The sequence below is a fragment of the Pseudomonas sp. GP01-A4 genome, from assembly GCF_058780865.1.
This window is the reverse complement of sequence record NZ_JBYSWF010000001.1, coordinates 279792-334327: the sequence shown is the minus strand read 5'-3', so window position 1 is coordinate 334327 and position 54536 is coordinate 279792. Positions and strand designations below refer to the sequence as shown.

At 62.7% G+C, this 54536-nt stretch carries 57 protein-coding genes (1 of these 57 only partly in view); 29 read left to right on the top strand and 28 right to left on the bottom strand.

Annotation, left to right across the window (positions count from 1 at the left end):
• Positions 1–104: 104 nt before the first annotated feature.
• The 3 genes from AC3WKX_RS01595 to AC3WKX_RS01585 are packed head-to-tail and all read left to right on the top strand — an operon-like array spanning position 105 to position 2165.
• Positions 105–671, top strand: coding sequence for a chromate transporter (locus tag AC3WKX_RS01595; RefSeq protein ID WP_003216826.1), 567 nt, complete (start codon positions 105–107; stop codon positions 669–671).
• Positions 671–1213 carry a chromate transporter gene (locus tag AC3WKX_RS01590; RefSeq protein ID WP_008434119.1) on the top strand — a complete coding sequence of 181 codons (543 nt, stop codon included), beginning with the start codon at positions 671–673 and terminating at the stop codon, positions 1211–1213. Before AC3WKX_RS01595 ends, AC3WKX_RS01590 begins: the two co-directional genes overlap by 1 nt.
• Before the next feature lie 37 nt (positions 1214–1250).
• On the top strand, positions 1251–2165 hold the full coding sequence (locus AC3WKX_RS01585; RefSeq protein WP_003216822.1) for a LysR family transcriptional regulator: 915 nt from the start codon (positions 1251–1253) through the stop codon (positions 2163–2165).
• A 156-nt stretch (positions 2166–2321) separates the two neighbouring features.
• On the opposite strand, the gene madM is transcribed toward AC3WKX_RS01585, so the two are convergent.
• From madM to pilG, 16 genes are all read right to left on the bottom strand, one after another.
• Positions 2322–3086: a malonate transporter subunit MadM gene (gene madM / locus AC3WKX_RS01580; RefSeq protein ID WP_003216820.1), complete on the bottom strand. Its 765-nt coding sequence runs from the start codon at positions 3084–3086 to the stop codon at positions 2322–2324.
• Between the two features lies 1 nt (position 3087).
• Positions 3088–3501 carry a malonate transporter subunit MadL gene (gene madL / locus AC3WKX_RS01575; RefSeq protein WP_102604131.1) on the bottom strand — a complete coding sequence of 138 codons (414 nt, stop codon included), beginning with the start codon at positions 3499–3501 and terminating at the stop codon, positions 3088–3090.
• A 246-nt stretch (positions 3502–3747) separates the two neighbouring features.
• Positions 3748–4653, bottom strand: coding sequence for a malonate decarboxylase subunit epsilon (gene mdcH, locus AC3WKX_RS01570; RefSeq protein ID WP_102604130.1), 906 nt, complete (start codon positions 4651–4653; stop codon positions 3748–3750).
• Positions 4650–5246, bottom strand: a complete 597-nt coding sequence (locus tag AC3WKX_RS01565; RefSeq protein ID WP_102604129.1) for a malonate decarboxylase holo-ACP synthase — start codon at positions 5244–5246, stop codon at positions 4650–4652. The genes mdcH and AC3WKX_RS01565 overlap by 4 nt, the downstream gene beginning before the upstream one ends.
• Positions 5240–6016, bottom strand: coding sequence for a biotin-independent malonate decarboxylase subunit gamma (gene mdcE, locus AC3WKX_RS01560; protein ID WP_102604128.1), 777 nt, complete (start codon positions 6014–6016; stop codon positions 5240–5242). The genes AC3WKX_RS01565 and mdcE overlap by 7 nt, the downstream gene beginning before the upstream one ends.
• Positions 6013–6855 (bottom strand): biotin-independent malonate decarboxylase subunit beta, encoded by an 843-nt coding sequence (locus AC3WKX_RS01555; RefSeq protein ID WP_102370090.1) that lies wholly within the window; start codon positions 6853–6855, stop codon positions 6013–6015. Before AC3WKX_RS01555 ends, mdcE begins: the two co-directional genes overlap by 4 nt.
• Positions 6848–7147 carry a malonate decarboxylase subunit delta gene (locus AC3WKX_RS01550; RefSeq protein ID WP_003216806.1) on the bottom strand — a complete coding sequence of 100 codons (300 nt, stop codon included), beginning with the start codon at positions 7145–7147 and terminating at the stop codon, positions 6848–6850. Before AC3WKX_RS01550 ends, AC3WKX_RS01555 begins: the two co-directional genes overlap by 8 nt.
• Positions 7147–7995: a triphosphoribosyl-dephospho-CoA synthase gene (locus AC3WKX_RS01545; RefSeq protein WP_102370091.1), complete on the bottom strand. Its 849-nt coding sequence runs from the start codon at positions 7993–7995 to the stop codon at positions 7147–7149. The genes AC3WKX_RS01550 and AC3WKX_RS01545 overlap by 1 nt, the downstream gene beginning before the upstream one ends.
• A complete protein-coding gene (mdcA, locus tag AC3WKX_RS01540) occupies positions 7996–9666 on the bottom strand; it encodes a malonate decarboxylase subunit alpha (protein ID WP_026077844.1) in 1671 nt (556 codons plus the stop codon).
• Positions 9667–9981: 315 nt separating this feature from the next.
• Entirely contained in the window at positions 9982–10305 is a 324-nt protein-coding gene (locus AC3WKX_RS01535) for a DUF6124 family protein (protein WP_102604127.1), read from the bottom strand.
• 488 nt (positions 10306–10793) lie between these two features.
• Entirely contained in the window at positions 10794–11249 is a 456-nt protein-coding gene (locus AC3WKX_RS01530; RefSeq protein WP_003213725.1) for a chemotaxis protein CheW, read from the bottom strand.
• Entirely contained in the window at positions 11242–17082 is a 5841-nt protein-coding gene (locus AC3WKX_RS01525; protein ID WP_102604126.1) for an Hpt domain-containing protein, read from the bottom strand. Before AC3WKX_RS01525 ends, AC3WKX_RS01530 begins: the two co-directional genes overlap by 8 nt.
• 198 nt (positions 17083–17280) lie before the next feature.
• The gene (locus AC3WKX_RS01520) at positions 17281–19332 is read right to left on the bottom strand and encodes a methyl-accepting chemotaxis protein (protein WP_008434142.1); all 2052 of its coding nucleotides are present in this window, start codon (positions 19330–19332) and stop codon (positions 17281–17283) included.
• A complete protein-coding gene (locus tag AC3WKX_RS01515) occupies positions 19329–19853 on the bottom strand; it encodes a chemotaxis protein CheW (protein ID WP_102604124.1) in 525 nt (174 codons plus the stop codon). The genes AC3WKX_RS01520 and AC3WKX_RS01515 overlap by 4 nt, the downstream gene beginning before the upstream one ends.
• Positions 19854–19865: 12 nt before the next feature.
• The gene (gene pilH, locus AC3WKX_RS01510) at positions 19866–20231 is read right to left on the bottom strand and encodes a twitching motility response regulator PilH (protein WP_003213734.1); all 366 of its coding nucleotides are present in this window, start codon (positions 20229–20231) and stop codon (positions 19866–19868) included.
• A gap of 47 nt (positions 20232–20278) precedes the next feature.
• Positions 20279–20686 carry a twitching motility response regulator PilG gene (gene pilG, locus AC3WKX_RS01505; RefSeq protein WP_003213736.1) on the bottom strand — a complete coding sequence of 136 codons (408 nt, stop codon included), beginning with the start codon at positions 20684–20686 and terminating at the stop codon, positions 20279–20281.
• Between the two features lie 239 nt (positions 20687–20925).
• On the opposite strand from pilG, the gene gshB reads away from it, so the two are divergent.
• The 7 genes from gshB (at position 20926) to AC3WKX_RS01470 (ending at position 26929) form a co-directional block, all read left to right on the top strand.
• A complete protein-coding gene (gene gshB / locus AC3WKX_RS01500; protein WP_003213738.1) occupies positions 20926–21879 on the top strand; it encodes a glutathione synthase in 954 nt (317 codons plus the stop codon).
• A 77-nt stretch (positions 21880–21956) separates the two neighbouring features.
• A complete protein-coding gene (locus AC3WKX_RS01495; protein WP_003213740.1) occupies positions 21957–22856 on the top strand; it encodes an energy transducer TonB in 900 nt (299 codons plus the stop codon).
• Between the two features lie 190 nt (positions 22857–23046).
• Entirely contained in the window at positions 23047–23616 is a 570-nt protein-coding gene (locus AC3WKX_RS01490; protein ID WP_003213742.1) for a YqgE/AlgH family protein, read from the top strand.
• Complete coding sequence (gene ruvX, locus AC3WKX_RS01485; protein ID WP_003213744.1) at positions 23616–24053, top strand: Holliday junction resolvase RuvX; 438 nt, start codon at positions 23616–23618, stop codon at positions 24051–24053. Before AC3WKX_RS01490 ends, ruvX begins: the two co-directional genes overlap by 1 nt.
• Positions 24054–24125: 72 nt before the next feature.
• Positions 24126–24632, top strand: coding sequence for a bifunctional pyr operon transcriptional regulator/uracil phosphoribosyltransferase PyrR (pyrR, locus tag AC3WKX_RS01480; RefSeq protein WP_003213746.1), 507 nt, complete (start codon positions 24126–24128; stop codon positions 24630–24632).
• Between the two features lie 24 nt (positions 24633–24656).
• Positions 24657–25661, top strand: coding sequence for an aspartate carbamoyltransferase catalytic subunit (locus tag AC3WKX_RS01475; protein ID WP_003213748.1), 1005 nt, complete (start codon positions 24657–24659; stop codon positions 25659–25661).
• A complete protein-coding gene (locus tag AC3WKX_RS01470) occupies positions 25658–26929 on the top strand; it encodes a dihydroorotase (RefSeq protein ID WP_003213750.1) in 1272 nt (423 codons plus the stop codon). Before AC3WKX_RS01475 ends, AC3WKX_RS01470 begins: the two co-directional genes overlap by 4 nt.
• A 134-nt stretch (positions 26930–27063) precedes the next feature.
• On the opposite strand, the gene AC3WKX_RS01465 is transcribed toward AC3WKX_RS01470, so the two are convergent.
• The gene (locus AC3WKX_RS01465; protein WP_003213752.1) at positions 27064–27492 is read right to left on the bottom strand and encodes an NINE protein; all 429 of its coding nucleotides are present in this window, start codon (positions 27490–27492) and stop codon (positions 27064–27066) included.
• A gap of 250 nt (positions 27493–27742) precedes the next feature.
• Between AC3WKX_RS01465 and AC3WKX_RS01460 the strand changes: the two genes are divergently transcribed.
• On the top strand, positions 27743–28378 hold the full coding sequence (locus tag AC3WKX_RS01460) for a C40 family peptidase (protein ID WP_023659314.1): 636 nt from the start codon (positions 27743–27745) through the stop codon (positions 28376–28378).
• A gap of 141 nt (positions 28379–28519) precedes the next feature.
• Here the strand turns inward: AC3WKX_RS01460 and AC3WKX_RS01455 are convergent, their stop codons facing one another.
• On the bottom strand, positions 28520–29554 hold the full coding sequence (locus tag AC3WKX_RS01455; RefSeq protein WP_008434153.1) for a type IV pilus twitching motility protein PilT: 1035 nt from the start codon (positions 29552–29554) through the stop codon (positions 28520–28522).
• Between the two features lie 57 nt (positions 29555–29611).
• On the opposite strand from AC3WKX_RS01455, the gene AC3WKX_RS01450 reads away from it, so the two are divergent.
• From AC3WKX_RS01450 to AC3WKX_RS01410, 9 genes are all read left to right on the top strand, one after another.
• Complete coding sequence (locus AC3WKX_RS01450; RefSeq protein WP_008434154.1) at positions 29612–30298, top strand: YggS family pyridoxal phosphate-dependent enzyme; 687 nt, start codon at positions 29612–29614, stop codon at positions 30296–30298.
• A gap of 33 nt (positions 30299–30331) precedes the next feature.
• Positions 30332–31150 (top strand): pyrroline-5-carboxylate reductase, encoded by an 819-nt coding sequence (proC, locus tag AC3WKX_RS01445; protein WP_102604123.1) that lies wholly within the window; start codon positions 30332–30334, stop codon positions 31148–31150.
• 24 nt (positions 31151–31174) lie between these two features.
• On the top strand, positions 31175–31762 hold the full coding sequence (locus AC3WKX_RS01440; protein ID WP_102604122.1) for a YggT family protein: 588 nt from the start codon (positions 31175–31177) through the stop codon (positions 31760–31762).
• A gap of 230 nt (positions 31763–31992) precedes the next feature.
• On the top strand, positions 31993–33135 hold the full coding sequence (metX, locus tag AC3WKX_RS01435) for a homoserine O-succinyltransferase MetX (protein ID WP_102604121.1): 1143 nt from the start codon (positions 31993–31995) through the stop codon (positions 33133–33135).
• A gap of 25 nt (positions 33136–33160) precedes the next feature.
• Positions 33161–33781, top strand: a complete 621-nt coding sequence (gene metW / locus AC3WKX_RS01430) for a methionine biosynthesis protein MetW (protein ID WP_003213768.1) — start codon at positions 33161–33163, stop codon at positions 33779–33781.
• Between the two features lie 21 nt (positions 33782–33802).
• Positions 33803–34237 (top strand): DUF4426 domain-containing protein, encoded by a 435-nt coding sequence (locus AC3WKX_RS01425; protein ID WP_003213770.1) that lies wholly within the window; start codon positions 33803–33805, stop codon positions 34235–34237.
• Positions 34234–34830: an RdgB/HAM1 family non-canonical purine NTP pyrophosphatase gene (rdgB, locus tag AC3WKX_RS01420; protein ID WP_008434161.1), complete on the top strand. Its 597-nt coding sequence runs from the start codon at positions 34234–34236 to the stop codon at positions 34828–34830. The genes AC3WKX_RS01425 and rdgB overlap by 4 nt, the downstream gene beginning before the upstream one ends.
• The gene (gene hemW / locus AC3WKX_RS01415) at positions 34827–36029 is read left to right on the top strand and encodes a radical SAM family heme chaperone HemW (RefSeq protein ID WP_102604120.1); all 1203 of its coding nucleotides are present in this window, start codon (positions 34827–34829) and stop codon (positions 36027–36029) included. The genes rdgB and hemW overlap by 4 nt, the downstream gene beginning before the upstream one ends.
• A gap of 19 nt (positions 36030–36048) precedes the next feature.
• Positions 36049–36372, top strand: coding sequence for a DUF3392 domain-containing protein (locus AC3WKX_RS01410; RefSeq protein WP_003213776.1), 324 nt, complete (start codon positions 36049–36051; stop codon positions 36370–36372).
• A 138-nt stretch (positions 36373–36510) separates the two neighbouring features.
• On the opposite strand, the gene trmB is transcribed toward AC3WKX_RS01410, so the two are convergent.
• From trmB to AC3WKX_RS01390, 4 genes are all read right to left on the bottom strand, one after another.
• On the bottom strand, positions 36511–37236 hold the full coding sequence (gene trmB / locus AC3WKX_RS01405; protein WP_102604119.1) for a tRNA (guanosine(46)-N7)-methyltransferase TrmB: 726 nt from the start codon (positions 37234–37236) through the stop codon (positions 36511–36513).
• Between the two features lie 9 nt (positions 37237–37245).
• Entirely contained in the window at positions 37246–38040 is a 795-nt protein-coding gene (locus tag AC3WKX_RS01400) for a thiazole synthase (RefSeq protein ID WP_102370101.1), read from the bottom strand.
• Between the two features lie 65 nt (positions 38041–38105).
• Positions 38106–38306, bottom strand: a complete 201-nt coding sequence (gene thiS, locus AC3WKX_RS01395) for a sulfur carrier protein ThiS (RefSeq protein ID WP_008434168.1) — start codon at positions 38304–38306, stop codon at positions 38106–38108.
• Positions 38307–38377: 71 nt separating this feature from the next.
• On the bottom strand, positions 38378–38755 hold the full coding sequence (locus AC3WKX_RS01390) for a DUF423 domain-containing protein (RefSeq protein ID WP_003213781.1): 378 nt from the start codon (positions 38753–38755) through the stop codon (positions 38378–38380).
• Positions 38756–38829: 74 nt separating this feature from the next.
• Here AC3WKX_RS01390 and mtgA point away from each other — a divergent pair, with 74 nt between their 5' ends.
• The gene (gene mtgA, locus AC3WKX_RS01385) at positions 38830–39552 is read left to right on the top strand and encodes a monofunctional biosynthetic peptidoglycan transglycosylase (RefSeq protein WP_102370102.1); all 723 of its coding nucleotides are present in this window, start codon (positions 38830–38832) and stop codon (positions 39550–39552) included.
• Between the two features lie 135 nt (positions 39553–39687).
• On the opposite strand, the gene rpoH is transcribed toward mtgA, so the two are convergent.
• The 4 genes from rpoH to ftsY form a co-directional block, all read right to left on the bottom strand.
• On the bottom strand, positions 39688–40542 hold the full coding sequence (gene rpoH / locus AC3WKX_RS01380) for an RNA polymerase sigma factor RpoH (protein ID WP_003176698.1): 855 nt from the start codon (positions 40540–40542) through the stop codon (positions 39688–39690).
• A 129-nt stretch (positions 40543–40671) separates the two neighbouring features.
• Positions 40672–41694 (bottom strand): permease-like cell division protein FtsX, encoded by a 1023-nt coding sequence (gene ftsX / locus AC3WKX_RS01375; RefSeq protein WP_003213783.1) that lies wholly within the window; start codon positions 41692–41694, stop codon positions 40672–40674.
• The gene (gene ftsE, locus AC3WKX_RS01370) at positions 41691–42362 is read right to left on the bottom strand and encodes a cell division ATP-binding protein FtsE (RefSeq protein ID WP_003213784.1); all 672 of its coding nucleotides are present in this window, start codon (positions 42360–42362) and stop codon (positions 41691–41693) included. Before ftsE ends, ftsX begins: the two co-directional genes overlap by 4 nt.
• Positions 42359–43768 (bottom strand): signal recognition particle-docking protein FtsY, encoded by a 1410-nt coding sequence (ftsY, locus tag AC3WKX_RS01365; RefSeq protein WP_102604118.1) that lies wholly within the window; start codon positions 43766–43768, stop codon positions 42359–42361. Before ftsY ends, ftsE begins: the two co-directional genes overlap by 4 nt.
• Before the next feature lie 232 nt (positions 43769–44000).
• On the opposite strand from ftsY, the gene AC3WKX_RS01360 reads away from it, so the two are divergent.
• The 4 genes from AC3WKX_RS01360 (at position 44001) to AC3WKX_RS01345 (ending at position 48570) form a co-directional block, all read left to right on the top strand.
• A complete protein-coding gene (locus AC3WKX_RS01360; RefSeq protein ID WP_003213786.1) occupies positions 44001–45356 on the top strand; it encodes a M16 family metallopeptidase in 1356 nt (451 codons plus the stop codon).
• Entirely contained in the window at positions 45349–46839 is a 1491-nt protein-coding gene (locus AC3WKX_RS01355) for a M16 family metallopeptidase (protein ID WP_003213787.1), read from the top strand. The genes AC3WKX_RS01360 and AC3WKX_RS01355 overlap by 8 nt, the downstream gene beginning before the upstream one ends.
• Positions 46839–47444, top strand: coding sequence for a 16S rRNA (guanine(966)-N(2))-methyltransferase RsmD (gene rsmD, locus AC3WKX_RS01350; protein ID WP_003213788.1), 606 nt, complete (start codon positions 46839–46841; stop codon positions 47442–47444). The genes AC3WKX_RS01355 and rsmD overlap by 1 nt, the downstream gene beginning before the upstream one ends.
• Positions 47445–47574: 130 nt before the next feature.
• Positions 47575–48570: a hydrolase gene (locus AC3WKX_RS01345; RefSeq protein WP_102604143.1), complete on the top strand. Its 996-nt coding sequence runs from the start codon at positions 47575–47577 to the stop codon at positions 48568–48570.
• A gap of 47 nt (positions 48571–48617) precedes the next feature.
• Here AC3WKX_RS01345 and AC3WKX_RS01340 read toward each other — a convergent pair whose 3' ends face one another.
• Both AC3WKX_RS01340 and AC3WKX_RS01335 read right to left on the bottom strand, forming a co-directional pair.
• Entirely contained in the window at positions 48618–49472 is an 855-nt protein-coding gene (locus AC3WKX_RS01340) for a sulfurtransferase (protein ID WP_087693253.1), read from the bottom strand.
• Between the two features lie 39 nt (positions 49473–49511).
• A complete protein-coding gene (locus AC3WKX_RS01335) occupies positions 49512–50183 on the bottom strand; it encodes a TetR/AcrR family transcriptional regulator (protein ID WP_003213791.1) in 672 nt (223 codons plus the stop codon).
• Between the two features lie 146 nt (positions 50184–50329).
• On the opposite strand from AC3WKX_RS01335, the gene AC3WKX_RS01330 reads away from it, so the two are divergent.
• From AC3WKX_RS01330 to coaD, 4 genes are all read left to right on the top strand, one after another.
• Positions 50330–51757, top strand: a complete 1428-nt coding sequence (locus tag AC3WKX_RS01330; protein ID WP_102604117.1) for a coniferyl aldehyde dehydrogenase — start codon at positions 50330–50332, stop codon at positions 51755–51757.
• 28 nt (positions 51758–51785) lie between these two features.
• A complete protein-coding gene (locus tag AC3WKX_RS01325) occupies positions 51786–52331 on the top strand; it encodes a hypothetical protein (protein WP_003213794.1) in 546 nt (181 codons plus the stop codon).
• Between the two features lie 33 nt (positions 52332–52364).
• Positions 52365–53960 (top strand): GMC family oxidoreductase, encoded by a 1596-nt coding sequence (locus AC3WKX_RS01320; protein ID WP_102604116.1) that lies wholly within the window; start codon positions 52365–52367, stop codon positions 53958–53960.
• A gap of 114 nt (positions 53961–54074) precedes the next feature.
• Positions 54075–54536, top strand: the 5' portion of a protein-coding gene (gene coaD, locus AC3WKX_RS01315; RefSeq protein WP_003176711.1) for a pantetheine-phosphate adenylyltransferase. Its footprint extends 18 nt past the window's final position; 462 of the gene's 480 nt are visible here — the first part of the coding sequence; the start codon lies at positions 54075–54077; its stop codon lies beyond the right edge, outside the window.

The following is a 54536-nucleotide window of genomic DNA, read 5'->3' as shown; positions in this document are numbered from 1 at the left end:
TGGCTTGCCGGCGATAGCGGTGTATCAGCAGCAGATGCATGTCTGACCCACCGCTATCGCAGGCAAGCCAGCTCCTACATAAAAGCCCCTCATCGGTAACGCCCATGCCTGACCTCGAACCTGCCCAGCCCCACCCGAGTCTGTGGCAGTTGTTTTACAACTTCGCCATGGTCGGCCTGTTCGGCTTCGGCGGCGTGATGCCCTGGGCGCGGCAGATGATGGTCGACCGCAGGCAGTGGGTCAGCGAACAAGGCTTCAACGAGTTGCTGACCACCGGCCAATTTTTCCCCGGGCCGAATATCGCCAACGTCGGCATCATCTACGGTCGGCGCCTGCACGGCTTGCCGGGTGCGGTTGTGACCGTGGTCGGCTTGTATCTGTTCCCCTCGCTGATCACCGTGCTGGCCGGCTTCGCCTATGCCAAATGGTGGAGCCATGACGTGGTGCAGCAGATCTTCGGCGCGGTGATGCCGATCGCCACCGGGCTGATGCTCGGCACCACTCTGCGCCTGCTCAAGGCCATGCCGCGAACCCTGGCGAATTACAGCGCGTTCGTCCTGACCTTCGTGTTGATGGCGGTGCTGGTGCTGCCGTTGTGGATGGTCCTGCTGATCTGCATTCCCAGCTCGTTGGCCTTGAGCTTCATGGGCAAGCAGAAGGTGGCCGGCTGATGCAGAGCGTGCTGTTTCACCTGATGATCCAATGCGCGCTGTGGTCGCTGATGGCGATTGGCGGCAACACCGTGGCCCTGAGCGATATCCACCGCTACACCGTCACCGACATGAACTGGATCACCGACGCCCAGTTCGTCGCCTTCTTCGCCTTGTCCCAGGCCTTGCCGGGGCCCAATGGCATGTTCCTGGTATTTATCGGCCAGCAAGCCGCCGGGTTGCCCGGCGCCCTGGTGGCCCTGACCGCCAAGCTGGTGCCCTGCTCGGTGCTCACCTACTTCGGCGCCGGCTGGCTGGAAAAACACACCAAAACCCCGTGGGTGCAGCGGGTCAAAGGCAGCCTGCTGCCGATCTCCATCGGGCTGATCCTGGCCGCCAGCTACATCCTGATGAACAGCCTGGAAAACAATGCCACCAGCCTGGTGCTGACCCTGGCCAGCGCTGCGGTGGTGTATTACACAAGGCTCAACGCGATTTGGCTGATCATCCTCGGCGTGGTGTTGGGCCTGTGCAGCGCATGGCTGGGAGTGAACTGGTTTTAGGGGCACAATCGACGGCATTCGAACAAGAGTCACGCCCATGCTGATCGACGAAGAGTTCACCCTCAAGAAGCTGGAAATCTTCCTGGCGTTCATGCGCACCGGCAACCTGGCGCGGGCGGCGGCTGAATTGCAGACCAGCAACGTCAGCGTGCACCGGGCGATCCACTCCCTGGAAAACGCCCTGCGCTGCCCGCTGTTCAAGCACGAAGGGCGCAACCTCACGCCGCTGGAAAGCGCCTATGTGCTGGAAGAGCGCGCGCAGAAGCTGGTGCAGGATGTGGTCGACAGCGTGCGGGTCACCCGCGAGGCCGCCGGCTTTTCCGCCGAGCGTTTCAAGCTGGGCTCGTTGTATTCGCTGACGGTGAAGACTGTGCCGCAGTTGATCATGGGGCTGAAGATTCGCCGTAGCGAGCTGAATATCGACCTGATCCTCGGCTCGAATTTCGACCTGCTGTACAAGCTGAAGAACATGGAAGTCGACGCGATCCTGATCTCCCTCGACGAACACGCCAACGATCCGGACTGCGAGCAGATCGCGCTGTTTTCCGACGACATCTTCCTCGCCACCCCAGCCGATTCACCCTTCGACCGCGAACAGGAAATCGACCTGGCGGACGTGCGCGACGCCACCTTCATCACCCTCACCCAAGGCTTCGCCACCCATCAGGATGGCAATCGCGTATTCAAGCAGGCGGGGTTCGAGCCGAAGGTGGCGATGCAGGTCAACGACATCTTCACCCTGCTGAGCATGGTCAGCTCGGGGGTGGGTTATGCGCTGCTGCCGGGGCGGATTGCGGCGGTGTATGAGAACCGGGTGAAGCTGATTCCCCTGCAACCGCGCTACCGTTTGCAGCAGCACATTGGCGTGGTGTTTCTGAAAGCCAAGGAACGCGACCCGAACCTGCTCGCGCTGTTGGCGGAGTGCCGGATGTATGCGAACCGCCAAACCTGACAATGATCCCCTGTGGCGAGGGAGCTTACTCCCGCTCGGCTGCGCAGCAGTCGTAAAATCAGCGCCCGCGTTGTTTCAGGAAGAATGCATTGGGACCGCTTCGCGCTCCAGCGGGAGCAAGCTCCCTCGCCACAAAAGCGGTCGACACATCTCGGGTCAGCCGACAATCCCGCGCACGATGAAGTACAGCACCGACGGCCCCAGCAAACACCCAAGCCCGGTGTGAAAGGTGGCGGTCAGTGCGCCATACGGCACCAACCGCCGGTCCGTCGCTGCCAGGCCTGCCGTCACGCCGCTCACCGTACCGGCCAGGCCGCCAAACACCATCGCCGAGCGCGGGTTATCCAGGCCCATCCAGCGTGCCGCCATGGGCGTGCCCACCATCACCAGGATCGCCTTGATCAACCCAGTCGCGATGGACAGCGCCACCACATCCGAGCTTGCACCCAACGCCGCCCCGGTCACCGGCCCGACGATGTACGTCACCGCGCCCGCGCCGATGGTGGTCATGCTGATCGCATCGCGATAACCAAACGCCCAGGCGATACTCGCGCCCACAATAAACGGCAGCACCGTGCCCAGCAGCAAGGCAATCGCACCAATCAAGCCGGCCTTGCGCGCCTCGGTGGCCTGTACTTCAAATGCCGTGGCCACGATGGCAAAGTCCCGCAGCATGGCACCGCCCATCAAGCCGATCCCGGAAAACAGCGCCACGTCCGCCAGGCCTTTCTGCCCGCCGGTCAAGGTGCCGCCCACCCAGGCCAGCACCAGCCCGATCACAATCGCGATGGCTGAGCCGTGGATGCGCCCGAAGGTCAGGCGCTTGGACAGCACCACCGAAATCCACATCACCACGCCAACAAATGCAAAGGCGGTGACCAAGCCGTTATTTGCCAGGCCTTTCTCGATGAGTTCCCACATATCAGCGACCTCCCGCGACAGGTGCAACCGCGATCAGCGGCTCTTCATCGGGCAACGGTTCGCCTTTGTGCGTACGGCTGATCAAAGCAATCGTGCAACCGCACACCACCACCGAACCAATCGCCGCCAGCACCGCCACCGGGCCGCCGTGCAGCGCGGTCACCACGTTCTGTTGCGCCGCCATCGCCACCACCACCGGGATGTACATGGCACCCCAGAAGCCGACACCCATCTCGCATTCCTTGGTCATGCCGCCGTGTTTGTGCATCCACAACCGTGCGCAGATCAGCAGGATCATCGCGATCCCCACCCCGCCCACGTTGGATTTGACTCCCAGCAACACGCCGAGCATGTCGCCCAGAATCACGCCGGCCAACATGCAGATCGCCAGCAACGCCACACCGTAAATAATCATGATGGTTGTCCTCAAAGTGCTTCATCGAAATTGTTGTTTTTGTGCTTCGAAAGCCTTGGGCGGCAATGCCGATCCGATAAAGATGAATACCGTACCTGTGGCGAGGGAGCTTGCTCCCGCTGGGCTGCGTAGCGGCCCTGAAATCCTCGGAGCGCTGCGCACTCCAACGGGAGCACGCTCCCTCGCCACAGGTCATTGGTGACCCGCTCTATCTCTTGACCGACCAGCATCAACCTTGGTGGAGCTCTATCGGTGATGATTTCCCTCCTCTCGCAGCAAGGCCTGCAAGGTGTCCAGGCGGGCGCCTTCGAAGGCGATGACGGTGCCTTGCTCGAACACCCGGCGCGCGAGGCCCGTGAGCACGGCACCGGGAGGCAGTTCGAGATGCAGGCGCACACCGCGCTCGAAGGCGCTTTGCACGGTGCCGCGCCAGTCGACGATCCGGCACATGTTGAAGGCGAGGTCGTCGCGCAGGTGTTCGGTGTCGTGGATCGGCCGGGCGCGGGTGCTGCTCAGGTAGTTGATGCTCGGCGGTTTCAGTGTCACTTGGGCGAATGCTTCGGCCAGGGCCTCGGCGGGTTTTTCCAGCAGTACGCAATGAGACGGCACGCTGACGGCCAGGCGTTTGGCGACGCCGTTGCCGCGCACCAGATTGGCGACCGCCTTCATGGCCTCATCGCTGCCGGCGATGACCGTCTGGTTGTCGGCATTGATATTGGCCAGGTAAACCGGGGTTTGCGGGCTGTGGACCTGAGCAAGCAAGGCTTCGACGGTGGACAGGTCCGGGCCGATAAGGGCGGTCATGCCGTAGCCGTGGGGATACGCGTGTTGCATCAATTCGCCGCGCAGGCTGACGAGTTTCAACGCGTCGGCAAAGTCCAGCGAGCCGGCGATCACGGCGGCCGGATAGGCACCAATGGACAGGCCGGCGACGTAATCGGGGGTGTGTTCCAGCAAACGCGCACTGACCACACCGGCAATCAACAGGCAGAGCTGCACGGCACGGGTCGAGGCCAGCGCTTCGGCAGAATCCAGGGTAAGCACATCCTCATTGAGGGCAGCACTGGCTTCGTCCAGCACCGCACGCGGCAGTTGCTGGAGCATGCCGGGACGCTGGGCGCCCTGCCCCGGGAATGCCAGGAGGCTGCTCATGCCAAGGCCTGCCACGGGTCGAGCACCAACTGCGCGCCACCGGCATTTTTCAGCAGCACGCGACGCGAACCACCGGCCCATTCACGCAACGCGACCGCGCCAAAAGGCGTTTGCAGTTGCAGGTCCACGGCGCACACCGCCGTATCCAGTATCGCCAGCAGGTCCTCTGCATCGCTGCGTTCAAGGCGCTCGGGCGTGCGCAGAATCAAATCCAGATCGCTCTTGGCATGCAACGCTTCGACGCCGCTGGCCAACTCGAAACCCGCACTGCCGGTGACGCCCCAACTCTCTCCCGCCAGCACCGGTCGCAACTGAGCGAGGGCCTGCAACGCCGGCAAATCCCTTGGCGAGATCACACCGCGCAGGTCTTCCGGCACCACGCGCCGCTGCACCGCCGCCATCGGCATCACGGCGGCGAAGCGCTGCTCGCGCAAGCGCCCGCGTACCCCCACCGCTACCTGGCCCGGCGACGCGACGGCACGCCGCACCACCACCGGATGCCCAGCGGCCAATGCTTCCAGCACCCAGGCCGGTGCATCAGCGGGCGCATGCGCCGGGGTCATGCCCCAGAGCAAGTCGTGAGCGTTCACCATTGCTCCCGCAGCAGTTGGCGCACGTGGCTGGAGGCCGCGCGGTTAGTGGCGCCCAGGCGACCGCTCAGGTCCCGACCGCCGGCCTGCACATCCTTGATCGCCTGCACCAGGCAATCGCTGACCCGCGCCACATCTTCGGTGGTGGGCTGCTCGATCTGGCTGACCGACAAGGTCTCCCAGAGCAAGCCGAGGCTGGCATAGCTGTCGATGTCATAGGCCATCGGCGGCACGCTGGCGGCCAGGGTTTCCAGCTCTTCAACACTGCGCAGGGTTACCCGCGCCGCCGAAGCCTTGCCCATGGCATGCACCATCACGCCGGGGTCGCGCAGGGCAATCAGGCGGTTGGCCTGGTAACCATGGGCGAGGAAGGCGCCGGACATCGCCTTGCCCACCAGCAGCGCGATCACCGGGTGACCGGCCAGGCGGGCACGGGCGTAGCTGTCGGCAGCGGCGGCCAATGCCTGGTGAATGCCCAAGGCCTCTTCGCGACGACCGTAGGCCTGGCTCGGCACATCCACGATGGCAATCAGCGGACGCTTGTCGCCGGTATCGATCGCTTCATCAACCGCCTTGGCCAAGCCCCAGCCTTCCAGCAAACCGACTTCACCGTTGCGAGCGCGAGGGAAGCGGTTTTGCGGGTCGGTGACCACCGCGATAAAGCGCACTGGCTGATCACCGAGCACACCGTCGGCGACTTTCAGCGAGTTCGGCAAACCGCTCACTGGCGCTGCGTCGCCGCTCAATGCGTTGAACCACTGCAAACCTCTCATGAGCGTTCTCCCTGATACAGATCGCGAACCGTCGCCGGGTCGATTTGCGGTTCGGCGTTCAGTGCGGCCAGGCGTTCCAGATAGTGATCAACCTGACGGCTGCGCTGGTTTTCCGGCAAGCCTTGTTGCAGCAACTCAGTGATCTGCTGCTGAATCTGCGCCACGTCGTCGGCCACATACCGGTCGGCCAAGCCACTGTTGAAACGCTGCTCACCGCCGGTCAGGCTCCAGATGAAGGGCCGGTCACGGGAGTCGTATTCTTCAAGGCCGGCTTCCTGCTCGATCACCTGCGGGCCGTTCAGGCCAAGGCGCGCCTCACGGGTCACCAGCAGATAACTGCACAAGCCTGCCGCGATGGACATGCCGCCAAAACAACCGACGCTGCCCGCCACCACGCCGATCACCGGCTGGTACTGGCGCAGGTCGACAATCGCCGCATGGATATCGGCGATGGCAGCCAAGCCCAGGTTGGCTTCCTGCAAGCGCACGCCGCCGGTTTCCAGCAGCAGGATGGCGCGCGTCGGGATGCCGTTGCGGTTGTCTTCAGCAGCCAACTCCAGTGCTCCGGCCATCTTTGCGCCGCCGACTTCACCGAGACTGCCGCCCTGGAAATTGCCTTCGATGGCCGCGATGACCACCGGCAAGCCGGCGATGCTGCCCTTGGCGATCACCACGCCGTCATCTGCCTGCGGCACCACGCCCTGGCGGCTCAGCCACGGCGACATGACGCGCTGGAACGGGTCGATCAGTTCGCGATAGCTGCCCGCGTCGAGCAAGGCCTTGGCTCGTTGCCGGGCGCCGAGTTCGACGAAGCTGTGTTTGTTCAGCAAGTCAGTCATGACCGATCTCCTCGAAGCCTTGCTCCAGGCGCAAGCGCACCACGCCGGGTGTGGCGCCGAAGTCGTGGATATCGATGTTCAATGCGGGGGGTGTCTGTTCCTGGAAGATCCGTTCGAACAGATGCTGCCAACGCAGCTGCGCACCGTTCACCGAGGTCTGCACCTGGATCGTCAGGGTGCCGGCGGTGCCCGGTTCCAGCAGCACTTCGAGGTCGCCGGAGCCGACGCAGCCTACCAGCGCGCGGCCCTTGGCGGGCTGCCCGGCGGGGAATTCAAAGGATAAGGTTTCCATCACAGCGCTCCGTCGAGGCGGTCGATAAACAGGCAGGCGGCCAACAGGTCGGCGGCGCCACCGGGGGAGGCATTCAGCGCCAGCAGTTGCTGGTCCAGCTCATGCAGTTGGCGGCGGCCGGCGAGGCTTGCGCTGCCGCCGGCGTCCAGTACGGCTTGGGCGCCCTGCTGCATGGCCTGCAAGCCTTCAGGACCGGCGCGGTAGAGCACGCAGGTGTCGGCCAGATCGGTCATGATCGCCAGCAAGGCGTCGAGGCGCGCGTTCTGTTCGCCGTGTTGCTGCAGGCGGCTTTTCTTCAGTTGGGGCAGGCCGCGTTGCAGCACCGACGGAAAGCCCAGTTGCGCCTCTTCGCGGGCACCGCGTGCGCCGTAGCGTTGTGCGACCTGGGCGCCGTGGCTCAGCGGTTGCGGTGCGTAACGGTCGTTGAGCAAGGCCAGGCGGGCGGCGCGCAACGTCACCGCGCTGGCAGTGCAGGATTCCGGTTGCAGTGCGGCGGCGGCGACTAACAGGCCGAGCGCCCAGATCGCGCCGCGATGGGTATTTACGCCGCTGGTGGTGACGAGCATCACCTGCTCACCTTCGCGACCGATGCGCCCGAGGGCTTCACGCAGGGGCAAACCGACTTCGCCAAATTCGACCGCGGCCTCGGCCATTTCCTTGAACGCCGGCCACAGCGACAGCGCCGAGGCGTGCATCAAGCCGAGGTGCAAATCGGTATGGGCGCCGTTGCCGCGACGGTCTACCAGGGCGGGTTTCGGCGACAGGTCCGCCTCATCAATCAAGGCGTCGACGGCCATGTCGGCCAGGCGTTCGGCCAGCGTCAGGTCGTGCAGTTTGAGTGCGTGCATTTACCAGCTCCTGAACTTGGCGGGCGGGTTGTACAAGCCACCGGACCACTCCACCAGATCGGCCACGCTCTTGGCGGCGAGCAGCTCGCGGGTGGCATCGGTGCGGCGGATGCCGAGGTCTTCGGGCAGCGCAATCAAGCCTTCGCGACGCATGCGTGCGGTGTCCTTGGGGTTGTGACGCATGCCGATGGCGGTCACCCCGGCCACGGCGGCGATCATCGCCTGGCGCTCTTCCAGGGAACGGGCCTTGTACAGGTAGGCGATGCCTTCTTCGGTGAGCAGGTGCGTGACGTCATCGCCGTAGATCATGATCGGCGCCAGGGGCATGCCGCTTTTGCGGGCGACTTCCACCGCGTCGAGGGTTTCGACAAAGGTGGGTTTGCCGCCTTCCTGGAAGGTCTCCACCATCTGCACCACGAGCTTTTTGCCGCGTTCGAGCAAGGCCTCGGGAGCGTCGTCGTGGCGCATGTCGAGCCAGGCGGGTGTGCCATGGCGGCGACCGCGCGGGTCGTGGCCCATGTTCGGTGCGCCGCCAAAACCGGCAAGGCGGCCACGGGTAACGGTGGAGGAATGCCCGTCCCCATCGACCTGTAAGGTGGCGCCGATAAACAGGTCCACCGCGTATTGGCCGGCCAGTTGGCAGAACATTCGGTTGGAGCGCAGCGAGCCGTCGCGACCCGTGAAGAACACATCCGGCCGGGCGGCGATGTAGTTCTCCATGCCCAGTTCGGTGCCGAAGCAATGAACGCTTTCGACCCAGCCGCTTTCGATGGCCGGGATCAGGGTTGGGTGCGGGTTGAGGGTCCAGTTGCGACAGATCTTGCCCTTCAGGCCCAGGGATTCACCGTAGGTCGGCAGGATCAATTCGATGGCGGCGGTGTTGAAACCGATGCCGTGGTTCAGCGACTGAACGTTGTGTTTTTCATAGATGCCGCGGATCGCCATCATCGCCATCAACACATGCACGGGCTTGATGTGGCGTGGGTCGCGGGTGAACAGCGGTTCGATGTAGAAGGGCTTGTCAGCGACCACCACGAAATCGACCCAGCTCGCGGGGATGTCGACGCGCGGCAGGTCGGTGACGTCATCCACCAGTTGGTTGACCTGGACGATGACGATGCCATCGCTGAAGGCGGCCGGCTCGATCAGCGCGGGTGTGTCTTCGGTGCTCGGGCCGGTGTAGATATTGCCGGCGCGGTCGGCCATGAAACCGGCCGACAGGACCACGTTGGGGATCAGGTCCACCACCAGCCGTGCGTAGAGTTCGATGTAAGTGTGGATCGCGCCGATTTCCAACAGGCCGTCTTCCAGCAACTGGCTGATGCGCAGGGACTGGGTGCCGGCAAAGGAGAAATCCAGCTTGCGGGCGATGCCCTTTTCAAACAGGTCCAGGTGCTCGGAGCGGCCGACGCTGGGCATGATCATGTGCAGGTCGTGGAGCTTGGCGGGGTCGGCCTTGGCCAGGGAGCGCGAGAGGAAATCGGCCTGCTTCTGATTGTTGCCTTCCAGCACCACGCGGTCGCCGGGGAGGATCAGGGCTTCCAGGGCTTCGACAATGCGCTCGCTGGGGAGCACGGCGCCATCGGCGAAGGATCGCACCAATGCGAGGCGGCGCTGCTTCTCATCGCGCCGCCGCGTCCAGCGCGAGTCGGGGGAAGTTGTTGTTGTCATGGTCGCTCCACGGGATTTGCTGTCGTGGGCTGTACCTTAGGAGGGTATTGGGGGGGCATCAATCAAGCTGGGCGGTGAACCGTTACGATTGGAGTAATGGTTAATTAGCAAATGCTGAGGCTCGGGCTCAACACAGTTCAGATGTGGGAGCGGGCTTGCTCGCGAATGCGGTGGGTCAGTTGATAAATCGGGTACTGACACACCGCATTCGCGAGCAAGCCCGCTCCCACATTTGCTCAGCGCTGTTCGGGAGAACGTGCGCAGAAGTCCCAAAATGGGAACGATCAGTCCCTTTTTGGGACCGATCCCACTTCGTCACATCGCCGCTGGGCTCACCTGCTCCAACGCCTGATCAACCAGTAACTGCCCCAGCTCACTCATCTGCTGAATGGCCAGCACCACGCCGCGCTGGGAACCTTCCAATTCAAAGGCCAGGTTGGAAGTCAGGGCGTTGAGTGAGGCAAAGGTTTCAGAAGCGTTGGCCAGCAGGGCTTCGGTGGATTGAGAGGGCGTGACGGTAAAGAGTGACGATGAAGCGGAAGTCGGAAAGTAATGATCCATGGCACGCTCGGCGGCGGCCTGGAGTTTGCGGTGTTCGATTTCAGCGTTGTGGGGCGGATTGGGGGTAGGTTTGAACATGATGAAACTCCTAAACAGATGAGTAAGGAGCGCCACCGTTCGCTTGCACGCGAATAAGGGTGGCGACCGTGCGCAGGTGTGCAAGACCGGGCCTGTTTAGGACACCCAGCAGGTCCGAAGACCTCCTGCGCGCAGCCGCCATAAAGCAGCGAGCACAAAAAACGCCCGTTGGATGGCTGGGCGTTTGTACGCCTAAACAGTTTCGTCGGACTTGCACGTCCGTGTCACCGTTTTTTGCGATGACGCACGAAGACTAGGCGCGATCGCATGGCACAACAAGTTCATGCACAGCGCGAGAGGTTGCAGGAAAAATCCGACCGTAAAGCGCACGCCGATGCGATCGTTCCCACGCTCTGCGTGGGAATGCATCCCGTGACGCTCCGCGTCACCACAGCGCGAGACTTAAGCCTTGCATCGCCAGCTGGACGCAGAGCGTCCGAGGCTGCATTCCCACGCGGAGCGTGGGAACGATCATCAACATGTGTAGCTCAGGCCAATCCGGCCTCGACCAACAACGCCTCCAATCCCATCAAGTCCGGCACCCTGGCCACATGCTCCCCCACCTGCACCGCCGCCAACTCCAGCGGGCACAACGGCACGTCCACATAACTCAACTGGCTATCGAGCTTGTACGAACGCGGAATCCCCTGGATCACCAACGCAATAAACTTCAACGTCGGCCGTCCTCCGAGGGTGTTCAACACCACAATCCGCGCCCGCTCTCCCACCACGCCCGACTCGCCACACGCGGCCTCAAAGCTGATCAACGGCAACTGCCGATCCCGCCAGGTAACCTGCCGCAAATACCACGGCGGCGCATCACTGGCCGGTTCGCCGCGCTGGAAGTCGATCAGCTCGGCCACGGCGACGTTGGGCAACAACAGGTGACGGTCGGCCAATGGCAGCAGCAAGCCGGTGAGTTGAGTTGCGCGGTGATCAAGCACGGGACTTGCTCCAGTAAGCGATGCTTTCCAGCAGCACCGACTCTTGATAAGGCTTGCCGAGGTAGTCGTTGACGCCAATCGCCATCGCACGATCACGGTGTTTTTGCCCGGTGCGGGAGGTGATCATGATGATGGGCATGCGCATCAGCCGCGGGTCGTCGCGCACCTGGATGGCCACTTCGAAGCCGTCCATGCGCGGCATTTCGATGTCGAGCAGCATCAGGTCCGGGGTGTGCTCTTCCAGCACGGCCATGGCGTCGATGCCGTCCTTGGCGGTGAGCACGTTCATGCCGTTGCGCTCCAGCAGGCGGCTGGTGACTTTGCGCACGGTGACCGAGTCGTCCACCACCAGCACCAGCAGCGGGCGCTTTTTCAGCGGGTCGTTGAGGATCAACGGAGCGTCCGCCGCCTGGGCCGGCAACGCCGGTGGCCGGGCGCGGATATGCGCCATCAGGTCGATGATCAGCACCACGCGGCCATCGCCAAGGATGGTTGCGCCAGACACGCCCTTCACCCCGGCAAACTGCGGCCCCAGGCCCTTGACCACGATCTCCCGGGTGCCGGCCATGGCGTCCACTTGCACCGCCACGCGCCGTTCGTTGCATTGCACCAGCAGCACCGGCAGCGGCTGGTACTGGCCCAGCAGGTTCGGCCGGCCGACGGTGTGCAGCAGGTCGCCGAGGTAGAACAGTTCGTAGCGTTGGCCGGCGTATTCGTAGCGCGGCGGGTCCTGCTGATAGTGCCCTTCCAGCTCATGGGGCATGACCCGCACCAGGCCTTCGATGGTGTTCAGCGGGATCGCGTATTGATCGTCGGCACACTGCACCATCATCGCCCGGTTGACCGACACAGTGAACGGCAGGCGAATGCGAAAGTGCACGCCCTCTCCCGGCGTCGAGTCGATGACCATCGAGCCGCCCAGCTGGCGCACTTCTTCATGCACCACGTCCATGCCCACGCCACGCCCGGAAATCTGGGTGATTTTTTCGGCAGTGGAAAACCCCGGTTGCAGGATGAACTGCAACACGTCGCGGTCGCTGATTTCCAGGTTGGGGTCGAGCAAGCCACGCTTGATCGCCTTGCGCCGCACGGCTTCAAGCGGCACGCCGGCGCCGTCGTCGCGCATGTCGAAAACGATGTCGCCGCCTTCGTGGGTCAGGTCCAGGGTGATGCGGCCTTTCTCGGGTTTACCGGCCAGCAATCGTGCATCGCGGGATTCCAGGCCGTGGTCGACGGCGTTGCGCAGCATGTGTTCCAGCGGCGCGACCATGCGCTCCAGCACGTTGCGGTCCATCTCGCCTTCGGCATTGCCGACGATAAATTCCACGTCCTTGCCCAGCTCGCCCGCCACCTGCCGCACGATGCGTTTAAGCCGTGGCAGCATGCGTTCGAAAGGCACCATGCGCGTGCGCATCAGGCCTTCCTGCAACTCGGTGTTGATGCGCGCCTGTTGCTGCAGCAGGTTGTGGGCATCCTGGTTGCGGCGGTCGAGGGTTTCCTTGAGGTCGAGCAGGTCGGAAGCCGATTCGAACAAGGCCCGGGACAGTTGTTGCAACTGGGAATGGCGGTCCATTTCCAGCGGGTCGAATTCTTCGTAGCCCAGGCGTTCGGCCTCGGCCTGCTGGCGGCTGAGGATGCGGCCCTGGGTCTCGGTGTCGAGGCGGCGCAGTTGATCGCGCATACGCTCGATGGTGGTTTCCACCTCGTTGAGGGCAACGCTCGCATCGTTGACCTGCTGCTCGATACGCCCACGGAAGATCGAGGTTTCACCCGCCAGGTTGACCAGGTCATCCAGCAAGTCGGCAGAGATCTTCACCATGTCGGCGGCCGGGTCGCTGGCCGGCACCGCCTCGGTTTTGGTTGCCGTCAACGCCAGCGGTGCGTCCGTCACTTCAGCCGGACGCACCAGGCTCTTGATGCGCTCGATCAGCAGGTCCACCGAGCCCACCGGCATGCCCGCCGCCACCGCATCGATCATCTGCGCCAGGCGGTCGTGGCAGCCTTGCAGCAAGGCGAACAGCTCCGCCGAGGGCGCCAGCAAACCTGCCGACAAGCCCTCATAGAGAAACTCCAACTCATGGGCCAGGTCGCCAATCGGGCCGATCTCGACCATGCGAGCGCCGCCCTTGAGGGTGTGCAGGTCGCGCAGCAGTGTCTCGACTTCCTGGCGATTTTTCGGCTCGGCCTGCCAGCGCAACAGCGCGGCGCCGGAGCTGTCGAGGATGTCGGCGGCCTCTTCGAGAAAGATATCCAGCAGCTCGGGATCACTGCCCGGCGTCTCGACTTCGGCGGCCGCTGCGGGCGCCGCTTGTCCGGTGCCTTGGCGCAACTCACGCAAGTGGCTGATCAGGTCGGAGGAGTCGCTCAACGGTTGCTGGTGTTGCAGTTGCTCAAGCAACAGCGCCAGCCGCTCATGACTGGCCATCAACACATTGGCCAGCTCGCTGGAATAGCTGTAGCGCCGGTCCACCAAACCTTCGTAAAGGTTTTCCAGCTCAAGGGCCAGGTCGCCCACTGCGCCGATTTCAGCCATGCGCGCGCCACCCTTGAGGGTGTGCAAATCCCGCTGCAACGATGACAGCGGCGCTGCGTTATCCGGGTCCAGCAGCCAGCGTTTCAAGGACTGGCCGGCGCTGTCGAGGATGTCCACCGCTTCCTCAAGGAAGATCTCGACGATCTCGTCATCCACCGCAAAACCCTGATCGAGCTTCGCCGTAGCGGCGCCCAGCTCGGAGATGCTCAGCGCGCGGCTGCCATCGGTCTTGATCAAGCCGGTGGCGGACGGGTCGAGGCCTTCATCCAGCAGCTCGCGCAGGGCGCGTACCCGGGCCGGCGCCGCGCTGATTTCCTGGCCGGCGGCCAGTTGGTCGAGCATGTTGATCAGGGCTTCGTGGGCCTGTTCGGCCTCGTGGAAGAAGCGCTCGCTGACCGCCAGGCTGCTTTCTTCCACTGCGCCGTAGAGGTCGAGCAAGGCTTCGCACAATTCGTCCATCGGGTGCAGGTCGGCGAGGTGCGCGCCTTCGCCGAGGGTGGTCAGTTCGTCCAGCAGCGCGCTCAGTTCCTGGCGTTCGCCGGGGTGCTGTTGCCAGCGGCGCAGCAGGCTTTCGGCGTCCAGCAGGATGTCCATGCCCTGGGCCAGGAAGTTGGCGATCAACTGCGGGTCGCGCTTGATCCGCAGGCCGGTGTTGGGCGCATTCAGCAAGGCTTCAAGCTGGCTGTTCAGCAGGTTTTGCGTGCGCTCGATCAGCCCTGCTGCACCATTGATGGCCGCGTGAGGGTCACTGTCCAACTGGCGCACGCCGCGCTGGAACAACGCCTCGGCCTCCAGCAGCAATTCGATTTCATCCAGGTCCAGCGGCAGGCGGTGGGCCTTGTATTCGCGGGTCAGGTGATCCAGCGGGCGCGCCAGTTCGGCGATGGGCAACACACCGGCCATATAGGCGCTGCCTTTGAGGGTGTGCAGTGCGCGTTGCAGTTCATCACTGACTTGCAGCGGCAGGTGCTCGGTGGCCTGTTGCAGGAAGTGGTTGAGGCTGTCGAGGTGGCTCTGGGCTTCGTTGCGGAAGATTTCCAGCAACTGCGGGTCCAGGGCGGCCGGGTCTGTGGCCGACGGTTCGACACGGCTGGCCAGGGCGTGCGCGCGCGCCGCCAGTTCGTCTACGTCATCGCGCTGGCGCTGGGCATCGTCGGCAAAATCGGTGATCAGTTCCGGCAGCAATTCCAACACGTCATCCAGCACTGCTTGCACATCCGGGCCCGGCGCGACGCTGCGTTCCAGCACGCGGTTGAGCAGGTTTTCCACGGCCCAGGCCAGCTCCGCCAACACCAGGGCGCGCACCATGCGGCCACTGCCTTTCAAGGTGTGGAAGGCGCGGCGCATTTCGCTCAGGGTGGCCTTGTCTTCCAGGCTGGCGGTGCCGGCAGGCACATAGCGATGCAGCACGTCGAGAACTTCGGCGGTTTCTTCGAGGAAGACTTCCCGCAGTTCATCATCGATGGCTTCTTCACCGGCGGGCGGCGGCAGCAGGCTGCCGGGACGCTGGAGTGCCGGCGGGTTGAGGCGCGAGGTGGGGCTGGCCAACGCATCGGCGAGGAACGGGGTTTGCTCCGTGGGCGTGTCACCCTGCTCAAGCAGTGCCTGGCGCCAGGGTTTTTCGGCCGGCAAATAGCCCAGCGCGGCCAGGCCTTCAGCGGCGACTTCCAGCACCCGTTCGCCCGGGGCGTCGTGGTCCTGGAGCATGCGTTCCAGGTAGTACTCGAGGCTGGTGAGCACATCGGCAAAATGCTCAAGCTGCGCCTCGGAAGGTGCGGCGTCGCCGACCATCAGTTGCTCGTTGACGTAGTCATTGCAGCCACGCATCAGGCTCGCCGCACGGGGCAGCGGAATCATCGCCAGCGCGCCGCGCACCTGGGTCAGCAACTCGGGCAGCGACTCCAGGCGCTGGAGGTCCCAGTGAGCCTCGATGCAGTCGATCACCAGCTCTTTGGCCTGGGTCAGGCACTGGCAGGATTCGCGGATGACGAGGTGGTGGATCTGCGTCAGGTCGGTGGTAGGCAGGCGGCTTTCTTCGCGGCGCTCCGGCTCGACAGTGCCGACCATCCCGGCCAGCGTGGCCTCGACGTAGAGCAACGCACCGGCAACGTCCATCAATACCGCATCGTTGGGTTCGCGCTGCCCCTGGGCCAGGCCGAGTACCACCGCCAGTTGGTCGATGATCACTTTGCGCGGCTGGCCGAAGCCCAATACCGCCAGGGTATCGGCGATCTGCCGCAGCGGCGCCAGCAACGCCTCAAGGTCCGAGGCGTGCTGACGGTCGCTGCGTACGAACAGGTCCAGGCGTTCCTTGACCCGCACCAGCTCCTCGCACAACGCGCCGAGCACCGAGCCCATCGCGTCGCGGTCCGGGCCGGCCAGGCGGGCGCGTTCGGCGTCCACCACGGCGCTGTCGGGCAAAGCTTCATCGAGGCCATATCGTTCTTTCAAACTTTGCATCCGTGGAGTCGGTCGGGTGACTTTGGCGACGTAGAACAACAGGCTCTTGAGCAGCTCATCCGGGGCCGGGGTGTTGATCCCGTTGATGCCCTGGATCAGCAGGCGCTTGAGTTGCTTGTCGCAGGCTTTGAGCAAACTGCGCAACGCCGGGCTGTTGGCAACCACGCCAATGAGCATGCCTTCCACCAGCGCCGAGGTCACCTGCCACAACGGTAGCAGCGGCGCACCATGGCACAGGGCTTCGAGGCGGGCGAAGACCCGCGCCATGTCTTCCAGGTTGCTGGGGCCGTGGTCTTCGCGCAGCAAACCGACCAGCGCCTGTTGCAGCATCTGCCGCCACTGGCGCAGCAGCTCGGGGAAATCCTCTGGCGTGCGCTGGGCCAGGGCGTCTTCGGGCAGCGGCGGGATCACCAGCAGTTGCGGGCTGAACAGGCTGGTTTCCGAGAGCAGGCTTTCGCCGCGCACGCTGCGCAGGTCGTTGAGCAGCGGCAGCACCACCAGGGGCAGGTCGCGCCGGGCGCTGTGTACGCGGTCGAGGTACAGCGGCAGTTGGCCAAGGCCCTGTTGCAGCAGGCGAATGCCTTCGTCGCGCTGGCTGACGCGCGCGCCTTGCAGGGCGAGGGCCAGTTGTTCCATTTCTTCAGCGAACAGGGCCGCGCCGTAGAACTCGACCATCAACAGGCTGCCATGCACCTGATGGATGCATTCCAGGCACTGGCCGATGGCCTCGCTGCTGCTTTCTTCAACATAGGCGTCCAGCGCCGAACGGGCCTGTTTCAGGGTTTCGGCAATTTCGCCCTTGACCCATTCGAGGGCCACGTAGTCGTGCCGATCAACCATAACCGCTCCCGTCTGAATTCATGAGTTGCTGGTAGTGCTGGGTCATGCGTACACCGATCTCAAAACAAAGGAGATCAACTGTGGGAGCGGGCTTGCTCGCGAATGCGGTGGGTCAGACAAAGCGTCGGCGACTGACACACCGCATTCGCGAGCAAGCCCGCTCCCACATTTGCTTTTCGGTGTTTTCGAGGGCGCATTTCACTCATCCACCCGCTTCGCCGCCGGCAAGGTGAACCCCGACACCGACCGCCGCAACTGACTGGCCATTTTTGCCAGGTTGCCGATGCTCTCGGCAGTGGCCGTAGAGCCCGACGAAGTCTGAGTGGTGATCTGCTGGATCACGTTCATCGTCAGGGAAATCTGCCCCGCCGACGACGTCTGCTGCTGCGCCGCGTTGGAGATACTCTGGATCAGCGCCGCCAGGGTTTTCGACACGCCTTCGATCTCTTCCAGCGCTACCCCGGCGTCCTGGGCCAGCCGCGCACCGCGCACCACTTCGGTGGTGGTCTGCTCCATGGAAATCACGGCTTCGTTGGTATCCGTCTGGATCGCTCGCACCAGGGTTTCGATCTGCCGCGTCGCCGCCGAAGAACGCTCGGCAAGGCGCTGTACCTCATCGGCCACCACCGCAAAACCACGCCCGGCATCACCGGCCATGCTCGCCTGGATCGCGGCGTTGAGCGCGAGGATGTTGGTCTGCTCGGCGATGTCATCGATCAGGCTGACGATGTCGCCAATTTCCTGGGACGATTCCCCCAGGCGCTTGATGCGCTTGGCGGTGTCCTGGATCTGTTCGCGAATGTTGTCCATGCCGTGGATGGTGTTGTGCACCACCTCGTTGCCCTTGTTGGCAATCTCTACCGAACGCTCGGCCACTGCCGAAGATTCGGCGGCGTTGGCCGACACCTGGTCGATGGACTGGGCCATCTGGTTGATCGCCGTGGACGCTTCGGCAATCTGCTGTGCCTGATGCTCCGACGCTTGGGCCAGGTGCATGGCGGTGGCCTGGGTGTCCTGCACCGCACCAGCCACCTGGCCGGCAGTGAGGTTGATGGTGGCCACCAGGTCGCGCAGTTGGTCCACGGAATAGTTGATGGAGTCGGCAATGGTGCCGGTGAAGTCTTCGGTGACCGAGGCGGTGACGGTCAGGTCGCCGTCGGCCAAGTCTTCAATCTCATCCAGCAGGCGCATGATCGCGTTCTGGTTGCGCTCGTTCTTCTCGGCGGTTTCCCGCAACTGGCGGTTGGTCTCGCGGACCATCACCAGGCCGATCAGGATGATCGAGGCCAGCGCCAGCAAGCCCAGCACGTAGCCGCCGATGGTGTCGAAAGTGCGCCCGTCCGCCAGGTTTTCAAAGCCGGTGGCCAGGTGCGAGGCTTCGTCCAGCAGGGTTTGCGACAGGTTGAAGATATTGCTCGCCGAGGCGCGCACCTGGAACAGCTGCGGCGAGGTCTCGAGGATTTCGTCCACGGAACCGGAGACGAATTCGAACAGCTCAGAAATCTCCGCCAACCGGGCGCGGGCGTCGTGGTCTTCAACCTGGGTGATGCGCAGCCCGGGATTGCCGTTGAGCATGCCACTGAGCACCACGCCAAAACGGTTGGCATCGCGGCCAAAGGCATCGGCGGCCTGCACGGCAGTCTCGTCCCCCGCGAGCACAGTGTTCACTGCCCCCAGGATGCGTTCGGCCAGCAATGACTGGCGCTGGGCCAACGCTACCTGGCTGGCCGGTGCGCCGCGTTGCAGCAGAATATCGACAACCTTTTCCGACTCCATCTGCAACTGCGGAACGGTTTCCGCCAGGGTCGCGGCCACTTGATGCAGCGACAGCACCGTTTGCTCGCTGGCCAGAATCGCATCGGCGTTTTTCAGCAGCGCTTCCCAGTCGGTCTGCACGGCGCGCATTTCGGCACGCACGGCGGTGGGTGCAGCGGGCAGGCCGGTGGCCGGGTCGCCTTTTTTCAGGTAACCCCAGCGCTGGGCAAAATCGTTGCGCGCATCCCCCAGCAGCTTGAACGCCGCCGCCTTGCCGGCGGCAGCCTCGGTGGCGTTCTTGGCGATGCGCTGGGACAGCACCCGCAGCTCACCGGCGTGGCCGATGTACTGTTTGTCGTAGGTGGACTGGGTGTTGAGGTACGCGAAGTTGGCGAACAGCAGCATGATGAACACGATCAGCGCGATAAACAGCACGATGATCTGCGAGCGGCTGCGGGAGGCTTCCTGGGGTTTGACCGGGGTGACGGTACTCATACGGCGACATCCATGAAACCTGGAGCCTGGGCCAGGGCGAAGGGGCTGAAGACCTGCCACAGCTGGTCGCCGTCGAACTGGCCCTGGATAAACGGCGCGCCGCCTGCGGTGCTCGTCGACAACGCGTCTTGTGCGAAATGCTGCATGCCCACCACCTCGTCCACCAACAGGCCGACAAACACGTCCTGATACTCCACCACCAGCACCCGCCGTTGTTTGCGCGCCACCGACAGCTCAAGGCCAAGGAAACCGCCCAGGTCCATCACCGGCAGCAAGCGCCCGCGCAGGTTGGCCACGCCCTTGATCCACGGCTTGACCCCGGGCATCAAGGTACAGCGCGGTTCGTGCAGCACTTCCGCCACCTCGCCCATGGGCGCAACGTACCAGTGTTCGCCCAGGCGAAACCCGATCCCACTCCAGCTGAGCAGCCGGGTTTCCTGGGACGGCAGGTCGGCAGCCAGCAAGCGGCAGCGGCGGTCGATGTCCAGCAGCAGCTCGAAGGCGGTTTGCGACTCGGTCATGGGAACGTGCCGTCAGCCGGCCAGCACCTTGTTCAGGGTGGCGATCAGGGTTTCTTCGTCTACCGGCTTGGTCAGGTAATCCTTGGCGCCCTGGCGCTCGCCCCAGATCTTGTCGGTTTCCTGATCCTTGGTGGTGATGATGATCACCGGGATGTGGCTGGTCTCGGCATCTTTGGTCAACTGACGGGTGGCCTGGAAGCCATTGAGGCCCGGCATCACGATATCCATCAGCACCGCATCCGGCTTTTCCTGACGGGCCAGCGCAACGCCATCGCCGCCGTTCTGGGCCTTGAGGACGGTGTGACCGTGCTTTTCGAGCATTTCGGTCAGTTTGTACATTTCAGTCGGCGAATCGTCGACGATCAGAACACGTGCCATGGTTTTCCCCACTTATCTAGTAGACGCAAGCCCTCGTGGGGCCCCCGTCAGTGTGCTTGTTCTACTGCGGCGAAGCCCGGTACATAGGCCTTGATCGCGCTCAGCAGTTCTTCCTTGCTGAAAGGCTTGGTCAAAAACTGATCAGAGCCGACGATGCGCCCCTTGGCCTTGTCGAACAGACCATCCTTGGAGGACAGCATGATTACCGGGATCGACTTGAACGCCGGGTTGTTCTTCACCAGCGCGCAGGTCTGATAGCCATCCAGGCGCGGCATCATGATGTCGACAAAGATAATGTGTGGATGATGGTCAACAATCTTGGCCAGGGCATCGAAACCGTCGATGGCCGTGATGACGTCGCACCCTACGTTCTTCAACAGTGTTTCGGCCGTGCGGCGAATCGTTTTCGAATCGTCGATCACCATCACTTTCAAGGCGTTGGAATGCTGTTCCATATCTGCTCTACCATCGCCACAGCGAATAGGTTTTCGGTGTGTACTGCCTGATGTTGCACAGGACGAGCGCCAAAAGCCTCGGAATTCAAGGGCTGATGTGCCATGGCAGCCTTTTTAGCACAGTCTCAGAACGCAATCTATCGGCCGACCCGCGTGGTGGTTTTTCCTTGACCCACAACAGCCGCAGCGCCACTCTGACGCCACTTTTATGCGCCCTTATTTGCTAGAGGAAATCCCCCATGAGCGTTCGCGTCGGCATTGTCATGGACCCTATCGCCAGCATTTCCTATAAAAAGGACAGCTCGCTGGCCATGCTGCTGGCCGCCCAGGCCCGCGGCTGGAGCCTGTTCTATATGGAGCAGCCGGACCTTTACCAGGGCGACGGTGAAGCGCGGGCGCGGATGCGTCCCCTGCAGGTGTTTGCCAACCCCGAGAAGTGGTTCGAGCTGCAAGACGAAATCGACAGCCCCCTGAGCGACCTCGACGTGATCCTGATGCGCAAGGATCCGCCGTTCGACATGGAGTTCGTCTACTCCACCTACCTGCTGGAGCAGGCCGAGCGCGCGGGCGTGCTGATCGTCAACAAGCCCCAGAGCCTGCGCGACTGCAATGAAAAGCTGTTCGCCACGCTGTTCCCGCAGTGCACGCCGCCGACCGTGGTCAGCCGCCGCGCCGATGTGCTGCGTGAATTCGCCGCCAAGCACGGCGATGTGATCCTCAAGCCGCTGGACGGCATGGGCGGTACCTCGATCTTCCGCCACCGCGCCGGCGACCCGAACCTGTCGGTGATCCTGGAGACCCTGACTGCGCTGGGCACCCAGCAGATCATGGGCCAGGCCTACATTCCGGCGATCAAGGACGGCGACAAGCGCATCCTGATGATCGACGGCGAGCCGGTGCCTTACTGCCTGGCGCGCATTCCGGCCGCCGGCGAGACCCGCGGCAACCTGGCCGCCGGTGGCCGGGGTGAAGCCCGCCCGCTGACGGACAAGGATCGCTGGATTGCAGCCCAAGTCGGCCCGACCCTGCGCGAAAAAGGCTTGCTGTTCGTAGGCCTGGACGTAATCGGCGAGAACCTCACCGAAATCAACGTCACCAGCCCGACCTGTATTCGCGAGATCGACAACGCATTTGGCACGAACATCGGCGAAATGCTGATGGCTGCGATTGCCGCCAAGCTACAAGCCAAGTGACATAGAACAGCCGGACACAAACCAACATTGCGTTATCATGCGCCACCTGTGAAACGCGCGATGTTGGTTTTCTTGTCATGACGCTCCCGTCCGATCTGCCCCCCGAACTCTCCCACAGCGGCGTGCGCCCGGCTGATCGGCTCGGATTTACCCTGTTTCTGGCGGCGTTGATTCACCTGGCGCTGATCCTCGGCCTGGGCTTCACCTTTGCCGAACCCAAGCAGATCACCAAGACCCTGGAAATCACCCTCGCCACGTTCAAAAGCGAAAAAAAGCCCGAAAAAGCCGACTTTCTCGCCCAGGACAACCAGCAAGGCAGCGGCACCCTCGACAAGAAGGCCGTGCCCAAGACCACTGAAGTCGCGCCATTCCAGGACAACAAGGTCAATAAGGTCACGCCACCGCCGGCGCCCAAGCCGGAGGTGAAACAGGCCGCCCCCAAGGCGGCGGTCACCACCGTGGCGCCCAAGCCGCAAAAAGCCCCGACCCAGCGCGAAAAGGCCAAGACCGAACCCACGCCTGCCCCGCCGGCCCCGACTTTTGACAGCTCGCAACTCTCCAGTGAGATCTCCAGCCTGGAAGCCGAACTGGCCCACGAACAACAGCTGTACGCCAAGCGCCCGCGGATCTACCGCCTCAACGCCGCCTCCACCATGCGCGACAAAGGCGCCTGGTATAAGGATGAGTGGCGCAAGAAGGTCGAGCGCATCGGCAACCTGAACTACCCGGACGAAGCCCGTCGCCAGCAGATCTACGGCAATTTGCGACTGCTGGTGTCGATCAACCGCGACGGCACCTTGTACGAGGTGCAGGTGCTGGAGTCCTCCGGCCAACCGCTGCTGGACCAGGCAGCGCAACGCATCGTGCGCCTGGCGGCGCCTTTTGCGCCGTTTACCGGGGACCTGAACGACATCGACCGCCTGGAAATCATTCGCACCTGGCGCTTTGCCAAGGGTGATCGGCTGTCGAGCAACTAACCAACCCTGCTTTCTGTAGGAGCGAGCTTGCTCGCGAAGATCGTTAACGATAACGCGGGCTTTCTGGCTTAACCCGGCGCTCTCAGGTTTTTCGCAAGCAAGCTCGCTCCTACAGAGAATCAACACGCCAAACCAATTCCTGCGCATCCTCAGCTTGTCAGTTCGCCCCTCCAACGCCACACTAGCGGACATGAAAAATGTCAGCCCGACCTACCTCAAGCACCAATTCCTGATCGCCATGCCCCATATGGCCGACCCGAACTTTGCGCAGACCTTGACCTACATCGTCGAGCACACCGCCAATGGTGCGATGGGGTTGGTGGTCAACCGCCCGCAAGACCTCAACCTGGCCGATATCCTCGAGCAACTGCGCCCGGACATCGACCCACCCGCCAGCTGCCAGCACGTACCGATCTACATCGGCGGGCCGGTGCAGACGGACCGGGGTTTTGTGCTGCACCCCACCGGGCCGAAATTCCAGGCGACCGTGGACCTTGAAGGGTTGTCCCTGTCCACGTCCCAGGACGTCCTGTTCGCGATTGCCGACGGCGTGGGGCCTGATCAAAGTGTGATCACCCTCGGCTACGCCGGCTGGGAAGCCGGGCAACTGGAGGCGGAGCTGGCGAGCAATGCCTGGCTGACCTGCCCGTTCGATGCCGACATCCTGTTCAACACCCCCAGCGAACTGCGCCTGGAAGCGGCCGCCGCCAAGCTGCGGATCAACCTCAGCCTGCTGACCAGCCAGGCGGGGCACGCCTGATGGCCTTGCGTCTGATCCTCGGTTTCGACTACGGCACCAAACAGATCGGCGTCGCCGTCGGCCAGGTGATTACCGGCCAGGCCCGCGAGCTGTGCACCCTGAAGGCCCAGAACGGCGTGCCGGACTGGAACCAGGTCGAAGCCCTGATCAAGGAGTGGAAGCCCGACGCCGTGGTGGTCGGCCTGCCGCTGAACATGGACGGCACCCCGAGCGAGATGTGCCTGCGGGCCGAAAAGTTCGCCCGCCGCCTGAACGGCCGCTACAACCTGCCCTTCTATACCCACGACGAACGCCTGACCACGTTCGAAGCCAAGGGCGAGCGCCGTGACCGTGGCGGGCAGAAAGGCAGTTACCGCGACAACCCGGTGGATGCCATCGCCGCGGCCCTGCTGTTGCAGGGCTGGCTGGATGAAAACACCGCTTTATTTGAATCCTGACTGACGCGGCTTGCCGCGTCTTCTTACGTTTGAGCCCGGACCTTGCCTGCGCGAGGCCTAGAAGGAGCACCCATGAGCCTGCCCAATCCCGCCGACCTGATCAGCCAGATGGCGATCCGCCTCAAGGCGCACCTGGAACACCGTGCCATCAGCGAGCCGCGCTTTATCGGCATCCGCACCGGTGGCGTCTGGGTGGCCCAGGCGCTGCTGGAAGAACTGGGCAGCGACTCGCCCCTGGGCACCCTGGACGTGTCTTTCTACCGTGACGACTTCAGCCAGAACGGCCTGCACCCGCAAGTGCGCCCCTCGGCCCTGCCCTTCGAGATCGAAGGCCAGCACCTGGTGCTGATCGATGACGTGCTGATGAGTGGTCGCACCATCCGCGCCGCGATGAACGAACTGTTCGACTACGGCCGCCCGGCCAGCGTGACCCTGGTCTGTTTGCTGGACCTGGATGCCGGCGAATTGCCGATCAGCCCGGACGTGGTCGGCGCCACCCTGTCCCTGGAAGCCCACCAGCGGGTAAAATTGTCCGGTCCCACGCCGCTCGAACTCGAACTGCAAGACCTTGCCCTTTAAACCGCCTTGTAAAGAGTCCCCGCGATGACGCCTCTAGATGCCAAGCGCCCGCTGCAGCTCAATGCTCAGGGCCAGCTGCAACACTTCCTGTCCCTCGACGGCTTGCCCCGCGAACTGCTCACCGAAATCCTCGACACGGCCGACTCGTTTCTCGAAGTCGGCGGCCGGGCGGTGAAGAAAGTCCCGTTGCTGCGCGGCAAGACCATCTGCAACGTGTTCTTCGAGAACTCGACCCGCACCCGCACCACCTTTGAACTGGCGGCCCAACGCCTGTCGGCTGACGTGATCACGCTGAACGTGTCCACCTCGTCGGCGAGCAAGGGCGAAACCCTGCTCGACACCCTGCGCAACCTGGAAGCCATGGCGGCCGACATGTTCGTGGTGCGCCACGGCGATTCCGGTGCTGCGCACTTCATCGCCGAGCACGTGTGCCCGAATGTGGCGATCATCAACGGCGGCGACGGCCGTCACGCCCACCCGACCCAGGGCATGCTCGACATGCTGACCATCCGGCGGCACAAGGGCAGCTTTGAAAACCTCTCGGTGGCCATTGTCGGCGACATCCTGCACTCGCGGGTTGCACGCTCGAACATGCTGGCCCTGAAAACCCTGGGTTGCCCGGACATCCGCGTGATCGCCCCCAAGACCCTGCTGCCGATCGGCATCGAGCAGTACGGCGTGAAGGTCTACACCGACATGGCCGAGGGCCTCAAGGATGTGGACGTGGTGATCATGCTGCGCCTGCAGCGCGAGCGTATGGCGGGCGGCCTGCTGCCGAGCGAAGGCGAGTTCTATCGCCTGTTCGGCCTGACCACCGCACGCCTGGCCGGCGCCAAGCCGGACGCCATCGTGATGCACCCGGGGCCAATCAACCGTGGCGTGGAGATTGAGTCGGCGGTGGCCGATGGCGCGCAGTCGGTGATTCTCAACCAGGTCACGTACGGCATCGCCATCCGCATGGCGGTGTTGTCCATGGCCATGAGCGGGCAAACCGCGCAACGTCAATTCGAGCAGGAGAACGCCCAGTGAAGCTCAGCATTCTCGGCGCCCGAGTCATCGATCCGGCCAGCGGCCTGGATCAAGTCACCGATCTGCACCTGGAAGCCGGCAAGATCATTGCCATCGGCGCCGCACCCGCAGGCTTCAGCGCCAGCGAAACTATCGACGCCAAAGGCCTGATCGCCGCGCCTGGCCTGGTTGACCTGAACGTCGCCCTGCGTGAGCCGGGCTACAGCCGCAAGGGCAACATCACCAGCGAAACCCGCGCCGCCGCTGCCGGTGGCGTGACCAGCCTGTGCTGCCCGCCCCACACCAAACCGGTGCTGGACACCTCGGCGGTGACCGAACTGATCCTCGACCGCGCCCGCGAAGCCGGCAACTGCAAAGTGTTCCCCATCGGCGCCCTGAGCAAAGGCCTGGACGGCGAACAACTGGCCGAGCTGATCGCCCTGCGCGACGCAGGCTGCGTGGCCTTCGGCAACGGCCTGGAGAGCTTTCGCAGCACCCGCACCCTGTGCCGTGCGCTGGAATATGCGGCGACTTTCGACCTGACCGTGATTTTCCACTCCCAGGACCGTGACCTGGCCGAAGGCGGCCTGGCCCACGAAGGCGCCACCGCGAGCTTCCTCGGCCTGCCGGGCATCCCGGAAACCGCCGAGACCGTGGCCCTGGCCCGCGACCTGCTGCTGGTGGAACAAAGCGGCGTACGCGCGCACTTCAGCCAGCTGACCAGCGCTCGCGGCGTGGCCCTGATCGCTCAGGCCCAAGCCCGCGGATTGCCGGTGACGGCGGATGTGGCGCTGTATCAGCTGATTCTGACGGATGAGGCGCTGATCGACTTCTCCAGCCTGTATCACGTGCAGCCGCCACTGCGTACCCGCGCTGACCGTGACGGTTTGCGGGCGGCGGTGAAGTCCGGGGTGGTTTCGGCGATTTCCAGCCATCACCAACCCCACGAGCGGGATGCCAAGCTGGCGCCGTTCGGCGCGACGGAGCCAGGTATCAGCAGCGTCGAGCTGTTGCTGCCGCTGGCAATGACGTTGGTGGAAGATGGTTTGCTGGACCTGCCGACCCTGCTGGCGCGTCTCAGTGCGGGCCCTGCCGAGGCGCTGCGCCTGCCGGCGGGCAAGCTGGCGGTGGGCTCGGCGGCGGACCTGGTGCTGTTTGATCCGGCCAGCTCCACGATTGCCGGGGAACACTGGCTGTCCAAGGGTGAAAACTGCCCATTCATCGGCCATAGCCTGCCGGCGACTGTGCGTTACACGCTGGTGGATGGGCGGATCAGCTACCAGGCTTGAATCCAATCCAGAGTGGGCACAGTAAATGTGGGAGCGGGCTTGCTCGCGAAAGCGGTGGGTCAGTCAATAGAGATGTCGACTGACACATCGCATTCGCGAGCAAGCCCGCTCCCACATTTGGATCTTCACACATCTTATCGGCCGCCGTTGCGCTCGGCATTGCGGATCGAAATCTGCGTATTCAGCGTCCAGAAGTCATACAGCACCCCGATCAGGAACAAGCCCCCGGTCAGCAGGTAAATGATCCCGCTGATCCATTTGCCCTGATACATGCGGTGCAAACCGAACACACCCAGGAACGCCAACAGAATCCAGGCCACGTTGTACTCGATCGGCCCGGCGGTAAATCGCAGGTCCGCTTCGCGGTCCATTGCCGGAATCAGGAACAAGTCGATCAACCAGCCAATCCCGAACAAACCGAAGGTGAAAAACCAGATCGTCCCGGTCACCGGCTTGCCGTAATAAAAGCGGTGAGCACCGGTAAAACCGAAAATCCAAAGCAGGTAGCCGATCACCTTGCTGTGGGTGTCTTGTTGCGAAACATCCTGTCGATAGGTGTTCATGGAGTACCTCTTTAGCCTCGATAGATAAATATTTCTGGTTTCTTTGTGACTTTTTTACGGGCGCCCGACATGCGGCAAATGGTATCTTCGCTTCCCTCAAAGCCTTATACCGCCTGACTTGTGTAGGACAATCGCGGCAATTCGTCACGGTTTTCCTGAATTTGACCCCAGGGTTCAGTCGACAAACGGCCTTAGCACGACACAAAAAGCTGTTATAAAGTTGCGCGCAAACCAAAAAGAGCCACGCCTAATGCGACCATTTTTCAAGACATGGCTAACCATTTGCCTATTAATGCCACTGGCCGCCCACGCCACCAATCGTGAGCAACGACTTCCCAACGTTAACGGTTTCACCCCTAAAGTTCACGCCACCACCAGCTCCGCCAAATCGGTAAAGCTGACCGTGAAGCGCCCGACTCAACTGAGCAAGGCCCACGGTAATGCAGCGCCAGGGCTGATGGCCGTCAACACCAAGCAAAGCAGCAACGTCCTCAGCCGTGCCGTCAACGTGCTCGGTACTCCTTATCGTTGGGGCGGCAGCAGCCCAAGTAAAGGGTTCGACTGCAGTGGTTTGGTGAAATATGCGTTTAACGACGTAAAAGCCGTGGATTTGCCGCGCACTTCCAACGCCATGGCCGCCGGCCACGGGCTGAAGGTTGAGCGCAAGGATTTGAAACCGGGTGACCTGCTGTTCTTCAAACTGAAGAGCCGCCAGGTGAACCACGTTGCCATCTACCTGGGCAACGACCGTTTCATCCACGCACCGCGTCGTGGCAAGTCCGTGAGCATCGATACGCTGAAGAAGCCGTTCTGGGACAAGAACTACGTGATTGCCAAGCGTGTCCTGCCTAAAGAACAGAACAACCTGCGGATTGTGCAGCGCTGATATCAGGCTGATGTGAGAGCAGGCTTGTGTGGGAGCGGGCTTGCTCGCGAATGCGGAGTGTCAGTCGATACATGCTTGACTGATACACCGCATTCGCGAGCAAGCCCGCTCCCACATTAGTTTTTCATCGCCCACGCGACCTTAAATATCCCCAGGCACCCTCGCCTTCTCCCGGGCATGTTCCCGGCTGATCAGCCCCTGGCTGACCAACGCCTTCAAACTCATGTCCAGCGTCGTCATCCCCAGCGCCCCACCCGTCTGGATCGCAGAATACATCTGCGCCACCTTGTCCTCGCGGATCAGGTTACGTATCGCCGGCGTGCCGAGCATGATTTCGTGAGCCGCCACCCGCCCGCCGCCGACCTTCTTCACCAGCACCTGGGACACCACCGCCTGCAATGACTCCGAGAGCATCGAGCGGACCATGGTCTTTTCCCCCGCCGGAAACACATCCACCACCCGGTCCACGGTTTTAGCCGCCGACGTGGTGTGCAACGTGCCAAACACCAGGTGCCCGGTTTCCGCCGCCGTCAGCGCGAGCCGAATGGTTTCCAGGTCTCGCAATTCGCCAACCAGGATCACATCCGGGTCCTCCCGCAATGCCGAACGCAGGGCCGCCGAGAAACTGTGGGTATCGCGATGCACCTGTCGCTGGTTGATCAGGGCATTTTTCGGTTGGTGGATAAACTCGATCGGGTCTTCAAGGGTGAGGATGTGCTGGCGACGATGGGTGTTGAGGTAGTCGATCATCGCTGCCAGGGTGGTGGACTTGCCGGAACCGGTCGGCCCGGTGACCAGCACCAGCCCCCGGGGCAAGTCTGCGATGCGCCGGAACACCTCGCCCAACCCCAGGTGTTCCAGGCTCTGCACGGTTGAGGGGATGGTACGAAACACCGCGCCCATGCCCCGGTGCTGCTGGAACACATTCACCCGAAACCGCGCCACCTCGGGCAACTCGAAGGCAAAATCCGTTTCAAGAGATGTTTCGAAATCCTTTTGCTGGTGATTGTTCAGCAAAGGGCTGAGCAACGCCGCCACTTGCACCGGCGCAAGTACAGGCCAATCGAGTGGCCAGACCTCGCCATCCACTCGCAGCATCGGCGCCAACCCCGCCGACAGATGCAGGTCGGAGGCCCGCAGGCGTACGCCGGCGGCCAGCAGTTCAGTGATATCCATAGGGCTTTCCATTTCCAGTAGAATGCCGCGGACTCCATATCCACGGGCGCAACTTGAATGTCGACCATAGCAGACAACATCGGCCTGGTTTCCGAGCGGATCCGGGCAGCCGCCGAGGCCGCGCAGCGCGACGCAGGCAGCGTGCACCTGCTGGCCGTGAGCAAGACCAAACCCGCACAGGCCGTGCGCGAAGCCTATGCCGCCGGGATGCGTGACTTTGGCGAGAACTATCTGCAGGAAGCCCTGGGCAAACAGGCCGAATTAACCGACCTGCCCTTGAGTTGGCACTTCATCGGCCCCATTCAATCGAACAAGACTCGTGCGATCGCCGAGAACTTCGCCTGGGTGCATTCCGTGGACCGCCTGAAAATCGCACAACGCCTGTCCGAACAACGCCCGGCTGACCTGCCGCCGCTGAATATCTGCATCCAGGTCAACGTCAGTGGCGAAGCCAGCAAGTCCGGCTGTACACCCGCCGACCTGCCCGCCCTGGCCGAAGCCATCAGCGCCCTGCCGCGCCTGAAGCTGCGCGGCCTGATGGCGATTCCCGAGCCGACCGACGACCGTGCAGAGCAAGACGCAGCCTTCGCCACCGTGCGCGACCTGCAAGCGAGCCTCGACCTGGGGCTCGACACACTTTCCATGGGCATGAGCCATGACCTTGAGTCGGCCATCGCCCAAGGGGCCACCTGGGTGCGGATCGGTACCGCCCTGTTTGGTGCCCGCGACTATGGCCAGCCTTGAAATGGCTGACTTCCATCTGAGTAAGGACCTGTCATGAGCAACACGCGTATTGCCTTTATCGGCGCCGGCAACATGGCGGCCAGCCTGATCGGCGGCCTGCGGGCCAAGGGCCTGGAAGCACAACAGATTCGCGCCAGCGACCCGGGCGCCGACACCCGCTCCCGCGTCAGCGCCGAGCACGGCATCGACACCTTCGCCGACAACGCAGAAGCGATTGAAGGCGTGGACGTGGTAGTGCTGGCGGTCAAGCCACAAGCCATGAAAGCCGTGTGCGAAAGCCTGCGCCCAAGCCTCAAGCCCCATCAACTGGTGGTGTCCATCGCCGCCGGCATCACTTGCGCCAGCATGAACAACTGGCTCGGCGCCCAGCCGATTGTGCGCTGCATGCCCAACACCCCGGCGCTGCTGCGCAAAGGTGTGAGCGGCTTGTACGCCACGTCCGAAGTCACTGCCCAACAGCGCGACCAGGCACAAGAGCTGCTGTCCGCCGTAGGTCTCGCCGTGTGGCTGGAACAAGAGCAGCAACTGGACGCCGTCACCGCCGTCTCCGGCAGTGGCCCGGCGTATTTCTTCCTGCTGATCGAGGCCATGACCGCCGCTGGCGTGAAACTCGGCCTGCCGCAGGAAGTCGCCGAGCAACTGGCCGAGCAGACCGCACTGGGCGCCGCGCAGATGGCCGTGACCAGCGATGTCGACGCGGCCGAGTTGCGCCGTCGCGTGACCTCGCCGGGCGGCACGACCCAGGCGGCAATCGAATCATTCCAGGCCGGGGGCTTTGAAGCCCTGGTGGAAAAAGCACTGGGTGCCGCAGCACATCGTTCGGCCGAAATGGCCGAGCAGCTGGGCAAATAGTCGTCCCCCACATAGGAATCAAACATGCTCGGAATCAATGACGCTGCCATTTTCATCATCCAGACCCTGGGCAGCCTGTACCTGCTGATCGTGCTGATGCGTTTTATCCTGCAACTGGTGCGGGCGAACTTCTACAACCCGCTGTGCCAGTTCGTGGTAAAGGCCACGCAGCCGCTGCTCAAGCCTCTGCGTCGGGTGATCCCGAGCCTGTTCGGCCTGGACATGTCGTCGCTGGTATTGGCGCTGCTGCTGCAGATCCTGCTGTTCGCAGTCATCCTGATGCTCAATGGCTATCAGGCCACCACGCTGCTGTTGCTGCCGTGGGCCTTGATCGGGATCTTCTCGCTGTTCCTGAAGATCATTTTCTGGTCGATGATCATCAGCGTGATCCTGTCCTGGGTCGCTCCGGGCAGCCGCAGCCCGGGTGCCGAATTGGTGGCACAGATCACTGAGCCGGTGCTGGCACCGTTCCGTCGCCTGGTACCTAACCTGGGTGGCCTGGACATCTCGCCGATCTTCGCGTTTATCGCGATCCAGTTGCTGCAAAGCTGGGTGATTCCACGTTTGGCGTTCTATGCATTCATGCCCAAAGAACTGTTCGGTCTGATCTGACGACAATGTGGCGAGGGAGCTTGCTCCCGCTGGGCTGCGCAGCAGCCCCAAAACGGCCGACCGCGTTGCATCTGCGAAATCGCGGCAACCGGACCGGGACCGCTTCGCGCTCCAGCGGGAGCAAGCTTCCTCGCCACAAAAAGCCTTAAAAACACCAGCCGCAGGCCTTTGCTTGCCGCTGGGTGCAGCGGTCTTTAGACTTACGCCTCATTTAAACGAGAGCAGGGTCGATGCCAACTGCCTTCCCCCCCGATTCTGTTGGACTGGTCGTGCCCCAAGTGGCGCACTTCAGCGAACCGCTGGCCCTGGCCTGCGGCCGTTCGCTGCCCGCCTACGACCTGATCTATGAAACCTATGGCCAACTGAACGCTACGGCCAGCAACGCCGTGCTGATCTGCCACGCCCTGTCCGGCCACCACCACGCTGCGGGTTTCCACAGCATGGACGAGCGCAAGCCCGGCTGGTGGGACAGCTGCATCGGCCCCGGCAAGCCCATCGACACTAACAAGTTCTTCGTGGTCAGCCTGAACAACCTCGGCGGCTGCAACGGCTCCACCGGCCCCAGCAGCCTCAACCCGGAAACCGGCAAGCCGTTTGGCGCCGATTTCCCGGTGCTGACCGTGGAAGACTGGGTGCACAGCCAGGCGCGCCTGGCCGACGTACTGGGCATCGCCCAATGGGCCGCCGTGATCGGCGGCAGCCTGGGCGGCATGCAGGCCCTGCAATGGACCATCACCTACCCGGACCGCGTGCGCCATTGCCTGGCCATCGCCTCGGCCCCCAAGCTGTCGGCGCAGAACATCGCCTTCAACGAAGTGGCGCGCCAGGCGATCCTGACCGACCCCGAGTTCCACGGCGGTTCGTTCCAGGAAGCGGGCGTGATCCCCAAGCGCGGGCTGATGCTCGCGCGCATGGTCGGGCACATCACCTACCTGTCGGATGACTCCATGGGCGAGAAATTCGGCCGTGGCCTCAAGAGCGAGAAGCTCAACTACGACTTCCACAGCGTCGAATTCCAGGTCGAGAGCTACCTGCGTTATCAGGGCGAGGAGTTTTCCGGGCGTTTCGACGCCAACACCTACCTGCTGATGACCAAGGCCCTGGACTACTTCGACCCGGCGGCGAATTTCGACGATGACCTGGCGCGCACCTTCGAGGCGGCCACCGCCAAGTTCTGCGTGATGTCGTTCACCACCGACTGGCGCTTCTCCCCGGCCCGCTCGCGGGAATTGGTGGATGCGCTGATGGCCGCCAAGAAAGACGTCTGCTACCTGGAGATCGACGCACCGCAAGGCCACGACGCCTTCCTGATCCCGATCCCGCGTTACTTGCAGGCCTTTGGCAACTACATGAACCGAATAGCGCTTATATGAATTGCTTACGCTTTGGGAGAACGCCATGAGAGCCGACCTGGAAATCATCCAAGACTGGATCCCCGCCGGCAGCCGCGTGCTCGACTTGGGTTGCGGCGATGGCGAACTGCTGAGCTGGCTGCGCGACAACAAGCAAGTCACCGGCTATGGCCTGGAAAACGACCCGGACAACATCGCCCAGTGCGTGGCCAAGGGCATCAACGTGATCGAGCAGGACCTGGACAAGGGCCTCGGCAACTTTGCCAGCAACAGCTTCGACATCGTGGTCATGACCCAGGCGCTACAAGCCGTGCACTACCCGGACCGGATCCTCGACGAAATGTTGCGCGTCGGCCGCCAGTGCATTATCACCTTCCCCAATTTCGGCCACTGGCGCTGCCGCTGGTACCTGGCCACCAAGGGCCGCATGCCGGTGTCGGACTTCCTGCCCTACACCTGGTACAACACGCCCAACATCCACTTCTGCACCTTTGAAGACTTCGAAGCGCTGTGCGGCGAGCGCGAAGCCAAAGTCATCAACCGCCTTGCCGTCGATCAACAGCATCGTCACGGCTGGGCGAGTAAGCTATGGCCCAACCTGCTGGGTGAGATCGGGATCTACCGGGTCAGCAGCCCGGGCCTGACGGACCACCAGATTGCCGTCTAACCATTTTCAAGGAGGACGATCATGAGTCGCCTGGCTGTTTTTCTACTCACCGCGTGCCTGAGCGTCAGCGCTATGGCGGCGGATGTTATCGACGGTAATCGCCAGAAAGAATTCGGCGATATCACGGTGCACTACAACACCCTGACCACCAGCTTCCTGACGCCGGAAATGGCTCAGGAAGCCGGGATCGTACGCAGCAAAGAGCTGGGCATGATCAACGTGTTCGTAAACAAGGGCGTCGAATCGATAGACGCCACCGTTACCGGCACAATCAAGGATCTGGGCGGCAAGAGCGAGATGCTGACGTTCAAGAAAATCACCCAGAAAGGTTCTACGCTTTACGTCGCCCAGTACCCGGTGCCGCAGCAGGAAACCAAGATTTTCACCATCAACGTTGAAACCGGTGGCAAAGCCCACGGTTTCAGTTTCAACCAGGAACTGTTTCCGGCGCAATGATGAACCTTACTCAACTCGTACTGGCCAGCCATAACGCCGGCAAGCTCAAAGAACTCCAGGCCATGCTCGGCGACTCGGTGCAACTGCGCTCGATTGGCGAGTTCAGCCAGGTAGAGCCGGAAGAGACCGGCCTGTCGTTTGTCGAGAACGCCATCCTCAAGGCCCGCAACGCCGCGCGTATTTCCGGCCTGCCGGCACTGGCTGACGATTCGGGCCTGGCCGTGGACTTCCTGGGCGGCGCGCCTGGCATCTACTCGGCACGTTACGCCGACGGTAAAGGCGACGCGGCCAACAACGCCAAGCTGCTGGACGCCCTCAAGGACGTGCCCGACGCGATGCGCGGCGCGCAGTTCGTCTGCGTGCTGGCCCTGGTGCGTCACGCCGATGATCCATTGCCGATCCTCTGCGAAGGCTTGTGGCACGGTCGCATCCTGCATGCGGCCAGCGGCGAGCACGGGTTTGGCTACGACCCGCTGTTCTGGGTGCCGGAGCGCAATGTCTCCAGCGCCGAATTGAGCCCGGCCGACAAGAACCAGATCAGCCACCGCGCCCGCGCAATGGATTTGCTGCGCCAGCGCCTGGGCCTGAAATGACTCAGAACACCTCCGCGCAGCCACTGATTCTCGGTGGCGCGCAAACACCTCGGGCGGCCCTGTCTCACCTGCCGCCCCTGGCGCTGTATATCCACATCCCGTGGTGCGTGCGCAAATGCCCCTATTGCGACTTCAACTCCCACACCGCCAGCAAGGTGCTGCCGGAGGAAGAGTACGTCGACGCGTTGCTGGCCGACCTCGATCAGGACCTGCATGCAGTGTACGGCCGTGAGCTGAGTTCGATCTTTTTCGGCGGCGGCACCCCGAGCCTGTTCAGCGCCGTTGCCCTGGGCCGGTTGCTCAAGGGCGTGGAAGCGCGCATCCCGTTTGCCGGCGATATCGAAATCACCCTGGAAGCCAACCCCGGTACCTTCGAGCAAGAGAAGTTCGTGGCGTACCGCAAGCTGGGGATCAATCGGCTGTCGATTGGCATCCAGAGTTTCCAGCAGGAAAAACTCGAAGCCCTGGGCCGCATCCACAACGGTGACGAAGCCGTGCGTGCCGCCGGCATGGCGCGCCAGGCCGGGTTCGACAACTTCAACCTGGACTTGATGCACGGTTTGCCCGATCAGTCCCTGGAGGACGCCCTGGGCGACCTGCGCCAGGCCATTGCCCTAAAGCCCACGCATCTGTCCTGGTATCAACTGACCCTGGAACCCAACACCGTGTTCTGGAACCAGCCGCCCGTGCTGCCGGAAGACGACACCCTGTGGGACATCCAGGAAGCCGGCCAGGCGCTGCTCGCCGAACACGGTTACGCCCAGTACGAAGTCTCGGCCTACGCCCAACCGGGCCGGCCGGCGCGGCATAACCTGAACTACTGGAGCTTTGGCGATTTTATCGGCATCGGCGCCGGTGCCCACGGCAAGCTCAGCCATCCGGATGGGCGCATCGTGCGCACCTGGAAAACCCGGGCGCCGAAGGACTACCTCAACCCGGCGAAAAACTACCAGGCCGGCGCGAAAGAACTGACCAACGAAGAGCTACCGTTCGAGTTCCTGATGAACGCCCTGCGCCTCACCGACGGTGTCGAAGCCAGGCTTTATGCCGAGCGCACCGGCCTTGAGCTGGCGAGTCTCGATGAGGCCCGTCGTGAGGCAGAACAAAGTGGCTTAATGCAGGTCGAACCGTCACGCCTGGCGGCCACCGACCGCGGGCAACTCTTTCTCAATGACCTGCTGCAGAAGTTTTTGAGCTGATTGCTCTTAAGGAAATCAAATGGATCTGGTACTCGACCTGCTCGCCACCGTATCCCGCTGGAGCCGCAGCAACCTATCGGAAATCTCCCTGGCGTTGGTAGGTTGCCTGCTGGTGCTGTTTGGCGCCGACATCAAGGGCTGGGTCGAAGCACGGCTGGGCAGCATCGCGGGTGCGCTGCGCGTGCCGCTGATGGCGCTGGTGTGCATGATCGGCAGCGGCGCTGCGCTGATCTATGCCACGCCGTGGATTGTTCGCGGGTTGAGCCAGTTCAACAACTACAGCCTGGCGCCGGTGTTGTTGGTGGTGCTGGTGTTGATTGGGGTGGTGGCGGATCGCCGCTGACTCAAGCCCCACACAAAACAAAATGTGGGAGCTGGCTTGCCTGCGATGCAGACACCTCGGTGTATCAGTGATACCGAGGTGATGCGATCGCAGGCAAGCCAGCTCCCACAGTTGATTGCATTTCAGCTTTCGAGCTAACTACGCCAGCTTCTCGAACTTCAAATCCCAAACCCCATGCCCGAGTCGCTCGCCGCGACGTTCGAACTTGGTGATCGGCCGCTCGGCCGGGCGCGGGACGCATTTGCCATCTTCCGCCAGGTTGCGGTAGCCAGGGGCGACGTTCATCACTTCCAGCATGTACTCGGCATACGGTTCCCAGTCGGTGGCCATGTGCAGGATGCCGCCCACTTTCAGCTTGCTGCGCACCAGTTCCGCGAAGGAAGCCTGGACGATGCGGCGCTTGTGGTGACGGCTCTTGTGCCAGGGGTCCGGGAAGAACAGCATCAGGCGGTCGAGGCTGTTGTCGGCGATGCAGCGGTTGAGCACTTCGATCGCGTCGCAGTCGTAGACCCGCAGGTTGGTCAGGCCCTGAGTCAGCACGCCGTTCAGCAGCGCGCCAACACCCGGACGGTGTACTTCAACCCCGATAAAATCCTGCTCCGGCGAAGCCGCGGCCATTTCCAGCAGGGAATGGCCCATGCCGAAGCCAATCTCCAGGGAGCGTGGTGCCGAGCGGCCAAACACCTGGTCGTAATCCACCGGCGCGTCTGCCAGCGGCAGGACGAACAGCGGCGTGCCCTGCTCCAGGCCCTTTTGCTGGCCCTCGGTCATGCGACCGGCGCGCATCACAAAACTCTTGATGCGGCGGTGCTTGGACTCGTCGCCTTCTTCCAGGGTGTTCGGCGTTTCGTTTGATTCAGTCATCAATGGCTCTTACTTGATCAGACCATCCAGCGGCGAGGAGGCGCTGGCGTAAAGTTTTTTCGGCATGCGCCCGGCGAGGTACGCCAGGCGGCCGGCGACAATTGCGTGGTTCATGGCTTCAGCCATCAGGACCGGCTGCTGCGCATGGGCGATGGCCGAGTTCATCAGCACCGCATCGCAACCCAGTTCCATGGCGATGGTGGCGTCGGAGGCAGTGCCCACGCCCGCATCCACCAGCACCGGGATCTTGGCTTCTTCAAGGATGATCTGCAGGTTGTACGGATTGCAGATACCCAGGCCGGAACCGATCAGACCGGCCAGCGGCATCACCGCGATGCAGCCGATTTCGGCCAGTTGGCGGGCGATGATCGGGTCGTCGCTGGTGTAGACCATCACGTCGAAACCTTCCTTGACCAGGGTCTCGGCGGCCTTGAGGGTTTCGATCACGTTGGGGAACAGGGTTTTCTGGTCGGCCAGCACTTCCAGCTTCACCAGGTTGTGGCCGTCGAGCAGCTCACGGGCCAGGCGGCAGGTGCGCACGGCTTCGATGGCGTCGTAGCAACCGGCGGTGTTCGGCAGGAAGGTGTAGCGATCCGGCGACAGCACTTCGAGCAGGTTCGGCTCGCCCTCGATCTGGCCGAGGTTGGTGCGGCGCACGGCGAAAGTAACGATCTCGGCGCCCGAGGCTTCGATGGCCAGGCGGGTTTCTTCCATGTCGCGGTACTTGCCGGTGCCGACCAGCAGACGCGACTGGAAGGTACGACCGGCCAGGACGAAAGGCTTGTCGCTACGAACGATGCTCATGGGAAATCCTCGAGTTGGGGTGAGGTTCTGCAGAATGCGGGTTGGCGCCCTGGAGCGCCGGACGGCTAGCCGCCGCCGATGGCGTGGACCACTTCGACCTGGTCACCCTCGGTGAGCGCGGTCTCGACGTGCTGGCTACGCGGGACGATATCCTGGTTGAGCTCCACTGCGACGCGGCGTCCGGTCAAGTCCAGACGGGTCAGCAGGGCCGCAACGGTTTCACCGTCGGGCAGTTCAAAGGGTTCGCCGTTCAACTGAATGCGCATGCCACGGGCCGCCATCGTTTTTAGGGGCCAGCATTCTAGCGTGATTGGCGTTGCTGGCCCAAGCCCCTTGGTCAGGCAGCCTGTAGACGCCACGCCGCCAAACCGAGGAAGAACCAGCCCAGCAGGAACGCCAGGCCACCAAACGGGGTGATGATGCCGAGCTTGCTGATGCCGGTCATGGTCAGCACATACAGGCTGCCGGAGAACAGCAGGATGCCCACGGCAAAGGACACCCCCGCCCACGTCACCAGCCTGCCCGGAATGTGCGCCGCCAACAGTGCCACGCCGAACAGCGCCAGGGTGTGCACCAACTGGTAGGTCACGCCGGTGTGGAAAATCGCCAGGTACTCGGCGCTCAGGCGGTTTTTCAGGCCGTGGGCGGCAAACGCGCCCAGGGCGACGCCGGTGAAACCGAAAAAGGCAGCCAGCATCAGAAAGCCACGCAACATGAGGAACTCCAGTCAGACTCAGGGGGCAGGGTCTGTATAATGGCCCGCTCAACGGGTTCGGCCAAGCCATCTCTATGCTGCGTCTCCTCTTCAAGCGTTTTCTCAAAGCCCTCAAGTGGTTTGCCATCGGCAGCGTGCTGCTGGTGCTGCTGTTCCGTTTCGTGCCGCCACCGGGCACTGCGTTGATGGTTGAGCGCAAGGTCGAGTCCTGGGTCGACGGCGAGCCGATTGACGTACAGCGCACGTGGGTGCCGTGGGATCAGATCTCCGACGAACTGAAAGTGGCGGTGATGGCGGGCGAAGACCAGCGCTTCCCGCAACATTGGGGTTTTGATTTCGACGCGATCCAGGCGGCGTTGCTGCATAACGAGCGCGGCGGTTCGATTCGCGGCGCCAGCACCTTGAGCCAGCAGGTGTCGAAGAACCTGTTCCTGTGGACCGGCCGCAGCTATTTCCGCAAGGGCCTGGAAGCCTGGTTTACCGGGCTGATCGAGATTCTCTGGCCCAAGCAGCGAATTCTTGAGGTGTATCTCAACAGCGTGGAGTGGGATGAAGGCGTGTTCGGCGCCGAAGCGGCGGCGCGGCATCACTTTGGCGTGAGCGCCAAGGCGCTGACCCGCCAGCAGGCCAGCTACCTGGCGGCGGTGTTGCCTAACCCGCGGGTGTGGAGTGCCAGCCATCCAACGTCGTATGTCGCGCGACGGGCGGCGTGGATTCGGCAGCAGATGAGTCAGTTGGGTGGCGACAGCTATTTGAATGAGCTGAACAACTCGCGCAAGGCGCCTTGGGCTGACTGACCCACCACAAAACAAAAGTGGGAGCGGGCTTGCTCGCGAAAGCGGTGTGCCAGTCAATACTTTAGGTGACTGATCCACCGCCTTCGCGAGCAAGCCCGCTCCCACATTTCGATCGCGCTGTCCTAGCTACCTGTGTCAGGCGGCGATCGACAGTTTCAGCTTGTTCATCGCACTCTTCTCGAGCTGACGAATCCGCTCGGCCGACACGTTGTACTTCTGCGCCAGGTCGTGCAGCGTGGCTTTTTCTTCTGCCAACCAGCGCTGGTAGAGAATGTCACGGCTGCGGTCGTCCAGCACTTCCAGCGCTTCGTGCAGGTTGTGATTGGAGTTGTCGCTCCAGTCGGCATCTTCCAGCTGACGCGCCGGGTCGTACCGGTGGTCTTCCAGGTAGTTGGCCGGCGATTGGAAGGCGCTGTCGTCGTCCGCTTCGGCGGCCGGGTCGAAGGCCATGTCATGGCCGGTCAGGCGACTTTCCATCTCGCGCACTTCACGTGGCTCTACGCCAAGGCTTTCGGCCACGCGATGCACTTCTTCGTTGTTCAGCCACGCCAGGCGTTTCTTCTGGCTGCGCAGGTTGAAGAACAGTTTGCGCTGGGCCTTGGTGGTCGCGACTTTCACGATGCGCCAGTTGCGCAGGATGAATTCGTGAATTTCCGCCTTGATCCAGTGCACAGCAAACGACACCAGGCGCACACCCATTTCCGGGTTGAAGCGCTTCACAGCTTTCATCAGGCCAACGTTGCCTTCCTGAATCAGGTCAGCCTGGGCCAGGCCGTAGCCGCTATAGCTACGGGCGATATGTACGACAAAACGCAGGTGGGCGAGCACCATCTGCCGAGCCGCCCCCAAATCCTGCTCATAGTAGAGACTCTCGGCCAGTTCACGCTCCTGCTCGGGCGTCAGCAATGGAATGCTGTTGACCGTGTGCACATAGGCCTCCAGGTTCGCACCCGGGACCAGAGCATAAGCAGGTTGCAAAGAAGTGGTCATACGAAAAAACCTCCGACTCACATAACTCGTGCAGTTCAGCACTGCGAAAATTGACCGGGAACCGTAGGACAAGTTCCCTAAACCACTGATACGGTCAATACAAACGAAACCACGTTACCCTGACATTAACTACTTCGGTGCCAGCTCACGTAAATGCCGTGCGACCGCAATCCAAGCACCGATATACCCCAAGAGCACTGCCCCAAGCAACAATGACAGACCATCGGCTGCCGGCACGCCGGCCAGGGCAAAATCGCTGCCGTACAAACCGGCAAGCCCCACCACCGCATCGTTCAGCCAGTTCAGGCCAAAAGCCAGTACGCCCCAGGACAAAATTCCCGCACCGAAGCCATACAGCGCGCCCATGTACAGAAAAGGCCGACGCACATAGCTGTCCGTGCCGCCGACGAGTTTAATCACTTCTATCTCGGTGCGGCGGTTTTCAATATGAAGACGAATGGTATTGCCTATCACCAAAAGTAATGCAGACACCAGCAACACCGTCAGGCCGAACACAAACCGGTCGCCCAGCTTGAGAATCGCGGCCAACCGCTCTACCCAGACTAGATCAAGTTGTGCCTGTTGGACCTTCGGCAGCTCTGCGAGTTTTTGTCGCAGGGCTTCCAGGGTGGTCTTGTCGACCTCGTTCGGGGTGACCAGCACCACGCCCGGCAGCGGGTTTTGCGGCAACTCCTTGAGCGCCTCGCCCAGGCCGGACTGTTGCTGGAACTCTTCCAGGGCTTGATCGCGGCTGATGTACTCAGCCTCGGCCACACCCGGAATGCCCTTGATCTGGTCGCGCAGGGACTCACCGTCCTGGGCGCTGGCATCCAGGTTCAGGTACAGGGAAATCTGCGCCGCCCGCTGCCACGAACCGCCAAGGCGCTCGACATTGTTCAGCAGCAATGACAAGCCCATGGGCAGGCTCAAGGCCACGGCCATGACCAGGCAGGTAAAAAAGCTGCCGATCGGCTGCTTGCCGAGGCGGCGCAGGCTGTCTACCAGGCTGGCACGGTGGCTTTCGATCCAGGCATGCACCAGGGTGCCGAAATCCGGGCCATCGTCTTCGTCGCGTTTTTTCTTCTGTGGCTGCGGGTCGGCCGCCTTTGGCGCGACGCGCTCGGAAACCTTCGGGCTGCGTGTTGCACTCATACCCCAGCCTCCCCGTCACCGATCAGGCGGCCGCGTTGCAGGGTCAGCATGCGGTGGCGCATGCGGGCGATCAGCGCCAAGTCGTGACTGGCGATCAGCACGCTGGTGCCCAGGCGGTTGATGTCTTCGAACACGCCCATGATTTCTGCGGCCAGGCGCGGGTCGAGGTTACCGGTGGGTTCGTCCGCCAGCAGCAAGGCCGGGCGATGGACGATGGCGCGGGCGATGCCGACGCGCTGTTGCTGGCCGGTGGACAGGTCGCCTGGGTACAGGTCGGTCTTGTCCGACAGCGCCACGCGTTCCAGGGCCGAATCCACGCGCTTGACGATTTCGGCCTTGGACAGACCGAGAATCTGCAACGGCAAGGCGATGTTGTTGAACACCGTGCGATCGAACAGCAACTGGTGATTCTGGAACACCACGCCGATCTGCCGGCGCAGGAATGGAATCTGTGCGTTGCTGATGGTTGCCAGGTCCTGGCCCGCCAGCAGCAGTTTGCCGGTGGTTGGGCGCTCCATGGCCAGCAACAGGCGCAACAAGGTACTTTTACCGGCACCCGAATGGCCGGTCACAAACAAGAATTCGCCGCGACGCACCCGGAAACTCAGCTCATGCAAGCCGACATGCCCGTTGGCGTAGCGTTTACCGACCTGTTCGAAACGAATCATGAACGCTCCCGCTCGGCAAACAGTGCCTGTACAAAGGGTTCGGCTTCAAAAGTGCGCAGGTCGTCGATGCCTTCACCGACGCCGATGTAACGAATCGGCAACCCGAACTGCTTGGCCAGGGCGAAGATCACACCGCCCTTGGCCGTGCCGTCGAGCTTAGTCAATGCCAGGCCGGTCAGTTGGACCGTCTGGTGGAATTGTTTGGCCTGGCTGATGGCGTTCTGGCCGGTACCGGCGTCCAGCACCAGCAACACCTCGTGGGGCGCGTCGGCATCGAGCTTGCCGATCACGCGGCGAACTTTCTTCAGCTCTTCCATCAGGTTGTCTTTGGTGTGCAGGCGACCGGCGGTATCGGCGATCAGCACATCAATGTTGCGCGCCTTGGCGGCCTGCACCGCATCGAAGATCACCGAGGCCGAATCGGCGCCGGTGTGCTGGGCGATGACCGGGATCTTGTTGCGCTCGCCCCAGACCTGCAATTGCTCCACGGCGGCGGCACGGAAGGTGTCACCGGCGGCGAGCATGACTTTCTTGCCTTCCAGTTGCAGCTTCTTCGCCAGCTTGCCGATGGTGGTGGTCTTGCCGGCGCCGTTGACGCCAACCACCAGGATCACAAACGGCTTTTTCTGCGTATTGATGATCAGCGGCGCTTCCACCGGCTTGAGCATGTTGGCCAGCTCGGCCTGCAGCGACTTGTAGAGCGCATCGGCGTCGGTCAGCTGCTTGCGCGCGACCTTCTGGGTCAGGCTCTGGATGATCACGGCGGTGGCTTCGACGCCCACGTCGGCGGTCAGCAGGCGGGTTTCGATGTCCTCCAGCAGCTCGTCATCGATGGTCTTTTTGCCGAGAAACAGGCTGGCCATGCCTTCGCCGATGCTGGCGCTGGTCTTGCTCAGGCCTTGCTTGAGGCGGGCAAAGAAACCGGTCTTGCCGGTTTCGGCAGGAACAGCAGGCTCTTCGATGACTGCTGGCGCGGCGATGGCGACCGGAACAGGTTCGGCAACCATCGGTGCAGGCACCTCAACCACTGGCGGCGCTTGGACCACAACGGGCGCAGGCTCCACGAGGGCCGGAATCGGCGGAGCCACATGCTCGGCCAGCTCGTCTTCAACCAGTGCTACAGGCTCTTCTGCCACCGGCAACACCAGCCATGGCTTGTGCTCTGGCTCTGGCGCAGGTTCTGGCTCAACCACCGGCTGCAACACCGGCTCGGCCATCGGCAACACCACCGGGGCCGGTGTTTCGGCAACCGGTTCGGCTTCTACTATGGATTCGGGGATCGGTTCAGCTTGAACCTGCGGCTGTTCGACGACGGTTTCCTGCGGCTTTTTGCGCAGCCATCCGAACAGGCCTTTTTTCTCGCCAGCCGCAGCTGGGGTCTTCTTGTCGTCGTTGGAACCAAACATGGAGACGGCTATCTCAAGGTAGCGACGCGCCAGGGGGCGTGCCGGTAAATAAAATTCGATGCGTAACAGACTGTTTTTTAGCCAGCTCGTTCATGCGCAACATTTTGTAAGGCCTAAATAGAGCCTTAACAAGACAGCCATAGTGGCCGTCCCTAGGTCGGACCAGTATCCTAGCACCTCCTCGCCCGCCGACGCTAAGACCAAGCGGGCAGCCCAACAGGTTTAAAAACGAATGAATGCTCTAGCCCGCCGCGCCGCAGGCCTGCTGCTCAGCACAGTTTGTCTGCCCCTTTCAGCTTTGGCTGCCGACCCACAACCCACCCACGAATTCACCCTGGACAACGGCCTCAAGGTCGTCGTGCGCGAAGACCATCGCGCCCCGGTGGTGGTTTCCCAGGTCTGGTACAAGGTTGGCTCCAGCTACGAAACCCCGGGCCAGACCGGTTTGTCCCACGCCCTGGAACACATGATGTTCAAGGGCAGCGCCAAGGTCGGCCCCGGCGAGGCTTCGTTGATCCTGCGTGACCTGGGCGCGGAAGAAAACGCCTTCACCAGCGACGACTACACCGCCTACTACCAAGTGCTGGCCCGTGACCGCCTGGGCGTCGCCTTCGAGCTGGAAGCCGACCGCATGGCCAGCCTGCGCTTGCCGGCCGACGAGTTCAGCCGCGAGATCGAGGTGATCAAGGAAGAGCGCCGGATGCGCACCGACGACAACCCGATGTCCAAGGCCTATGAGCGCTTCAAGGCCATGGCCTACCCGGCCAGCGGCTACCACACGCCGACCATCGGCTGGATGGCCGACCTGGACCGCATGAAGGTTGAAGAACTGCGCCACTGGTACCAATCCTGGTACGTGCCGAACAACGCCACCCTGGTAGTGGTGGGCGACGTAACCCCGGATGAAGTCAAAACCCTGGCCCAGCGCTATTTCGGCCCGATCCCCAAGCGCGACGTCCCCCCGGCGAAAATCCCGCTGGAGCTGGCCGAGCCCGGTGAACGCCTGCTGACTATGCATGTACAGACCAAACTGCCGAGCGTGATCCTTGGGTTCAACGTGCCGAGCCTGGCCACCGCTGAAGACAAACGCTCGGTCAACGCCCTGCGCCTGATCTCGGCCCTGCTGGACGGCGGCTACAGCGCGCGCATCTCGACACAACTGGAGCGCGGCGAAGAGCTGGTGTCCGGCGGCTCGTCGAGCTACGACGCCTACACCCGCGGTGACAGCCTGTTCACCCTGACTGCCACACCGAACCTGCAAAAGAAAAAGACCGTGGCCCAGGCTGAAGCCGGCCTTTGGCGCCTGCTGGATGAGCTGAAGGCCAAGCCACCGAGCGCTGAAGAACTGGAGCGTATCCGCGCCCAGGTCATCGCCGGCGTGGTTTACCAGCGCGACTCGATCACCAGCCAGGCCACTGCCATCGGCTCCCTGGAGACGGTGGGCCTGTCCTGGAAACTCATGGACACCGAGCTGGCCGAGCTGCAAAGCGTCACCGCCGAAGATATCCAGAAAGCTGCACGCACCTATTTCACCCGCGAACGTCTCAGCGTCGCCCATGTCTTGCCTGAGGAGACCGCTCATGAGTGAACGTAAAAACAACCGCCTGGTGCTGCCCGGCCTGATCGTGGTGACTTTGGCTGCGGCCTGCGCGGTGTACTTGCTGCGCCCCAGCGAATCCGTCGCCAGCCAGGCGCTGGAGCAGGCCAAGTCCGCCAACAAGCTGCAATCCCTGGCCGAGCTGGACGACAAGGCGCCGACCAACCGCAAGCTCGACGTGCAAACCTGGACCACCGCCGAAGGCGCCAAGGTGCTGTTCGTCGAAGCCCATGAACTGCCGATGTTCGACATGCGCATCCTGTTCGCCGCCGGCAGCAGCCAGGACGGCGCAACACCAGGCCTGGCGCTGTTGACCAACGCAATGCTCAACGAAGGCGTGCCGGGCAAGGACGTCAGCCAGATTGCCGCCGGTTTCGATGGCCTGGGGGCTGATTTCAGCAATGGCGCCTACCGCGACATGGCGCTGGTTTCCCTGCGCAGCCTGAGCGCCAGCGACAAGCGTGACGCCGCCCTGTCACTGTTTGACGACGTGATCGGCAAGCCGACCTTCCCGGCAGACTCTCTGGCGCGGATCAAGAACCAGTTGTTGGCGGGCTTCGAGTACCAGAAACAGAACCCCGGCAAACTGGCGAGCATCGAGCTGTTCAAGCAGCTCTATGGCGACCACCCTTACGCCCATCCGAGCGAAGGCAACGCCGAGAGCGTGCCGAAGGTGACTCTCGCGCAATTGAAGGACTTCCACGCCAAGGCCTACGCCGCCGGCAACGCAGTGATTTCCGTAGTCGGCGATCTGACCCGCGCCGAAGCCGAAGCCATGACCGCCAAGGTTTCCGCGTCCCTGCCAAAAGGCCCGGCGCTGGCGAAAATCGCCCAACCGGTCGAGCCCAAGGCTGGCACCACACATATCGAGTTCCCGTCCAAGCAGACAACCCTGCTGCTGGCGCAACTGGGAATCGACCGTGCCGACCCGGATTACGCCGCGCTGTCCCTGGGTAACCAGATTCTCGGCGGCGGTGGCTTCGGCACCCGTTTGATGAGCGAAGTGCGCGAGAAACGCGGCCTGACCTACGGCGTATACTCCGGTTTCTCGCCGATGCAGGTACGCGGCCCGTTCATGATCAACCTGCAAACCCGCGCCGAAATGAGCGCCGGCACGCTGCGATTGGTGCAGGACGTACTCGCCGACTACCTCAAGACCGGCCCGACACAGAAAGAACTCGATGACGCCAAGCGCGAACTGGCCGGCAGCTTCCCGCTGTCCACCGCGAGCAACGCCGATATCGTCGGGCAACTGGGCGCCATGGGTTTCTACAACCTGCCGCTGAGCTACCTGGAAGATTTCATGAAACAATCCCAGGCGCTGACCGTTGACCAGGTCAAAGCTGCTTTGAACAAACATTTGAGTGCCGACAAGATGGTCATCGTGACCGCCGGCCCGACGATTGCGCAAAAGCCACTACCGCCCCCCACTGATAAACCCGCCGAGCAACCGCTCGGGGTTCCGGAGCATTAATGGCCCGTCCATCCCGTCCCAAAAAACCTGTCCACAACGTTCACAACGGTGTGGGCCAACTGCGCATCATCGGCGGAGAGTGGGGCAGCCGTAAGCTGAGCTTCCCTGATGTCGTGGGCCTGCGCCCGACGCCAGACCGCGTGCGTGAAACCCTGTTCAACTGGCTCGCGCCGTATATCGCCGGGGCCAAGGTGCTGGACCCGTTCGCGGGTAGCGGCGCGTTGTTCCTGGAGTCGCTGTCCCGTGGCGCGGCGCTGGGCCAGGCGCTGGATGCCAGCAATGTGGCGGTCGCCAGCCTCAAGGAACACCTGGGCACGCTGCGTTGCACCACCGGGCAAGTGCAGACGGCTGATGCGTTGCGCTACCTGGAAACCCAGGAAGCCCGTGAGTTTGACGTGGTGTTTCTTGATCCGCCGTTCAACCAGAACCTGCTGCCGACTGTATGTGCGCTGCTGGAAGAGCGTCAGTGGTTGGCGCCGGATGCCTGGATCTACACTGAAAGCGAGACGGCACCGTCCACACTCGGCCTGCCGGGCACCTGGCGCCTGCACCGCGAGCAGAAATCCGGGCGGGTGTATTACGCGTTGTGGCAACGCACCGTGTAGGAGCGAGCTTGCTCGCGAAGATCGTTAACGATGACGCGGGAAACCAGGGGAACGCGGTGATCTTGAGTTTTTCGCGAGCAAGCTCGCTCCTACAATGATTGGAGCAAGCCCATTCGGCACCGAGAATTTCATGACTCCGCCCCTCGACCGCTTCTCCCCCGCCTTCGGCCTCGGCAACCCGCACCTGCAAACGTTGTGGGGACCGCTGTGGCGCAAAACCACGCACATCGAACGCCAGCGCGAACGGCTGTGGCTGGCAGACGGCGACTTTCTCGACCTCGACTGGCATGGGCCCCATGACGCAACCACCCCGCTGGTGCTGGTACTGCACGGGCTGACCGGCTCGTCCAACTCCCCTTACGTCGCCGGCCTGCAAAAAGCCCTCGCAACCCAAGGCTGGGCCAGCGTCGCGCTAAACTGGCGTGGCTGCTCCGGCGAACCCAACCTGCTTGCCCGCAGCTACCATTCCGGCGCCAGTGAAGACCTGGCCGAAACCATCGTTCACCTGCGAGCCAAGCGCCCGTTGGCGCCGCTGTATGCGGTGGGGTATTCACTGGGCGGCAATGTGCTGCTCAAGTACTTGGGCGAAACCGGCGAAGCCTGCGGGCTGCAAGGCGCGGCCGCCGTGTCGGTACCGTTTCGCCTGGATCAGTGCGCCGATCGCATTGGCCTGGGCTTTTCTCGGGTTTATCAGAAGCATTTCATGCGCGAAATGCTGGCCTATATCCGCGTCAAACAAAGCCGGTTTCTCAAGGATGGCCGCGAGGCAGGCCTGAAAACCCTCGCCGACCTGGGCTCGCTGGAGAAGATGCGCACGTTCTGGGACTTTGACGGCCGCGTCACCGCGCCGCTGCACGGGTTCCTCAGTGCCGAGGACTACTACCGCCGCGCCTCCAGCCGCTACTACCTCGGGGGCATTCGCACACCAACCCTGATCATCCAGGCCGCGGACGACCCGTTCGTGTTCGCCCACAGCCTGCCCGAGGCCAGCGAACTGTCGGATTGCACCGAGTTCGAACTGCTGGCCAAGGGCGGGCATGTCGGGTTTGTGGACGGCTCATTGAAGCAGCCAACTTACTACCTGGAACGGCGAATCCCGGAGTGGCTACTGACACAACGCCGATAAAAATGTGGGGGCTCCCACACTTTGGATCAGACCGGGTCAGGCAGACCTCAGTCGCCTGTTGCAACTTCCCGCTTTGGATCAGTGATCCACTCGCTCCACGACCCCGCGTACAACTTGCCCAACGGGTAACCCGCCAGGCACAGCGCAAACAGGTTGTGGCAGGCAGTCACGCCGGACCCGCAGTAGGCCACCAGGTCATCCGGCGAGCGGTCTTGCAGCTTGGCGGCGAAGCGTTGCTTGAGCTGGTCCGCCGGCAGGAAACGGCCGTCGCTGCCCAGGTTTTCATTGAATGCGGCACACTGCGCGCCGGGGATATGCCCGGCAACCGGGTCGATCGGCTCCACTTCACCACGAAAACGCGGCTGGGCGCGGGCGTCGATCAGGGTCAGGCCGGGCTGGCCAAGGCGTTTCTGCAGGTGTTCGGCGTCCAGTTGCAAGTGGTTGTCCGGCGTGCCGCTGAAGGTGCCGGGCTCGATCACCGGCGCATCCAGGCTCAACGGGAAGCCCGCCGCGTGCCAGGCTTTCAGGCCGCCATCGAGGATGAACACACCGTCTCGCTTGCCCAGCCAGGCCAGCAGCCACCAGGCACGGGCGGCATAGGCACCCGGGCCGTCGTCATACAAAACGATATCGCTGTCGGCGTTAACGCCCCATGCCCGCAGTTGCCGGATAAACGCATCCGGCGCCGGCAACGGATGGCGACCGGTCACGCCCTTGATTATCGGCCCGCTGAGGTGGCGCTCCAGGTCGGCATACTGCGCCCCTTCGATATGCCCTTCGGCGTAGCTGCACAGGCCGTAGTCCGGGTCTTCCAGGGCAAAGCGGCAATCGAGGATTACCAGCCCGCCGGACTTCTGGCGCTCGGCCAGTTGCTGGGGGCTGATCAGTTGGGCAAGCGGCATGACTGACTCCTGTGGCTAGGTTAGCGTTCGGGAAACATCCTACTTCACTTCTTCCAGCGCCTGATTCAACGGCACGTAAAACTCTTTGAACAGTGCATCCACCGCGTCCTTGGCCTTGGGGGTGATAAACCCGGCTTCCAGCACCAGCACCTGATACACCCCGCGCTTGATCGCCTCGGCGCTCAGGTGCGTGGACTTTTCATTGGTGGTGCACAGGAAGCGCACCCACGAGGTGAGGATGATCCAGGCGTTGAGGGTCAGGGCTTCGGTTTGTACCGGGTCCATGTTCAGGATGCCGGCATCGACAAAACCCTGGTAGATGGCTGCGCCCTGGATCAGGCAACGCTGGGAGAACCGCCGGTAGCCGGTGGCCAGCTCCGGGTCGCTTTCCAGCAGGTGTTCGAGGTCGCGGTGCAGGAAGCGGTAGCGCCACATGCCGGCCAGCACCGCCTGCAGGTAGAAGCGCTTGTCTTCCACGGTCACCGCACGGCCCTGGGGCGGGCGCAGGAAGCTGTCCACCAACGCTTCGTACTCACGAAACAGCACTGCGATAATCGCCTGCTTGTTGGGGAAGTGGTAGTACAGGTTGCCCGGGGAAATTTCCATATGGGCAGCGATATGGTTGGTGCTGACACTGCGCTCGCCCTGCTGGTTAAACAGCTCCAGGCTGGTTTGCACAATGCGCTCGCTGGTCTTTACTCGTGGTGCCATGGGAAATCAACTTCTAGACCCGTGATGGCGGCATCTTACGGACTATCCTTGTCCGGATAAATCGGCACGTTGTGCAATGTTATTTGACAATTTAGAGCAATGACTCTAAAAACTGAAGCATTCCAATAACAATCGGGAACTTCGCCATGTCTGCCAACGTTGCCTACCTGCAAGATTCCCAGGCGCTGGACCAGCTCCAGGAACTGTTCGACGCCCAGCGCCAAGCCTACGCCGCCAACCCGATGCCGCCGGCCGCCCAGCGCCAGCAATGGCTCAAGGCCTTGCGCGAGCTGTTGAGTGACGAGCGCCAGGCGCTGATCAACGCCATCAGCAGTGATTTCAGCCACCGCAGCGCCGACGAAACCCTGTTCGCCGAACTGATGCCCAGCCTGCATGGCATTCACTACGCCAGCAAACACCTCAAGGGCTGGATGAAACCTTCCCGCCGCGCTGTAGGCATTGCCTTCCAGCCCGCGTCCGCCAAGGTCATCTATCAACCCCTGGGTGTTGTCGGGGTGATCGTGCCCTGGAACTACCCGTTGTACCTGGCCATCGGCCCGCTGGTGGGTGCATTGGCGGCCGGCAACCGGGTGATGCTCAAGCTCAGCGAATCCACCCCCGCCACCGGCCAGTTGCTCAAGACGCTGCTGGCGAAGATCTTCCCCGAGGACCTGGTGTGCGTGGTGCTCGGCGAGGCTGAAGTGGGCATGGCGTTTTCCAAGCTGCGCTTCGACCACCTGCTGTTCACCGGCGCCACCAGCATCGGCAAGCACGTGATGCGCGCGGCGGCCGAACACCTGACGCCGGTCACCCTGGAACTGGGCGGCAAATCACCGGCGATTGTTTCCGCCGACGTGCCGCTCAAGGACGCCGCCGAACGCATCGCCTTCGGCAAGGCGCTGAATGCCGGGCAAACCTGCGTGGCGCCGGACTATGTGCTGGTGCCGGAAGACCGTGTAGACGGCTTCGTCGAGGCCTACAGCAAGGCGGTTCGCGGGTTCTATCCGACCCTGGCCGACAACCCGGACTACACCGCCATCATCAACGAACGACAGTTGGCCCGGCTCAACGGCTACGTGAAAGACGCCACCGACAAGGGTGCCACCCTGGTCCCGCTGTACGACCAGGGCCAGGACCGCCGCATGGCCCACAGCCTGCTGCTGAATGTCAGCGACGAGATGACCGTGATGCAGGACGAAATCTTCGGCCCGGTGCTGCCGATCGTGCCGTATCGCGGCCTCGACCAGGCCTTTGCCTACATCAATCAGCGCCCTCGCCCGCTGGCGCTGTATTACTTCGGCTACAACAAGGCGGAACAGAACCGCGTACTGCACGAAACCCATTCCGGCGGCGTGTGCCTGAACGACACGTTGCTGCACGTAGCCCAGGACGACATGCCCTTCGGCGGTATCGGCCCGTCGGGCATGGGCCATTACCACGGCCATGAAGGTTTCCTGACCTTCAGCAAGGCCAAGGGCGTGCTGATCAAGCAACGCCTGAACGCGGCCAAGCTGATTTACCCGCCCTATGGCAAATCCATCCAGAAGTTGATCCAGAAGCTGTTCGTCCGCTAACAAACCCATCACAGGGATAACAATAAGAATGAACCCTAGCCTGACTGAATCACCCGCGCTGTCACGGCGCGGCGTCTTGAAACTCGGCCTGTGCGCCAGCGCCTTCCTGGCCACCGCCGGGCTGGGCGCCAGCCTCAGCGGCTGCTCCAGCAGCACCCCGGCCAGCGGCTTTGCGATGTTGCGCAGCAGTGACCTGCCGTTTTTGCGGGCAGTGATTCCGGTGCTGCTGGAGGGCGTGGCCAGCGCCGAGATAGTGGTGGCCGGCATCGACGACACCCTGAAAAAGCTCGACTTCAGCCTGCAACACCTGTCGCCCGAGATGTTCAAGCTGACCCAGCAACTGTTCGACGTCTTGGGCATGGCCATCACCCGTGGGCCTCTGACCGGCGTGTGGGGCAGTTGGGAAAACGCCAGCGCCGAGCAGATCCGCAACTTCCTGCACCGCTGGGAAAACAGCTACCTGAACCTGCTGCGCATGGGCCAGGGCTCGTTGCTCAAACTGGTGATCATGGCCTGGTATTTCCGCCCCGAGTCCTGGGCGCATTGCGGCTACCCCGGCCCACCGAAAATCTGATTCGCATCCCGATAAAAACAAGAGACGACCCTGATGCCCGTACCTGATCTGTTCCGCGATGGCATGGCCCGCGGCTGGAAAACCCACAATGGCGCCGCCCTCGACCAGGACCTGACCCTGGAGGCTGACGTCGCAATCATCGGCAGCGGTGCCGGCGGCGGCACCACCGCCGAAATCCTCAGCGCCGCCGGCTACAAGGTGCTGTTGATCGAAGAAGGCCCGCTGAAAACCAGCAACGACTTCAAGCTGCTGGAGGACGAGGCCTACGCCACCCTGTACCAGGAAGGCATCGGGCGCATGAGCAAGGACGGCGCCATCACCATCCTGCAGGGCCGAGCGGTCGGCGGCACCACGCTGATCAACTGGACCTCCAGCTTCCGCACCCCGGACCCGACCCTCGCCCACTGGGCCAGCGAATACGCGGTCAAGGGCCACAGCAGCGCCGAGATGGCGCCCTGGTTCGAAAAAATGGAACAACGCCTGGGCATCGCGCCTTGGGCCATGCCACCGAATGCCAACAATGACGTGATCCGCAAGGGCTGCGAAAAGCTTGGCTACAGCTGGCACGTGATCCCGCGCAATGTGCGCGGCTGTTTCAACCTGGGGTATTGCGGCATGGGTTGCCCGGTCAACGCCAAGCAATCAATGCTGGTGACCACCATTCCGTCCACCCTGGAGAAAGGCGGCGAGCTGCTGTACCTGGCCCGCGCCGAAAGCCTGAAGTTCAGCGGCGACACCATCACCAGCCTCGAATGTGTGGCCATGGATCAGTATTGCGTGGCACCGACCGGCCGCAAAATCACGGTCAAGGCCAAGCACTACGTACTGGCCGGCGGCGGCATCAACAGCCCGGCGCTGCTGCTTCGTTCCGATGCACCCGACCCCCACTCGCGCCTGGGCAAACGGACCTTTCTGCACCTGGTGAATTTTTCCGCCGGGCTGTTCGACGAGGTGATCAACCCGTTCTACGGGGCGCCGCAGTCGATCTATTCCGACCACTTCCAATGGCAGGACGGCACTACCGGCAAAATGTCCTACAAGCTCGAAGTACCGCCGCTGCATCCGGGCCTCGCCAGTACCTTGCTTGGCGGCTACGGCACGCAGAACGCGCTGGATATGGGCCAACTGCCCAAGACCCACGCAATGCTTGCCCTCTTGCGCGACGGTTTCCACCCCGACAGCCCGGGCGGCACCGTCGAATTGCGCGGCGATGGCACCCCGGTGCTCGATTATCAGGTTTCGCCCTACGCCTGGGACGGCCTGCGCCGGGCATTCCACAGCATGGCGGAGATTCAGTTTGCCGGCGGCGCCAAGTCGGTGATGCCGCTGCACGGCGATGCGCGCTACGTGAACACCTTGGCTGAAGCCCGCAGCATGATCGACGGGTTGAACCTCGAATTGCACCGAACCCGGCTCGGCAGCGCTCATGTAATGGGCGGTTGCGCGATGGGGGAAGAACCGAAAAACGCCGTGGCCGACAGCCTTGGGCGCCATCATCAACTGCGCAACTTGTCGATCCACGATGGCTCGCTATTCCCCACCAGTATTGGCGCTAACCCGCAGTTATCGGTGTATGGATTGACGGCGCAACTGGCGACGGCATTGGCCGAACGTCTGAAAACGGCCTGAAAAAACCGGGTATTCGCGGTGTCTATAGTGCTTTCTTCTGAATAAGTTGACTTGGCCGACCGGGATGGCTGCGATACCATCCGGTTCCCCAACGGACTCCGCCAGGACGACGCGATGAACCGAGTGTTGTACCCAGGTACCTTCGACCCAATCACCAAGGGCCATGGCGATCTGGTCGAACGCGCCTCGCGCTTGTTCGACCATGTGATTATCGCGGTCGCTGCCAGCCCCAAGAAGAACCCGCTGTTTCCCCTGGAACAGCGCGTGGAGCTGGCCCGTGAGGTCACCAAGCATCTGCCCAACGTTGAAGTGGTCGGCTTCTCGACGCTGCTGGCGCACTTCGCCAAGGAACAGAACGCCAATGTGTTCCTGCGCGGCCTGCGGGCGGTGTCGGACTTCGAATACGAATTCCAGCTGGCCAACATGAACCGCCAACTGGCGCCGGACGTGGAAAGCCTGTTTCTTACGCCTTCGGAACGTTATTCGTTCATTTCCTCGACGTTGGTCCGGGAAATCGCGGCGTTGGGCGGGGATATCACCAAGTTCGTGCACCCGGCTGTGGCGGATGCTCTCACC

What these genes read in the sequence shown, in the direction of transcription:
- AC3WKX_RS01595 (WP_003216826.1), top strand. Translation starts at nt 105, where the DNA reads ATGCCTGACCTCGAACCTGCCCAGCCCCACCCGAGTCTGTGGCAGTTG.
- AC3WKX_RS01590 (WP_008434119.1), top strand. Translation starts at nt 671, where the DNA reads ATGCAGAGCGTGCTGTTTCACCTGATGATCCAATGCGCGCTGTGGTCG.
- AC3WKX_RS01585 (WP_003216822.1), top strand. Translation starts at nt 1,251, where the DNA reads ATGCTGATCGACGAAGAGTTCACCCTCAAGAAGCTGGAAATCTTCCTG.
- madM (WP_003216820.1), bottom strand. Translation starts at nt 3,086, where the DNA reads ATGTGGGAACTCATCGAGAAAGGCCTGGCAAATAACGGCTTGGTCACC.
- madL (WP_102604131.1), bottom strand. Translation starts at nt 3,501, where the DNA reads ATGATTATTTACGGTGTGGCGTTGCTGGCGATCTGCATGTTGGCCGGC.
- mdcH (WP_102604130.1), bottom strand. Translation starts at nt 4,653, where the DNA reads ATGAGCAGCCTCCTGGCATTCCCGGGGCAGGGCGCCCAGCGTCCCGGC.
- AC3WKX_RS01565 (WP_102604129.1), bottom strand. Translation starts at nt 5,246, where the DNA reads ATGGTGAACGCTCACGACTTGCTCTGGGGCATGACCCCGGCGCATGCG.
- mdcE (WP_102604128.1), bottom strand. Translation starts at nt 6,016, where the DNA reads ATGAGAGGTTTGCAGTGGTTCAACGCATTGAGCGGCGACGCAGCGCCA.
- AC3WKX_RS01555 (WP_102370090.1), bottom strand. Translation starts at nt 6,855, where the DNA reads ATGACTGACTTGCTGAACAAACACAGCTTCGTCGAACTCGGCGCCCGG.
- AC3WKX_RS01550 (WP_003216806.1), bottom strand. Translation starts at nt 7,147, where the DNA reads ATGGAAACCTTATCCTTTGAATTCCCCGCCGGGCAGCCCGCCAAGGGC.
- AC3WKX_RS01545 (WP_102370091.1), bottom strand. Translation starts at nt 7,995, where the DNA reads ATGCACGCACTCAAACTGCACGACCTGACGCTGGCCGAACGCCTGGCC.
- mdcA (WP_026077844.1), bottom strand. Translation starts at nt 9,666, where the DNA reads ATGACAACAACAACTTCCCCCGACTCGCGCTGGACGCGGCGGCGCGAT.
- AC3WKX_RS01535 (WP_102604127.1), bottom strand. Translation starts at nt 10,305, where the DNA reads ATGTTCAAACCTACCCCCAATCCGCCCCACAACGCTGAAATCGAACAC.
- AC3WKX_RS01525 (WP_102604126.1), bottom strand. Translation starts at nt 17,082, where the DNA reads ATGGTTGATCGGCACGACTACGTGGCCCTCGAATGGGTCAAGGGCGAA.
- AC3WKX_RS01520 (WP_008434142.1), bottom strand. Translation starts at nt 19,332, where the DNA reads ATGAGTACCGTCACCCCGGTCAAACCCCAGGAAGCCTCCCGCAGCCGC.
- AC3WKX_RS01515 (WP_102604124.1), bottom strand. Translation starts at nt 19,853, where the DNA reads ATGACCGAGTCGCAAACCGCCTTCGAGCTGCTGCTGGACATCGACCGC.
- pilH (WP_003213734.1), bottom strand. Translation starts at nt 20,231, where the DNA reads ATGGCACGTGTTCTGATCGTCGACGATTCGCCGACTGAAATGTACAAA.
- pilG (WP_003213736.1), bottom strand. Translation starts at nt 20,686, where the DNA reads ATGGAACAGCATTCCAACGCCTTGAAAGTGATGGTGATCGACGATTCG.
- gshB (WP_003213738.1), top strand. Translation starts at nt 20,926, where the DNA reads ATGAGCGTTCGCGTCGGCATTGTCATGGACCCTATCGCCAGCATTTCC.
- AC3WKX_RS01495 (WP_003213740.1), top strand. Translation starts at nt 21,957, where the DNA reads ATGACGCTCCCGTCCGATCTGCCCCCCGAACTCTCCCACAGCGGCGTG.
- AC3WKX_RS01490 (WP_003213742.1), top strand. Translation starts at nt 23,047, where the DNA reads ATGAAAAATGTCAGCCCGACCTACCTCAAGCACCAATTCCTGATCGCC.
- ruvX (WP_003213744.1), top strand. Translation starts at nt 23,616, where the DNA reads ATGGCCTTGCGTCTGATCCTCGGTTTCGACTACGGCACCAAACAGATC.
- pyrR (WP_003213746.1), top strand. Translation starts at nt 24,126, where the DNA reads ATGAGCCTGCCCAATCCCGCCGACCTGATCAGCCAGATGGCGATCCGC.
- AC3WKX_RS01475 (WP_003213748.1), top strand. Translation starts at nt 24,657, where the DNA reads ATGACGCCTCTAGATGCCAAGCGCCCGCTGCAGCTCAATGCTCAGGGC.
- AC3WKX_RS01465 (WP_003213752.1), bottom strand. Translation starts at nt 27,492, where the DNA reads ATGAACACCTATCGACAGGATGTTTCGCAACAAGACACCCACAGCAAG.
- AC3WKX_RS01460 (WP_023659314.1), top strand. Translation starts at nt 27,743, where the DNA reads ATGCGACCATTTTTCAAGACATGGCTAACCATTTGCCTATTAATGCCA.
- AC3WKX_RS01455 (WP_008434153.1), bottom strand. Translation starts at nt 29,554, where the DNA reads ATGGATATCACTGAACTGCTGGCCGCCGGCGTACGCCTGCGGGCCTCC.
- AC3WKX_RS01450 (WP_008434154.1), top strand. Translation starts at nt 29,612, where the DNA reads ATGTCGACCATAGCAGACAACATCGGCCTGGTTTCCGAGCGGATCCGG.
- proC (WP_102604123.1), top strand. Translation starts at nt 30,332, where the DNA reads ATGAGCAACACGCGTATTGCCTTTATCGGCGCCGGCAACATGGCGGCC.
- AC3WKX_RS01440 (WP_102604122.1), top strand. Translation starts at nt 31,175, where the DNA reads ATGCTCGGAATCAATGACGCTGCCATTTTCATCATCCAGACCCTGGGC.
- metX (WP_102604121.1), top strand. Translation starts at nt 31,993, where the DNA reads ATGCCAACTGCCTTCCCCCCCGATTCTGTTGGACTGGTCGTGCCCCAA.
- metW (WP_003213768.1), top strand. Translation starts at nt 33,161, where the DNA reads ATGAGAGCCGACCTGGAAATCATCCAAGACTGGATCCCCGCCGGCAGC.
- AC3WKX_RS01425 (WP_003213770.1), top strand. Translation starts at nt 33,803, where the DNA reads ATGAGTCGCCTGGCTGTTTTTCTACTCACCGCGTGCCTGAGCGTCAGC.
- rdgB (WP_008434161.1), top strand. Translation starts at nt 34,234, where the DNA reads ATGATGAACCTTACTCAACTCGTACTGGCCAGCCATAACGCCGGCAAG.
- hemW (WP_102604120.1), top strand. Translation starts at nt 34,827, where the DNA reads ATGACTCAGAACACCTCCGCGCAGCCACTGATTCTCGGTGGCGCGCAA.
- AC3WKX_RS01410 (WP_003213776.1), top strand. Translation starts at nt 36,049, where the DNA reads ATGGATCTGGTACTCGACCTGCTCGCCACCGTATCCCGCTGGAGCCGC.
- trmB (WP_102604119.1), bottom strand. Translation starts at nt 37,236, where the DNA reads ATGACTGAATCAAACGAAACGCCGAACACCCTGGAAGAAGGCGACGAG.
- AC3WKX_RS01400 (WP_102370101.1), bottom strand. Translation starts at nt 38,040, where the DNA reads ATGAGCATCGTTCGTAGCGACAAGCCTTTCGTCCTGGCCGGTCGTACC.
- thiS (WP_008434168.1), bottom strand. Translation starts at nt 38,306, where the DNA reads ATGCGCATTCAGTTGAACGGCGAACCCTTTGAACTGCCCGACGGTGAA.
- AC3WKX_RS01390 (WP_003213781.1), bottom strand. Translation starts at nt 38,755, where the DNA reads ATGTTGCGTGGCTTTCTGATGCTGGCTGCCTTTTTCGGTTTCACCGGC.
- mtgA (WP_102370102.1), top strand. Translation starts at nt 38,830, where the DNA reads ATGCTGCGTCTCCTCTTCAAGCGTTTTCTCAAAGCCCTCAAGTGGTTT.
- rpoH (WP_003176698.1), bottom strand. Translation starts at nt 40,542, where the DNA reads ATGACCACTTCTTTGCAACCTGCTTATGCTCTGGTCCCGGGTGCGAAC.
- ftsX (WP_003213783.1), bottom strand. Translation starts at nt 41,694, where the DNA reads ATGAGTGCAACACGCAGCCCGAAGGTTTCCGAGCGCGTCGCGCCAAAG.
- ftsE (WP_003213784.1), bottom strand. Translation starts at nt 42,362, where the DNA reads ATGATTCGTTTCGAACAGGTCGGTAAACGCTACGCCAACGGGCATGTC.
- ftsY (WP_102604118.1), bottom strand. Translation starts at nt 43,768, where the DNA reads ATGTTTGGTTCCAACGACGACAAGAAGACCCCAGCTGCGGCTGGCGAG.
- AC3WKX_RS01360 (WP_003213786.1), top strand. Translation starts at nt 44,001, where the DNA reads ATGAATGCTCTAGCCCGCCGCGCCGCAGGCCTGCTGCTCAGCACAGTT.
- AC3WKX_RS01355 (WP_003213787.1), top strand. Translation starts at nt 45,349, where the DNA reads ATGAGTGAACGTAAAAACAACCGCCTGGTGCTGCCCGGCCTGATCGTG.
- rsmD (WP_003213788.1), top strand. Translation starts at nt 46,839, where the DNA reads ATGGCCCGTCCATCCCGTCCCAAAAAACCTGTCCACAACGTTCACAAC.
- AC3WKX_RS01345 (WP_102604143.1), top strand. Translation starts at nt 47,575, where the DNA reads ATGACTCCGCCCCTCGACCGCTTCTCCCCCGCCTTCGGCCTCGGCAAC.
- AC3WKX_RS01340 (WP_087693253.1), bottom strand. Translation starts at nt 49,472, where the DNA reads ATGCCGCTTGCCCAACTGATCAGCCCCCAGCAACTGGCCGAGCGCCAG.
- AC3WKX_RS01335 (WP_003213791.1), bottom strand. Translation starts at nt 50,183, where the DNA reads ATGGCACCACGAGTAAAGACCAGCGAGCGCATTGTGCAAACCAGCCTG.
- AC3WKX_RS01330 (WP_102604117.1), top strand. Translation starts at nt 50,330, where the DNA reads ATGTCTGCCAACGTTGCCTACCTGCAAGATTCCCAGGCGCTGGACCAG.
- AC3WKX_RS01325 (WP_003213794.1), top strand. Translation starts at nt 51,786, where the DNA reads ATGAACCCTAGCCTGACTGAATCACCCGCGCTGTCACGGCGCGGCGTC.
- AC3WKX_RS01320 (WP_102604116.1), top strand. Translation starts at nt 52,365, where the DNA reads ATGCCCGTACCTGATCTGTTCCGCGATGGCATGGCCCGCGGCTGGAAA.